Annotated in this window: 28 protein-coding genes and 1 tRNA gene; 15 read left to right on the forward strand and 14 right to left on the reverse strand. The window is 38.2% G+C overall.

The features are described from left to right. The 3 genes from HX062_RS14055 to HX062_RS14065 form a co-directional block, all read right to left on the reverse strand. On the reverse strand, positions 1 to 2300 hold a 2300-nt coding region (locus HX062_RS14055; RefSeq protein WP_502888512.1), incomplete at its 3' end, for a phage tail-like protein. Between the two features lie 36 nt (positions 2301 to 2336). Further along, on the reverse strand, positions 2337 to 6455 hold the full coding sequence (locus HX062_RS14060) for a CLIPPER-2 domain-containing protein (RefSeq protein WP_286467828.1): 4119 nt from the start codon (positions 6453 to 6455) through the stop codon (positions 2337 to 2339). A 782-nt stretch (positions 6456 to 7237) separates the two neighbouring features. Further along, positions 7238 to 8437 (reverse strand): pyridoxal phosphate-dependent aminotransferase, encoded by a 1200-nt coding sequence (locus HX062_RS14065; protein ID WP_182628506.1) that lies wholly within the window; start codon positions 8435 to 8437, stop codon positions 7238 to 7240. 208 nt (positions 8438 to 8645) lie between these two features. On the opposite strand from HX062_RS14065, the gene ccsA reads away from it, so the two are divergent. From ccsA to HX062_RS14085, 4 genes are all read left to right on the forward strand, one after another. Beyond that, a complete protein-coding gene (ccsA, locus tag HX062_RS14070) occupies positions 8646 to 11816 on the forward strand; it encodes a cytochrome c biogenesis protein CcsA (RefSeq protein ID WP_286467829.1) in 3171 nt (1056 codons plus the stop codon). Between the two features lie 549 nt (positions 11817 to 12365). Then, positions 12366 to 13655, forward strand: a complete 1290-nt coding sequence (locus tag HX062_RS14075) for a TolC family protein (protein ID WP_286467830.1) — start codon at positions 12366 to 12368, stop codon at positions 13653 to 13655. Between the two features lie 2 nt (positions 13656 to 13657). Continuing rightward, the gene (locus HX062_RS14080; protein WP_286467831.1) at positions 13658 to 14770 is read left to right on the forward strand and encodes an efflux RND transporter periplasmic adaptor subunit; all 1113 of its coding nucleotides are present in this window, start codon (positions 13658 to 13660) and stop codon (positions 14768 to 14770) included. Positions 14771 to 14789: 19 nt separating this feature from the next. Then, positions 14790 to 17885 carry an efflux RND transporter permease subunit gene (locus HX062_RS14085; RefSeq protein WP_286467832.1) on the forward strand — a complete coding sequence of 1032 codons (3096 nt, stop codon included), beginning with the start codon at positions 14790 to 14792 and terminating at the stop codon, positions 17883 to 17885. Between the two features lie 92 nt (positions 17886 to 17977). Here HX062_RS14085 and HX062_RS14090 read toward each other — a convergent pair whose 3' ends face one another. Together HX062_RS14090 and HX062_RS14095 are read right to left on the reverse strand one after the other, a co-directional pair. Then, positions 17978 to 20164: a glutamine synthetase III family protein gene (locus HX062_RS14090; RefSeq protein ID WP_182628511.1), complete on the reverse strand. Its 2187-nt coding sequence runs from the start codon at positions 20162 to 20164 to the stop codon at positions 17978 to 17980. Between the two features lie 279 nt (positions 20165 to 20443). Then, positions 20444 to 21052: a hypothetical protein gene (locus HX062_RS14095; RefSeq protein ID WP_182628512.1), complete on the reverse strand. Its 609-nt coding sequence runs from the start codon at positions 21050 to 21052 to the stop codon at positions 20444 to 20446. Positions 21053 to 21279: 227 nt separating this feature from the next. On the opposite strand from HX062_RS14095, the gene HX062_RS14100 reads away from it, so the two are divergent. The 7 genes from HX062_RS14100 (at position 21280) to HX062_RS14130 (ending at position 31957) form a co-directional block, all read left to right on the forward strand. Next, positions 21280 to 22374, forward strand: a complete 1095-nt coding sequence (locus HX062_RS14100; protein ID WP_182628513.1) for a lipase family protein — start codon at positions 21280 to 21282, stop codon at positions 22372 to 22374. Positions 22375 to 22814: 440 nt separating this feature from the next. Then, positions 22815 to 23669, forward strand: coding sequence for a hypothetical protein (locus HX062_RS14105; RefSeq protein ID WP_286467834.1), 855 nt, complete (start codon positions 22815 to 22817; stop codon positions 23667 to 23669). A gap of 93 nt (positions 23670 to 23762) precedes the next feature. Further along, complete coding sequence (locus tag HX062_RS14110) at positions 23763 to 24182, forward strand: hypothetical protein (RefSeq protein WP_286467835.1); 420 nt, start codon at positions 23763 to 23765, stop codon at positions 24180 to 24182. 266 nt (positions 24183 to 24448) lie between these two features. Next, the gene (locus tag HX062_RS14115) at positions 24449 to 28294 is read left to right on the forward strand and encodes an efflux RND transporter permease subunit (RefSeq protein ID WP_286467836.1); all 3846 of its coding nucleotides are present in this window, start codon (positions 24449 to 24451) and stop codon (positions 28292 to 28294) included. Beyond that, a complete protein-coding gene (locus HX062_RS14120; protein ID WP_286467837.1) occupies positions 28287 to 29744 on the forward strand; it encodes a TolC family protein in 1458 nt (485 codons plus the stop codon). Before HX062_RS14115 ends, HX062_RS14120 begins: the two co-directional genes overlap by 8 nt. A gap of 10 nt (positions 29745 to 29754) precedes the next feature. Then, positions 29755 to 31686 carry an efflux RND transporter periplasmic adaptor subunit gene (locus HX062_RS14125; RefSeq protein ID WP_286467838.1) on the forward strand — a complete coding sequence of 644 codons (1932 nt, stop codon included), beginning with the start codon at positions 29755 to 29757 and terminating at the stop codon, positions 31684 to 31686. A 197-nt stretch (positions 31687 to 31883) separates the two neighbouring features. Continuing rightward, positions 31884 to 31957 (forward strand) — tRNA-Arg (locus tag HX062_RS14130). 98 nt (positions 31958 to 32055) lie between these two features. On the opposite strand, the gene HX062_RS14135 is transcribed toward HX062_RS14130, so the two are convergent. Further along, positions 32056 to 32694 carry a hypothetical protein gene (locus HX062_RS14135; RefSeq protein WP_286467839.1) on the reverse strand — a complete coding sequence of 213 codons (639 nt, stop codon included), beginning with the start codon at positions 32692 to 32694 and terminating at the stop codon, positions 32056 to 32058. 224 nt (positions 32695 to 32918) lie between these two features. Here HX062_RS14135 and HX062_RS14140 point away from each other — a divergent pair, with 224 nt between their 5' ends. Both HX062_RS14140 and HX062_RS14145 read left to right on the forward strand, forming a co-directional pair. After that, positions 32919 to 33260, forward strand: a complete 342-nt coding sequence (locus HX062_RS14140; protein ID WP_182628520.1) for a hypothetical protein — start codon at positions 32919 to 32921, stop codon at positions 33258 to 33260. A 5-nt stretch (positions 33261 to 33265) separates the two neighbouring features. Beyond that, complete coding sequence (locus HX062_RS14145) at positions 33266 to 33913, forward strand: hypothetical protein (RefSeq protein WP_286467840.1); 648 nt, start codon at positions 33266 to 33268, stop codon at positions 33911 to 33913. A 315-nt stretch (positions 33914 to 34228) separates the two neighbouring features. Here the strand turns inward: HX062_RS14145 and HX062_RS14150 are convergent, their stop codons facing one another. The 3 genes from HX062_RS14150 to HX062_RS14160 all read right to left on the reverse strand — a co-directional run bounded on the left by HX062_RS14150 (position 34229) and on the right by HX062_RS14160 (position 36688). Next, entirely contained in the window at positions 34229 to 35413 is a 1185-nt protein-coding gene (locus tag HX062_RS14150) for a multidrug effflux MFS transporter (protein ID WP_182628545.1), read from the reverse strand. Positions 35414 to 35461: 48 nt separating this feature from the next. After that, entirely contained in the window at positions 35462 to 36325 is an 864-nt protein-coding gene (locus HX062_RS14155) for a helix-turn-helix domain-containing protein (protein WP_182628522.1), read from the reverse strand. A gap of 123 nt (positions 36326 to 36448) precedes the next feature. Further along, the gene (locus HX062_RS14160; RefSeq protein WP_286467841.1) at positions 36449 to 36688 is read right to left on the reverse strand and encodes a hypothetical protein; all 240 of its coding nucleotides are present in this window, start codon (positions 36686 to 36688) and stop codon (positions 36449 to 36451) included. A gap of 211 nt (positions 36689 to 36899) precedes the next feature. Here HX062_RS14160 and HX062_RS14165 point away from each other — a divergent pair, with 211 nt between their 5' ends. Continuing rightward, positions 36900 to 37277, forward strand: coding sequence for a VOC family protein (locus HX062_RS14165; RefSeq protein ID WP_286467842.1), 378 nt, complete (start codon positions 36900 to 36902; stop codon positions 37275 to 37277). A gap of 116 nt (positions 37278 to 37393) precedes the next feature. Here the strand turns inward: HX062_RS14165 and HX062_RS14170 are convergent, their stop codons facing one another. The 3 genes from HX062_RS14170 to HX062_RS14180 form a co-directional block, all read right to left on the reverse strand. Then, positions 37394 to 37972 (reverse strand): TlpA family protein disulfide reductase, encoded by a 579-nt coding sequence (locus HX062_RS14170; protein ID WP_182628525.1) that lies wholly within the window; start codon positions 37970 to 37972, stop codon positions 37394 to 37396. Between the two features lie 104 nt (positions 37973 to 38076). Continuing rightward, the gene (locus HX062_RS14175) at positions 38077 to 39393 is read right to left on the reverse strand and encodes a solute carrier family 23 protein (protein WP_286467843.1); all 1317 of its coding nucleotides are present in this window, start codon (positions 39391 to 39393) and stop codon (positions 38077 to 38079) included. A 74-nt stretch (positions 39394 to 39467) separates the two neighbouring features. After that, complete coding sequence (locus HX062_RS14180; RefSeq protein ID WP_286467844.1) at positions 39468 to 40688, reverse strand: MFS transporter; 1221 nt, start codon at positions 40686 to 40688, stop codon at positions 39468 to 39470. A gap of 94 nt (positions 40689 to 40782) precedes the next feature. Between HX062_RS14180 and HX062_RS14185 the strand changes: the two genes are divergently transcribed. Then, the gene (locus tag HX062_RS14185; RefSeq protein WP_182628528.1) at positions 40783 to 41676 is read left to right on the forward strand and encodes a LysR substrate-binding domain-containing protein; all 894 of its coding nucleotides are present in this window, start codon (positions 40783 to 40785) and stop codon (positions 41674 to 41676) included. 75 nt (positions 41677 to 41751) lie between these two features. Here HX062_RS14185 and HX062_RS14190 read toward each other — a convergent pair whose 3' ends face one another. Together HX062_RS14190 and HX062_RS14195 are read right to left on the reverse strand one after the other, a co-directional pair. Further along, entirely contained in the window at positions 41752 to 44013 is a 2262-nt protein-coding gene (locus tag HX062_RS14190) for an aconitate hydratase (RefSeq protein ID WP_286467845.1), read from the reverse strand. Positions 44014 to 44359: 346 nt separating this feature from the next. Continuing rightward, the gene (locus tag HX062_RS14195; protein ID WP_182628530.1) at positions 44360 to 44719 is read right to left on the reverse strand and encodes a four helix bundle protein; all 360 of its coding nucleotides are present in this window, start codon (positions 44717 to 44719) and stop codon (positions 44360 to 44362) included. Between the last annotated feature and the right edge of the window lie 228 nt (positions 44720 to 44947).

Below are 44947 nucleotides of genomic sequence, written 5' to 3' on the forward strand. Positions count from 1 at the left end.
AAAGCGATAGTTGTGATTGCGTTTCCTGCTGCATCTTTGAAGATGTATGAAGTATTTCCGTTTGCGTCAACTACTTTCTCTACGTTTACTGTGTTGATATCAAATTCAACTACATCTCCATCAACTGTAGTGTGTTGGAACTTACCGTTTCCTAAGTCTACTAAGCTGTCAGTTGAACCATCAAGCTGTGCTTTCAGTTCTTCTAATGCATTTTGAACATTTGTTGAAGTAAAACCATTCGTTGAATTATCAAAAGCGATAGAACCCGCATTTGCATCGATTTCTCCTACTTTAGCTCCAACTGAATTGGTAAATTCGTATTTATTTGTCGTTGTATTTAAGGATACGCTTACTTCTTTTGGATCAATGGTTACACCTGTTGCTCCTTGTTTAGGAGTTCCATCAGCATTGATTTCGTTTTCATTGTAGTACGTATACGAACCGTTAGCGTTTTTCACTAAAACAGTTACGGTTTCGTTTGCTTTCACTACGGTATCTTTAGACACCCAGCTTACATTTCCAGCAGCATCGGTTACTAAGATCGTTTCATTTGCTCCTTTTTGGATTTGGGTAATTTGCAGTGTTCCTCCAATTTGAGCTAAATCAAATTTATCTTGGTTGATCGTTAATTGAACATCTTTTAGAACAACACCTGCTCCTACAGACACAGCTAATAACTCATTGGCAGAAGAAAGTTCTTTTCCTTCTACATTCGCTGCAGCAATATTTTGGTATACTACAGTACCGTCAGCTTGAACTACAGGAACTTTTCCTTGATCAGCTGCCTCTGCTCCTAATTTTTCAGCTGTAACTGATCCATTTTGGAACATTTCCGTAGCTAATTTATCTACTAAACTTACAGTAGAAGAAACTCCATTAACAGTAGAAACTAAATCCGTTCCGTTCAATGCTAAAACATTGGTTGTTATAGCATCATTTGCAGACCATACTACGTTTCCATTTGTATCAACAATTAGTACATCACCTGCATTTCCTGCTTGAATCTGGCTTACATTTAATGCACCACCGATGTTTTGCAAGCTTAATTTAGACTCGTTGATATCTAAACTTGTTGTTTTTAAAACAGCACCTTTTCCATCTGTAACAACGATTTTCTCGTTTCCTGTTAAGTCTTTAGCGTTAACTGCTGTTTCAAGATTTACAGTTAAATTTCCGTCTGCATCAATGTCTAAACCACTTCCTGCTTTAACAACACCTGCTACGTCTCTTGTTGCCGTAGGAACATCTAACGTATAGGTAATGGTATTATTCGTTGTCGTTTTCGACACTTGAATATTCTTACCTGCTTGTAATTCAGTCACATATTGATTCTCTTTCACAAGAGCATCTACATCAACATTGTGAGCTGCATTGTTTTCATCTGTATAAACTAGCTGTCTATTTGTAGTATTGTACACTAATGAAGTTAACGATTGTTCAACTTTCACCAATTGTTTCAATACATTGTATAAATCAGTATCTGTTTGATTGTTGATTACTTCAATAATATCACCGATAACAGTGATGTCTACAGCAGTTCCAGCTTCATTCGTATACGTATACTTACCAGGTTGAACACGTACTAATGTAGTAACTGTTTCTTGTGCTGCCACTAAATCTTTTAATGCTAAAACTGTTGGATTACCAGCTTCATCCATAAAGGTGATTGTACCCGCTGTGTGGTCAATCGCGATAGAAGTAACTGTTTCAAACGTTTTTACTGCATTTTTGATATCAATAGTAACAGCATTCCCTGCTTCATTAGCATAAGTCATTACTCCTGTAGCTGGATCGTAACCTAAAATAGTTACGGTTTCGTTTTGTTTAACAATTTCTTCAAAGTTGATTTCAACTTTGTTCCCACTGTCATCGATATAATATAATTTATCCCCTTCATAAATTACATTACCTGCTGTAGTATTAATTATGTTTTTGATAAGGTTTTCAACCTTATCTCCTTCCATTTGTAATATATTTTCAAAGTTATTCACCACAATTGCAGGAATGTCACTTTCTGTTGTTAAACGTTGCCATTTATCAACAAACCAGTAGTAATACCCTGGAGTGATTGCAGTATTAGTAGTTGTATTGAATACTAATAAACTGTTTATATTTCCATTGGTGATTGTTTTAGTATCTTTTGTATCTTTTAAAGACACATTCGGAATTAACAATCCACGATTACTAGCTTCAACTGTTAACTCAGCTGATTTATTAGGAGTAGCCGTTCCAATTCCCACCTGTGCGTTTGCAGACATAGCCCCCATTAATAGAGCAACTGGTATTAGTCTTTTTTTCATAACTGAATATTTTGTGTCGTTTTAGTCTAAATTATATTATTGTACTTTGTGATAAATATGTGGATTAGTAATTAAAGGTCCACCGCCTTCTACTGGTGTAATCGTAGGATTACTATTGTTGATTTCCGTTCCAGAATTCGCTTCTACTGCTTTTTCTTTCGGAGACTTACCAACTACTTTCGCTTGATTCGTAACTTTTTCTGCATTGATATCTTCATCAGTTACATTATAGGTTGCTGTGATCGTCCAAGATTCTCCAATGGCTAGTGCTCCATTGGTGTCTGTATAGTTCACCTTGTAGTTAGCACCAAATAAAACATCGGTTAATTCAACTTCTTTCAGCGTTACGTTTCCAGTATTCTTCACTACGAAAGTGTAGTTAATTACACCATTGCCATGATCTCCATCTACTTCATCATTGAAGATTCCTGTTTTTACCAACACAATTTTTGGACTTTGAGGTAATATAGTCACTGTGCAAGTTGAACAATTTGTATGTTCAGGATCTGGTAGTGGATACTCAGGATCTGTAGGTGCAATTGGATTTGGATCTATAGAAACCGTATGAACAGGTACATTATTCGAATCCTTACCATCTGCATTTGCTAAATTGAATACCCCTCCTCTATCGATATCTTCTTGCGTTAGTACATATACTCCAGAAAATGCATCTGTACGTACTTCATTTTCTGCAAGAACAATTGGGTTTCCTACGATCGTAATTTTTGGATCTGTTACTTTAACATTAGTCAAGGAAATATTTCCTGTATTTTTTAATGAAAAAGTATAGTGTATCTCATCTCCAACATTAACAAGACCATTATTATCTTTATCAACATAAGTACCGACTTTTTCTAACGCTAAGCCTGGTTCAGGAATGATGACAATTTTACCACACATGTCAATAACATTCCCTGTTGTCTCACAATCGAAAGTATGAATCATATCTTCAGCTGCAATTCCATCCCCCATACTTCCGTAGACTTTATGTCCTACATAACAGTAGCGATCATCATCATTAACAATCATTCCTGTATGTCCTCCAACCTCAACATAAACAGCGCGGTTATTACCTAGTCCTTGTGGCTCAGTCGCCGCACGAACAAAACCTATTGCTTGAGGTTGACCTAGCATTTGATAGCCGTTCGATCCCCAAAAATAAACGCGTCCAAATTTATTAATTGCTGCAGCTGCTGCTTCGTAAGTTGAATTATCTTGTGCACTTATATATTTAATATCTAATAATTCCGCACCGTCTGTCCCTTTTACTGTTTGCCAGTTTACTTGCTCAGGTGTAGTATCACCTATACCTAATTGTCCACGACTGTTGTCTCCAATAGAATATACTTTTCCATCATTGGAAAGCGCGAAATAACTAACTTTATTATCTTCCCCAACTCCAGTGATACCAATCATTTTAGGTTCACCTGCAAAAGGTGCTTGTACTTCCACAGCCAAACTTTGTGTACTGTTTGTCACTGCAGCAGTTCCGTTGTATATTTTAGAACCCCATGCGTAGTATTTACCTGTTGACGTATAAGCAAAACCACCACTGTTGTGTAACTTCATCATTACAACATTAGATAAGGGTGTATTTTGTGCTGTACTTACTGTATGCCATTTCTTATCGGCATTCCAATAATTATCACCATACAAAGCTGACTTAGAACCCGTTACCATTATTTTTCCATTAGTAAGTAACAAGGCCAACCCTCCATAAGAAGCAGTCATATATTTAATATCCTCTGTTCTAACTCCTTCTGGTAATTCTAACTCTGTAAAAGCAGTATAATCCGTATCATTTTGTAAATCAGCATTTTTAAGCTTATAATCCGTGATTTTAGTACCCCATCCATATAGTCCGCCCGTAGTTAAAAGAAAGAACTGATTTTTAGCATAGTACTGAGAGCTCATCGTCGCCATTAAAGGACTTCCTTTATAGTGGAATCCATTAGCAAAGCTTATATCTGTAGGTACTAAGAAGTGTTCAAACGATTTTCCACTAGGCTTTGTTTGCTCTCCAAAAATTTGGAATCCAGTTGCCGTTTTAATAATAGTGGAGTGGTAACCAGAAATGAACTTATCACCATCATACTCACAAAAATCAGGACCTACAGGTTTAGTGAAGTCAATTAATCCTTCAGCTTGTTTACATTTTACTCCTGCCACTGCATCAGTTAATCCTGCTGGCCAAAAAGAACATGTACTTGCCTTAGCATTAGGTCCACAATAACTCGGTCCCATTTGTAAAGTAGTAACCGAATTCATCGCAATCACATTCACTTGATCCGAAGTTGTCAATTTACTACCTTGTCCGCCACTTGCTTGTGCTTTTACAATAAAATAAGACTTAGCTTCTCCTTTGCCTGCGTAGGTTACTACGGGGTAAGTTGTTGTATTCTGCTTGTACGTTTTACATACTTCTACAACAGAAGAATCGTACATTTCGATATTAACTTTTCCGTTTGTAGGCTCAAACTGCTCCAAAGACTCTGTAATAGTAAAATAACTATTCTCTTTCATAATAATCTTAACATCACCAGTTGCTCCTGCTCCTAACTTAGCAGATCCTGTCAATTCGATCCCTCCTCTCGGACAAATACTAACAACACCGCCACTTTGCGTGTAAGTACCGTTTATCTTTAATTTTGCGTTAGACTGAACGTACAAGGTTGCTCCTTGTTCTATTTTCAGGTCATTATTAATAGAAACTTCCCCTGTAACACAGTATACTTTACCTCTAGTTAATACTTGTGAAGTATTCGAATTTTCTAACTCAATCGCTCCTTCAGGACAACCACAAAAATTAGGATCAATAACTTGAGAAGATACAGTTGAAGTTAACTGATCATCAGATACAAGATCTTGTATTTTAGTAGGTAAGCTACTTTTTACAATCGTTGCAGTATTTTCTAATAAACCATTTTGTTGTGCTTTTTTCACTTTTCCTTTAATCGTAATGGTAGCTGTAGCTAAACGACTCAAGGTTACATCAACATTGTTCAATGTAGTACTGTTTCTAGGAATATTAATAGATGTTCCTGTATGACCATTGTTTGATGCTGTGATAGAAGTCACTTCAAAAAACTCGCTAATTGCAGCTAAGTCATCATTCAATTTGAATCGCAACGTTTCTACGTTTTGTCCTTTGATATCGATGGTATAAGTTAAATCCTCACCAACATTAGCCATGGTTTTATCTACAGTTTTCTGCACTACTACTCCACCTGGTGTAGTAGCAAATAAATTGCGGATCTCATGGTAGTTTGTATTTCCACCAGTTGAAGCACCAAAGCCCAGTTTAAATAATGCCGGTGGCACTTGATCGTAACTATAGGTAAATATATCTGTAAATTGTCCACCAACTGTAGTGGCCCAACGCACAGCAACATCATATTTCCCTGTCGTTGTATTTTTGTTCATTTCAATCTGCACTCGTCTATAGTACTGACTATCAGACGGACGTGTTCTCGTCGATGTTCCATAATCAATGCGTGTGCCTGATGAAACCGTTTTCAACATTTTATTTGTATTCGCACCAGATGTTGCGTTTTCTACAGTATGACCACGCAAGGTAAATTGATTCGGTGTGCGATTCTGATTTCCTTGTTTTCCTTCTGAAGTTGTAGCAAAGTTCCCATACTCATCAATACCTAATCCTAAGTACCCTCCTTTTAAACCTTTGATACCTCTATTATTTCCTAAATCACGAGGAGCATAACTTAAAGATCCACCATATCCTCCTACGCGAAAAGTAGTACGATCAATTGTTCCGTCAAAAAGAAATACACTAATACCATCTGCATTATTACCTCCCCATGTCTTGTATTCAAAATCAATGAACACCCCACGTCCAGAAGGAAAAGCTTCATCAATAAACGCATAACCGCTTCGGTCTCCTTCCGCTTCTGTTAAACGCAACCAGCCTTCATTATCGTTATCTATGAAATTGCCATTTTTCTTCGTAGCAGCAGTCAAATAGGCTTTATGATTATTATAACCTGTTCCTAAAACAATATTATTTCCAACCTCCTTGCTTCGGAAATTTTCACTCACCAAGAATTGCGCGTACGACTTACTCCCTATTCCTAAGAACAGTAAACCGATCATCAAAACTTGTAGTAGTACCTTTTTGTTCATGTTTCTTTTTTTCATAATTTTCTCGAACAAACAACTTTATTGTACACAAAATTGTTCTCCCTAATAGTTTTGCCAAAATTCAAGATTATATCCTCATTTTGTGTTTCAAATTATTAGTACGCACTACTTTCCAACAAATTGAATCCATACTAAATCACTCAATACCAACATTTTATAAAGAGGTAAAAAGAATCAATGTTTCAATTTCTATACGCACGAAAAAAACAATAAAAACCTGATAAAAATCATAGAAACAAAACTCCTCTGCTCCAATCAGCTGACAAAAAACTAATTTCACACCAACTTCATGGAGCAGAATCACAAAAAAATCAAAAAAAAACCACTTCTTTTGAGAATAATGCCAAGCTTCATCCTTGCCATTATTCTTCTATCTGATTTCCTGATTAAAAATTCAAAAAAAACGTTCTACCCAACTGGAAGCACCTACAGCCCAACGACAACTAAACAGAGAAAACGACCTTTATAAATTACCGCTAAGGCATTATTTTTCTTTTTTCGATACTATATACATTTCGCGTTAAAATAACGCAACAGAACGCTTGTATGGATGTTTGGGAAAATATTTTTGGCTTTTCGGACTTTTTTGTGATCCTTTTTATCATCCTAACTAGCCATAAAGACAACACAACAAGTGGAGTAGCGGAACAAAGCCAGTATACTTTTCTTTACCAAGAGAATAAAGCACAAACAAAAAGCAGCTACATTTTTACCAAATGCTAGAAATAAAAAAACCACGCCCGAGGGCGTGGTTCGTATTGTATGTTAGGTGTATTCGTTTACTTTGCAATCGTATGATACACGTTCAATGCTTCTTTTAAAATCGCTGCTGAGCGAATCAAATCTTCTTTTTTCAACACATAGGCCATACGTGCTTCATTTAATCCAACACCAGGCGTGGAATAGAATCCTGCTGCAGGAGCAATCATTACCGTAGCACCATCTAAGTTGTATTCTTCTAACAACCATTTAGCGAAGTGATCTGCATCTTCCACAGGAAATTTAGCGACACAATAAAAAGAACCATTTGGCACGGTTACTTCTACTCCGTCAATTTCTTGTAAAGCTTTAATAAATATATCACGACGCTCTTTGTATTCGGTGATTACTTCGTCAAAATACGATTGTGGCGTATCTAAAGCTGCCTCTGCTGCAATTTGCTCAAAAGTAGGCGGAGAAAGTCTCGCTTGTGCAAATTTCATAGCAGCATCCATTACTTCTTTGTTTTTTGACACAATACATCCAATACGCGCACCACACATGCTGTAACGCTTAGACACCGAGTCAATCATAATAGCGTGATTCGCCAATTCAGGAAAAGTCATCACAGAGATATGTTTAAATCCGTCATAGGCAAATTCGCGGTAAACCTCATCGGCAATTAAGAACAAATCGTGCTTGATCACCAAAGCAGCTAATTGCTCCATTTCTTCTTGAGAATATAAATAGCCTGTTGGGTTTCCTGGATTACAAATTAAGATGGCCTTTGTTTTAGGGGTAATTAACTTTTCAAACTCTGAAATAGCAGGTAAAGCAAATCCCGTGTCAATCGTTGACATGACTGGAACAATAGTTACACCATTTGAAGTGGAAAACCCATTGTAATTCGCATAGAACGGTTCTGGAATGATAATCTCATCACCTGGATCCATCGTACTGCCCAACGCAAACATCAACGCCTCTGATCCACCAGTTGTAATGATGATTTCTTGTGCGTTTACATCAATTTGATGGGCTTGGTAATACTTGGCTAATTTCACTCTATAGCTTTCAAAACCAGCAGAGTGGCTGTATTCTAAAACTTTAATATCTGCATCTTTTACCGCTTGCAAAGCGTCTACTGGAGTTTTAATGTCAGGTTGACCAATGTTTAAATGATAAACATGATGTCCTTTTTGTTTCGCTTTTTCAGCAAAAGGAACCAATTTTCTAATCGGAGACTCAGGCATTTGAATACCTTTTTGAGAGATTTTTGGCATGGTTAATTTTTTATTAATTCACTAAATAGCGACCAATCCTTGTTGATTTAATAATCATCGATCAAATGAGGTAAAGATCTTTGCAAATTTAGTTTTTTTTACGCATAAAAAAAGTAAATTTCATTCCTAAATAATAAGTTAAATATACGGGTTTACTGGGCATTTTGGTTATTTTTGTTCCATTATAAAAACAACGTATCAACAACTCATGGATAAAAAAATCATATCTTTTTTTTCCTCAACCCGACTAATGGCTGTTCTTTTCATTGTATTTGCAGTAGCCCTTGCCCTGGGAACTTTTATTGAGGATCGCTACAACACCACAACCGCTCGGATTCTTATTTATAATACCAAATGGTTTGAAGTTATCATGCTTATTTTCTTGATTAACTTTATCGGAAATATTAAACGTTACCGTTTACTAACCAAAGAAAAATGGTCCACCTTTATGTTGCACGCTGCCTTTATCTTAATTATGATTGGGGCTTTCATTACGCGATACATCAGTTTTGAAGGGATGATGCCTATTCGAGAAGGTGAAACAGCGGACAGTATTTTTTCAGACAAAACCTTCTTAACGGTAATGGCTGATGGGGAATACGAAGGAGAAACTAGAAGACGTACTTTCGAAATGGATCAGTACTTCTCTCAAGTGACCAACAACCATTTCAAAATGAAAAAAGACTTCAATGGCATTCCTTTTGAAGTGGAATACAAAGACTTTATCATGGCTGCTGAAGACGTAATTGAAGCAGACCCGAATGGAATAAACTACTTAAAATTAGTTGAATCTGGTGACGGTGAGCGTCATGAACACTACCTTGAAGAAGGAAAAGCGGCGAGTATTCACGGCATCCTATTCGGCTATAATGCACCTACAGAAGGGGCAATCAATATTACTTCAGAAAATGGAGAATTCTTTATCGACTCTCCCTTTGAAGGAAATTATATGGTCATGGCAGATCAGTCTACTGGACAAGTAACTGCCAATGAAAAAGCACCTTTAAACTTCCGCTCTCTTTATACCATGGCAGGTACGCAATTTGTACTACCTGAATTGCCAATGAAAGGAAAAACAACGGTGGTTTCCAACGGAGATTTCAAGGATCAAATGACTGCTGATGCATTAGTGGTAACTGTGCGCTCTCAAGGACTTGAAAAAGACGTAGTCTTAAAAGGGAAAGCAGGTAGAATGGGTGAACCTCAGGCTATTCAACTTGGCGATCTTGAATTTACGTTACTCTATGGTAGTAAGGTATATACGACGCCTTTCCAAGTGCGCCTAAACAAATTTATCGCTGATAAATACCCTGGAACGGAAAAAAGCTACTCTGCTTTTGAAAGCCAAGTAACAGTACTAGACGGAGATAACTCTTTTGACGCGCGTATTTATATGAACAATATTTTAGATTATCAAGGATACCGCTTCTTCCAAGCGCAATTTGACCCGGATGAAAAAGGAACCATCTTATCTGTTAATCACGATTTCTGGGGAACTTGGATTACTTATATCGGCTACTTCTTCCTTTACGTAGGTTTAATATGGATCTTATTTGACAAAAATTCGCGTTTTGCTGATTTAAAACGCAAATTGAACAAAGTAAGAGAGAAAAAAGCATCCATGCTAACACTGCTGTTGCTGTTGTTCTCAGTAGGAGCTTCTGCTCAACACATGCACGCACCTCAAAAACCAAGTGCTGCTGTAATTGACTCTATTATTCACGCCAATACCGTAAGCAAAGAACACGCTGCTAAATTCGGTTCTCTAGTTATTCAGGATTACGGTGGACGTATGAAACCGATTAATACGTTCTCTTCTGAATTATTGAGAAAAGTATACAAAAAAGAAAATTACCAAGGATTAACACCGGATCAAGTTTTCTTATCCATCACCCAATATACAATTGCACAACAAATGGAAGGTGCACCAAACTTCTGGTATTTTGCACCTATCATTGAGCTACAAAGAGGGAATGATAAAATTACCGAAGTTTTAGGTTTGCCAAAAGGAACTAGACATGCTTCTTTCGTTGACTTTTTTGATGAAAAAGGAAACTATAAATTAGTAAAATACGTAGACGAGGCAAACCACGCAAGTGTGAAGAATAAATTCCAAACAGATTTCTTGGATTTAGACGGTAAAGTAGCCTTGTTAAACGCTGCTTTTACTGGAAGAATGTTAGCAATCTTCCCTATTCCTAATCACGATAACAACAAGTGGATCTCTCCACTAGAGTTAAACGAATCAGGGATGACAGGAATGGATTCTACTTTTACTAAGAATATCTTATCTCGCATGTATGTGCCAGCTTTGTTTGACGCAAAACGCTCAAATGATTATACCAAAGCAGACGAATACCTAGAACACATCAATACGTTCCAGCATTCGTATGGTAAAAACATTATGCCTTCAGACAACAAGATTAAATTTGAAATTTTATACAACCAATACGATATTTTCAAAACGTTGTATAAATATTATATGGCGGTAGCTGTATTCTCGTTTATCTTTATTATTTGGGCGATCTTAAAACCAAATCGATTTGCAGCAAAAGCAATTAAAATAGGGGGTTGGTTAACACTTACCTTATTCATTATCCACACTTTAGGTTTAGCCGTACGTTGGTATGTATCTGGTCACGCACCTTGGAGTGATGCCTATGAATCAGTAATTTATGTAGCATGGGCTACTACCCTATTTGGTTTGTATTTCGGTAAAAAATCCGAATTGACTATTGCTTCTACCGCCTTCGTTACAGGAATGATCTTATGGGCTGCCCATCTAAACTACATGGACCCAGCTATTTCTAACTTACAACCTGTATTAGACTCGTATTGGTTAATTATCCACGTGGCTATTATTGTAGCTAGTTATGGTCCGTTTACATTGGGTATGATATTGGGAATTGTCGCATTAATCTTAATGATCTTAACTAATAGCAAGAACAAAAAGAAAATGGACCTCAATATCAAGGAATTAACCTATATCAATGAAATGGCACTTACCGTTGGTTTAGTACTATTGACTATTGGAAACTTCTTGGGAGGTCAATGGGCAAACGAAAGTTGGGGACGCTACTGGGGATGGGACCCTAAGGAAACTTGGGCACTAATCAGTATCATGGTATACGCTTTTGTTATCCATGCGCGCCTTGTTCCAGCCATGCGCGGTACTTGGTTATACAACTTGTTTAGCATCCTAGCCTTCTACTCTATCATGATGACCTATTTCGGTGTAAACTTCTATTTAAGCGGACTACACTCGTATGCATCAGGGGATAAAGTAATTACTCCTGCCATTATTTGGTGGTCTATCGGCTTCGTAACCCTACTGAGTATTCTATCGTTTATTCAGTACAGAAGACACTTAAAAAAATAAGTACAATTCATACTATGTAAAAAAAGCTACTCGACTTCGAGTAGCTTTTTTTTTGGCGTTTTCTTTATCCACTTTTGCCAATACTCCCTTAATAGTCTTCAGCCGATTAAAAAGTCTACCTCTACCTACCAAACACATCCTCTATCTTTCTGCCCTCAACTAAAAAACGTGCGTTACTATCTCCTTCATTCAACTCTTGGTGAAGGCGCATATTTTTGATTAATCAAAAAAAAAGAACAGTATTGTTATCTGCTTGCTTCTCCATATCGCTACAAATACATTAACAACAATACTTTATATTAAATAAACATAGTATTCAAATATTTATAGTTAATAAGATTAAATATTAAACATATATTTCAAAAATATACACTATTTTAATCTACTTAAAAAAAACAACCCAATTTTGGAATACAAAAATGCAAAACACTAGGAATCACAAGCCCTTAGATTGGTAATTCTAATCGAATTCTAATCTACTTTTAATTTCTTATTAATGCGACTCCAAAGCCCTTGTAATATGGGGGTAGTAATTTTGAACTATAAATTATGAGCAAAATGTTTAGACGTATACTAACCGCCTCAGTTTTTGTTTTTTCTACGTATATCGCCGTAGCTCAAAAGCAACAACAAGAGCAAAAATTGAGCAAACAAGAGATAGAGACCTTGTTTCTCGAACAAAATTTCGATTTACTAGCAAAGCGATTGGAAATATCCCAAGCAGAAGCCCAACTGATTCAAGCGCGATTGTGGCCAAATCCTACCTTTGAAATTTCAGAGGTAAACGCCTGGCGTACTACAGACATCGAAGAGCAACCAAACATAGTTGGAAACTGGGGATCTTCTCAACAAATCTCACTGCGTTTAGAACAAGAAATAGAAACTGCAGGAAAAAGACGCAAGCGCATTGACCTACAAAAACTAACCGTCGAAGAACGAAAAACAGATTTTGAAGTTATTTTACGCGAAACAAAACTCGCCTTGCGCCTAACGCTTACCAACATCCAAATGTTGCAACAACAACAATCGGTATATCAAAAACAAATCGACAATACTTCCTTGCTTATATCTGGTTATAAAAATCAGCTAACCCAAGGAAACATAAGTCACAGTGAATACATTCGATTAAAAGCCGCACAGCTGCAGTTTAAGAAAGAACTCGCCGATGCATCCAAAGACTTAGAAGAAGCGCGTAAAGATTTAAAGAACTTCATCAATATAGGCACTACATCCACAATCGTAATTACCGATGCACTTGATGTTCCAACAACAACGGTAAGTGAATTGCAAGTCGAAGATTGGATTCTCCATGCCCAAGAAAATCGTCCCGATGTTTTACTACAAGACAACTTAATTCTACAGGCAAAAAAACAGGTAGACATCGAAAAAGCGGAACGCATTCCCAACCTTACCTTAGGGGTAGATTACGATCGCGGTGGAAATATAATGCGTGATTTTGTCGGTTTTGGACTTGCTTTTGACCTTCCGATTTTTGATCGTAACAAAGGCGGTATAAAAGAAGCTAAAATAGGTGTTCAACTAGCGGAAATAGAAGCTAAAAGCAAGAAAAATGAAATTGCAAACGACATTATTGAAGCGCTGAGAAACTACGTGCAAGCCAAAGACTTATACGATCAAATCGACGTCGACTACGAAGAACAACTCGACAAGCTGCTCGATGCTTATGTAAAAAACTTCCAAAAGAAAAATGTTAGCCTGATCGAATACTTGGATTTTGTAGAAGCCTATCTCGACAATAAAAACATCTTATTGGAAACCAAAAAAGAATTACACGAACAACTAGAGAACTTACAATTTGCTGTTGGAAAAGATTTATAACCATGAAACGTATACAAATGACTTCAAAATATACTCTTAGCTGCGCTGTGTTAGCCTTAGTAACACTAGCCTCATGTAAACAACAAGAAAACGCGGCACAACAAACCGAAAACTACTGCATTCCTGAAGAAATTGGCAAAGGATTAAATTTTGCCAAAGTAACCCAACGTCCAATTCAACGCACCTTGAGTTTAAACGGTACCGTGGAATACAACCAAGATAAAACAATCCCCTTCTACAGTTTAGTTGAAGGAGTCGTATTAAATGCCAAATTCTCCTTAGGGGATTATGTCAAAAAAGGACAGCTGTTGGTCGAAATAAGAAGCACTGACATCAACGAATTTAAAACAGAACTACGCGCAACTGAAGCGGAATTAAAAGTAGCTAAACGAGAACTAGAGTCTGTTTCATCTATGTATCAAGACGGACTCTCTTCTCAGAAGGAGTTGATGGAGGCCGAAGAAGATGTTCAAGTACTCGAGAGTAAGCTGGGCAGTGCAAAGAGCAACCTAGCGCTATTTAACGGGCAAAACAAAGAAGGTATTTATCAAATTATCGCCCCACAGGATGGGTATATCGTAACAAAAAATGTGGTCACAGGTATGACGCTAACCGATACGGACGAACCGTTGTTTACCATCGCCAATCTAAATGACGTTTGGATTATGGCTAATGTATACGCTACTTCCATGCGCTATGTAAAACCACAGGCAGAAGTACAAGTGAGTACACTCGCCTATCCCGATGAAAAGTTTAAAGGACAAATTTCGACTATTTCACAAGTGTTTGACGCGGAAGAACGCGTGTTGAAAGCGCGTATTGTGATGAACAATCACGAAATGAAACTGCGTCCCGGCATGTCTGCTGAGATTCACTTACTCCTTGACGACAACCAAGGCGAAGCACTAGCCGTACCAAACAACGCCATTATTTTTGACAACAATCAAAACTATGTGGTAACCTATACCGATGCTTGTCATCAAGAAATTCGCCAAATTACACCTTTAACCAAAAACCAAGAATACACCTACATCAGTGCAGGCGTACAAGAAGGTGAAACTGTAATTACAACGAATGAGCTATTGATTTACAACCAGTTAAACAATCACCTTTAATCCATAAACAGCGTAAAAAATGCAAAAATTTGTCAAAAATATTGTAGCTTTTTCCCTAAAAAACACCTTCATCGTTCTTTTTGGCGTGTTGTTATTGGTATTTGGTGGAATCTACAGCTATATTCATACGCCTATTGAGGCTTTTCCCGATGTAACCAATACCCGTGCCCGCATCATTACGCAATGGCCAGGACGAAGTGCAGAGGAAATTGAAAAATTTATCACCCTCCCTATTTCAAAGGAGATGAATACGATTCCCAATAAAGCGGAAGTTCGCTCTATCTCCCTCTTTGGATTATCCGTTGTAACGGTAATCTTTAACGATGAGATTGACGATTTTTACGCCCAACAATACGCGTCAAACCGCATGGGAAACGTCAACCTACCCGATGGAGCTGATTTTGAAATTGAACCACCTTCTGGAGCAACAGGAGAGATTTTCCGCTATATCATTCAAAGTGATTTACCCATCAAGGAAGTTACATCAATCCAAGACTGGGTAATTGAAAGAGAATTATTAGCGGTACCTGGAGTAGCCGATGTGGTTAGTTTTGGTGGTGAAGAAAAAATATTTGAAATTCAAATTAACCCAACGGAGCTGGTGAACTACGGTTTATCGCCTTTGGATGTTTATGAAGCCGTAGAAAAGAGCAACATCAACGTAGGTGGTGACGTAATTCAACGTGGAGACCAAGCCTATGTTGTGCGCGGTGTAGGTCTATTAGACAATATCGAAGACATCGAGAATATCCTCATTGAGGTAAAAGGCAATACCCCTATTTTGGTGAAACACGTAGCCAAAGTAGAAGTAAATGCCAAACCGCGATTGGGCCAAGTGAGCTTTCAAGACGAGGACGATGTCGTACAAGGCATTGTCGTTATGCTGAGAGGAGAAAATCCAAGCGAGGTCATCAGCAAATTACGCACAAAAATAGACGACCTTAACGACCGTATTTTACCGAAAAATGTAAAAATAGTTCCGATTATTGATCGAACGGATTTAGTCAATACAACGGTACATACCGTAACTAAAAACCTTATTGAAGGGGTTTTACTTGTATCGGTAATCGTCTTTATTTTCTTGTATAACTGGCGTACTACCTTTATCGTAGCCACGGTAATCCCTCTTTCCTTCTTATTCGCAATCATTATGTTGAAGATACAGGGACTCCCTGCCAATCTGATCTCTATGGGAGCCTTAGATTTTGGGTTACTGCTCGAAGGTACCCTCGTTATTGTTGAACACGTCTTTGTGGGACTGGAGAAAAAAGCACAAATCGTCGGCATGAAGCGCTTTAATAAAATGTCCAAATTAGGAACCATTCGAAAAAGTGCTAGTGGAGTTGCTGGCTATATTTTCTTTGCCCTCCTCATTTTAATTGTTGCTCTAATGCCCATCTTCTCCTTTGAAAAAGTAGAAGGAAAAATGTTCTCCCCTCTAGCGTTTACTTTGGGTTATGCCTTGTTAGGTTCTCTAATCTTGAGTTTGACCTATGTACCAGCCATGTGTAAACTCTTGTTGACTAAAAACATTGAGGAAAGAGAAAACTTCATCTCGAGATTCTTTAAAACCTCGATTTACAAAATGTTCAATTGGAGCTTCTACCACAAAAAGCTTACATTCGCCTTATTTGGCTTAATCCTCGTTGTTTGTGGTGTGCGATTCCATTACTATGGATCCGAGTTTTTACCAAAGCTAAACGAAGGTGCCATCTATATTCGCGCCACCTTACCTAGCAGCATCAACCTAGATGAATCCGTGCGATTAGCTAAAGAAATGAAAGGGTTATTGCGTGATTTTGACGAGGTAGAATTCGTGTTAACTCAAACAGGACGACCAAATGATGGAACGGATCCCACGGGATTCTTCAACATTGAATTTCATACACAGCTCAAACCTGAAAACGACTGGAAACGCCATATTTCCAAGGATGAATTACTAGAGGAAATGCGCGTTTCCCTAGAAAAATACCCTGGAATCAATTTCGGGTTTAGCCAACCTATTCAAGACAACGTCGAAGAATACGTTGCAGGAGTTAAGAGTTCGTTGGTAATTAAAATCTTTGGAGACAATCTCTTCGACCTAGAAAAATACGCAACAGAAGTTGCTCAAAGCATCAAGGATGTCCCTGGAATTACAGACTTAAACATATTCAAAAATATCGGTCTACCCGAATTGCGCATTTCCTTGAGTGATTCGAAAATGGCCAAATACGCCGTTACCACAGCAGATGCACAAGCAGTAATTGCAATGACCATAGGCGGACAAGCAGCAACAACCTTTTACGAAAACGAGCGCATGTTTGACGTGGTGTTGCGTTTCGAAAAAGAGTACAGAGATTCGGCAGAAAAAATTGGCGATATTCTAATTCCGAGTTTAGACGGCAAGCAAGTGCCTTTAAAGGAGATTGCAACCATTGATTACCACACCGGGCCTGCATTCATCTATCGCGAGGGCAATAGCCGTTATATCGGCATTGGATTCAGTATTGAAGGACGCGATTTGGGCAGTACCATTGCAGAAGCTAGAGCAAAAGTAGAAAAAGAAGTACACCTACCTTCCATCAATAAAATGGAATGGGCAGGAGAATTTGAAAGCAAGGAAAGAGCCGCTAAACAGTTAATCCTAGTGGTTCCTGTATCCTTAGTCTTAATTCTAATTTTACTTTACTTCAACTTTGGCAATGTTAAAGATACCGCAATTGCTTCGTTGACCTTGCCCTTTGCCTTTATTGGTGGATTTATCTCCCTTTGGGTTACAGGTACAACATTCGGAATCTCTGCCGGAATTGGATTCATTATCTTATTTGGGGTATCCACCATAGACGGAATCGTCCTCATTGGTGTGATGAAAGAAAACCTCAAGAAGCGAATGTCATTAGAAGAAGCTATTCGAGATGGCGTAAAAAGTCGTATCAGACCCGTTATTATGATTGCCTTGATGGGGTCTATGGGCTTACTTCCAGCCGCCTTGTCGAACGGAATGGGCTCCGAAATACAGAAACCCTTAGCCATTATGATTGTAGGGGGACTCATCATCGGAATGATCTTAGCCTTTACAATTTTACCTCAGGTGTTTTACTGGGCGTATAAAAACAAAGAGGAAGGAAAATAATAAGAATTAGCACTATAAAAAAAAGCTTGAGTTTAAACTCAAGCTTTTTTTATTTATTTGATTGATGAACCACCATTTGGGGCTCCAATTTATTAATTTGTGAACAACAATTCGCGGTATTTCGTCAAAGTCCACAATTCGTTGTCGACCATCATTTCTAATTTATCACTGTGGTAACGGATAATATCGAAATAAGGTTTTACCACGTGACAGTACATTTTAGCCTGTTCTTCTACATCTTCAACGGCATTCGCCAATTTGCGTTGATCTACCATTTCCGCAACTTTTAAGTTTATTTGTGCGATGTGGTAGGATATTTTTTTCAAGATGTGCAATTGTTCAGCCGCGTATTCTTTGTATGCTTCGTCTCCAAAAATTTCTTTTAATCCTTTTACGTTCTCAATCACTGAATTTTGGTACTTAATTGCAGTAGGAATTACGTGATTCTTAGCGATATCTCCCAAAACGCGTCCTTCGATTTGAATGCGCTTTACGTATTCTTCTAGTTCAATTTCATAACGTGCTTCAACCTCAACTTTTGACATTACTTGCATTTCTTCAAACACAGCAATTGACGCTGGATATACTTTTGCTTTTAACGCTTCTGGCGTTGTTTTATGGTTACTCAAGCCGCGTTTTGCTGCTTCCTCTTCCCATTCTTTGCTATAGCCATCACCTTCAAATAAAATGCGTTCACTTTCTTTGATGTATTCGCGCAATACATTGAAAATAGCTTCGTCTTTTTTCAATCCCCCTTGCTCAACCAATCCATCCACTGCTATTTTAAACTCTTTGAGTTGTTTCGCTACAATTGTATTTAAAACAGTCATCGGACCCGCACAGTTTGCCGTTGATCCAACTGCTCTAAATTCCCATTTATTTCCTGTGAAAGCAAAAGGCGATGTACGGTTACGATCGGTATTATCCAACAATACGTCTGGAATTTTCCCTACAACATTCAACTTCAAGTCGGTCTTTTCTTCAGGGGATAATTTACCGTCCGTTACTTCTTTCAACTCCTCTAACACTTTGGTCAGTTGCTGTCCGATAAACACGGACATAATAGCTGGAGGCGCTTCGTTAGCTCCTAAACGGTGATCGTTACTCGCAGAGGCAATCGCAGAGCGCAAAAGCTCTTCGTTGTCGTTTACTGCTTTAATTGTATTGATAAAGAAGGTTAAAAACTGTAAATTGCTCTTTGGTGTTTTACTAGGGCTTAATAGGTTCACCCCGGTATCAGTAGCTAAAGACCAGTTGTTGTGTTTTCCTGATCCGTTCACTCCTTTAAATGGCTTTTCGTGAAACAACACTTTGAAATGGTGTTTTTCCGCTACTTTTTTCATTACATCCATCAATAAGGAGTTGTGATCTACAGCTAAATTGATTTCTTCGAAAATAGGCGCTAGTTCAAACTGGTTAGGCGCTACTTCGTTATGTCTTGTTTTTACAGGAATTCCCAATAAAATACAGTGATTTTCTAGATCGTGCATATAGTTCAATACGCGCGTAGGAATAGAGCCAAAATAGTGATCATCTAACTGTTGTCCTTTCGCAGCCGTATGCCCTAATAAAGTGCGCCCAGTAGTTAAGATATCAGGACGCGAAGCAGCTAAAGCCGCATCGACTAAGAAATATTCTTGCTCCCAACCCAATGTTGGGGTTACTTTTTTTACGTTTTTATCAAAATAACGCGCTACTTCTGTTGCAGCATCGTCAATAGCGTTGATCGCTTTTAAAAGCGGTGTTTTATTATCTAACGCTTCCCCTGTATAAGAAATAAATACCGTTGGGATACACAACGTAGAACCAAAGATGAACGCTGGAGATGTAGGATCCCAAGCCGTATAGCCTCTCGCTTCAAATGTATTTCGGATGCCTCCATTCGGAAAACTCGATGCATCCGGTTCTTGTTGTACCAATTGACCTCCATTAAATTGCTCTACTGGATCACCGTCAAATTGTGTCTCAAAAAACGCATCGTGTTTTTCTGCCGTTGTTCCCGTTAAAGGCTGAAACCAGTGTGTATAATGAGTTACTCCTTTTGAAAGCGCCCACTCTTTCATCCCCAATGCGATGTAATCAGCTAAGCGACGATCAATCTTAATGCCCAATTGCGCATTTTTAACCGCCTGATAAGCCTCAGGAGTCAAAAATTGGCGCATCGACTTGTCATTAAAGACATGATCTCCAAATATTAATGATTTTCTACCCAGTTCTTCTACCTTCACAGCGCTCCTTGAGGCTGCTTTTTCAATTGCTCGAAAACGAAATGTTGACATAATTACACTTTTTTAAGGGACACCCCCTGTTTTGACTATGCAAAAATAATAAAAAACACAAAAAACCAACACACACCCCCTAGTTTTTTGCTCATTTTTTTTTATTTCTACTTATTTTTTTTTACTACCCACCGTTTTTCCCACACCTAAGTCACCTAATTTAGATTTGTTTTGGTGTGTGATGTACTAATCCTTCGTTTCAGAATTCCATCTCCATTATATATCACCATAAAAAAAAGCGATAGTGAAATTCACTATCGCTTTATCTTTTATTTATTTTTAGTACATTTTCTTTACTGGAGACTTCGTTAAGTCATACTTTATAAGCACTTCTTCGTAGCTCATTGGTTTTTCTATTGGATTCGTATTTGCACCTTGTTTCACACTAGCGCTCTTTTGCACTGGATCTTTCCCGGCAATATACACGACTCTAAAAATCATATCCGTTACAAATCCTGGATCATCATCTTTCCCTGGAGTTCCATTAAACAAACCTAGAGGCGCAGTTGCACGAGCTTCGATAGTAAAGTCATCCAAGCCGTATCGGTAGATGTACTCTAACTCCTCATCTTTATTTGTTGCTGTATCCTCTACAAAATAGCGAATTGGCAAGGGTGACCATATAGGACTATTATTCTTCTTATCTATTCCTTCAAATACAAAAACCATAAGTGCGTCTCCAAAATAGACTTTGGTAGGATGTTTTACCGTTTGTCCTGCGATATTTGCATTTAGATTTTGATTGAAGCTCAAGTGATACTCAAATACGTTAGCTGGTTCATAGCCTCCATTTGGTCCTTGAGGCCCTTGTGGTCCACGTGGTCCTTCACAGCTTACTGTAAATAAACTCCCCAAAACCACAGCACATAATAACATCATTTTTTTCATAAAATTGCCTTTTTCCTTTTTTCAAATGTATCGTTTAATTTACAAGCAGAATCCTTTATTAAGACATTTTTAGCATTCCCCGTCTTTTTATGACGAAAAGATTCTCTTTCTATCATTAAAGCTAAGATTCTTTTATCAAATAAAAAAAACAAATCTACAAAAAACGTTTTTCTTCGCGTCAATCTCTTATTTTTATGGGATAATTATTTCAAATTCAGAATAAAGTTATGAAAAAATTCGCGTGTATTTGTCTGCTCTTTATAGGTTGTGTTTCCTTAGCACAGCATCTTCAACCAGTAGCGGATTTACGAGAAATCAAAAACAGCTTGTATTTAGCAGAAGACATTCACAAACCATATGCAAGTGATTCCCTCCACTTGCTGACGCAGTATAAGAATATTTATCGATCGCCAGAAATGGGCTTAACCAATAAATGGGGGCTTTATTACCAAGAAGAAACGAAAGTGGCAGAGGTAGTTATTCGCGGTTCGGTCAATAAAGGAATAAGTTGGCTCGCTAATTACTACGCTGCCATGCTGCCCGCTCAAGGAACAATTGCATTGACACCCGAACACTTGGTCAACTATCGCTTTTCGGAAGACGACAAAGCTAGTGTTCACGCAGGATGGACAATTGCTTCTCTTTACTTATTGCAAGACATAAAACCCAAAATAGACAGTTTATATCGCGCCAACACAAAGGAAATTATCATTTCAGGTCATAGTCAAGGGGGAGTAATAGCTTATTTAATAACGGCCCAACTCAAACAATGGCAAAAGGAAAACACCCTGCCACGAGACATCCAGTTCAAAACGTATACGCTTGCTGCGCCAAAGCCAGGGAATGCATATTTTGCCTATCAATATGAAAAAACCATGCATCAATGGAGCTATTCGCTTATCAACACCCAAGATTGGGTGCCCGAAGTTCCTCCAACAACCCAACGCCTGCAAGATTTTAACCCCATTAGCCCGTTTAGCAGAGAAAACATCGACAAAAGCATGAAAAAAATTAGCTGGCCCAAACGCTGGTTTGCCCGTGGTATATACAATCGCGTGAGTACACCGACCAAGAAAAGTGTAAGGCGCTATGCAAAACTACTAGGCCCATTTTTATTTAAGGAAATTCAAAAATCACTTCCTGAATTACAAGAGCCACAGTACCGACAGGAAAGCAACTACAGCAGATGTGGAACCCCTATTGTGCTCGATGGATTACAAGATCCAACCTATCAAAATCAATTCAATCAATCTGACAACATCATGTCCCATCATTTACCCAATGCCTATTTGTATTTAATAGCACAACAAATCGAAAAATAAGCCTTCGATTTGTTTGCTTTTGTACGAGTATTTTCTCTCTAGAAGGAGAAATAGCCCTATTAAACCAAGAAATAAAAGAGTTCAAATCGCATTGACTGAGCAAGTTCAAAAAAAATCACCTAACTTAATCTCTATTTTTGTTACCTATATTAAGCAAAAATTAAGTTTTTCACATTTTTACAAACAAATGCAAAAAAAAATTTAATTTAATAATTCTTTAAATTATAAAGTAATATCCAATTTTAAACGCTAAACAAAAACAACTTTTCTCTAATATAAAGATAAAACGCATAAGTAATACCATAATTTTAACACCTATAAACCAACATATTAACACTATTAGATTTGGATTCTTGCTAAATTCTAACTAAACTAGCATTGGAATTGCATTAATATTATTGATGTAATTCTCCAACAACTCAACAACACTAGCAAACCTTATGAAACTCGAATTATTTGAAGAAGTACAAAGTAAACTAACCCACTTTGTACGGCATTTTGTTAAGATTACTCCTTATGGCAACTTGAACTCCCTTGCTTTTCAACATTATCACTATAATAATTTTAAAGCAATGACATCGACTTTATTTGAAGCACTACTGCATATCAACTATGCACAACTTCAAAAAAGCGAAGATAAAATTACCTATAGCACTCCTTTTTCTCTTACCTTAAATGAAAGTCAAGAATTAATACGAGAAATTGATTTTTCGAAAATAAAATTGGACAAACAAAGGAAAATACGCTGCGCTGTTCAGCAAGAAATAAAGGAAAAATTCAGCAACCAACCCGCCAATAGCTACAGCAGTATTTCGTTCAATTGTTTAGACCGAAGCAAACAAATGTGTGCCTTAGTAGGAACCATACACATTTCGGAAAACAGAGAGTATACAGTGAATCTCTTTTATCTAAAAATAGACACTCAACTCGAAGATCTTCTGCTCGATTTTAATTATTACCTCAAAGATAAAAACAAACACCTTTGCATTTATAACACGCTACTAGAATCTGAAACAGCCCATGATATAAAACTACTTTCTCTTTTACAACAACAACAGTTATCTCCTGAAGATTTTGAAGAAAATTTCATTTACTTTTTTGGCGATACCTTACTGGATTACCAAAAGAAAGAGCGCTTCTTAAAATCATTGGAATTGCTCCTTTTCTCTCCAAACTCAATGGAAGAAATTGCGAAAACTTGTGAAAAAAAGCGCACACCTTATACCTTATCTCAGTTTTTTAATAGTGCGAGATCCTCTAGAAATAACGCCGTGATCCGATATAACGTTGGTTAAATGATTAAACGGTTAACTACAAACGGTTGACCGTTAATTTTTTTTTATATCTTTGTCTCTCAGGTGCAAAACTGTTACCTACAATAATAGATCATGAAAAAATATTTATCCATACTTGTACTGTCGTTATCCGTACTTGTTACAGCTAATCCAATCATCAGTTGGAACTGTAACGAGATGGTTATGTCGAGTTGTATGGAGATGGAGGAAGACACTCTACCGTGTTGTGCCACTGATGCCGAAAGTAGTCATCAGAGTATGGCTGACATGTTGTGCTGTTCTCCAATGGCCCGTATCAATACGGTTCACATAGATCTACAAGTAGAGCAAACAGAAGCAGCCCCTGAAGCTAAAGGAAAAAAAGCGGCTATACAGGCAAAGTGGTTTAATTCCAACTACCTGACCGATTTAAAATCAGTATCATTTACCGCCTACCCTACCCCTATTGCCGTTGATGGTTTCAAATTCGATGCCATAGACCGGCTTTCCTACATTTGTATTTATCGCATATGATCGCGTTTGCCTTGTAAGTCTTTTCCTCTTGTGTCTTTCTTATGACCTTTCGAGACTTACTTCGCCCATTACCCTTTATTTAGAAACACAGCCGGCTATCCTTAAAAGGAATAAAGCCATACAACTGTATTGAAATCAATCCGTTGTATTTATTTTTTCCTTACCTTTAATAGGATAGACGGTAGTGATCGCCTCCTTTATTGGGACTATATGCGACGCCGTCGGTGTTTCTTATCGCGTATCATTAACACTTTAAAAACATCCATATGCTTAATAAAATCATTAAGTATTTTCTACATAATCGATTAATTACGATCATGATCCTAATTATCGTTATTGTATGGGGACTAATTACAGCCCCATTTACTTGGCATCAAAATCTTTTGCCAAGCGATCCAGTTCCCGTAGATGCCATTCCTGACATTGGTGAGAATCAGCAGATTGTTGCCACAGAATGGATGGGACGATCCCCTAAAGACATTCAAGAACAAGTTACCTACCCTTTAACCACTTCGTTATTAGGCGTTCCAGGAGTAAAAACGATCCGCAGTAGTTCGATGTTTGGAATGTCGTTTATCTATGTCATCTTTGAAGAAGACGTCGAATTTTATTGGAGTAGATCTCGCATCTTAGAAAAATTAAATTCATTACCTGCGGGGACTTTACCCGAAGGAGTGATCCCAACATTAGGTCCTGATGCTACGGCTTTAGGGCAGGTTTATTGGTATACCTTAGAAGGGAGAAACCCTCAAACGGGCGAACCTACAGGGGGGTGGGATCCTGATGAATTGCGTACGATTCAAGATTTCTATGCCAAATACAGCTTAGCTTCTGCCGAAGGTGTCTCTGAAGTAGCTTCTATTGGAGGTTATGTCAAAGAATATCAGGTAGAAGTAAAACCCGACGCTATGCGTGCCTATAATGTTTCCATTATGGATATTATGGGGGCGATTCAGAAGAGCAACCTCGATATCGGGGCTGAAACCATAGAGATTAACCAAGCAGAATACCTTGTTCGCGGATTGGGATATATCAAGAGCATTCAAGATTTAGAAGATGCTGTCGTTACAGTGCGCAATAATACGCCTGTAAAAATAAAAGATGTCGCTTTCGTCAATTTAGGTCCTGCTACGCGCAGGGGTGGTTTAGACAAAGAGGGCATTGAAGCTGTTGGAGGAGTTGTTGTGGCCCGTTATGGCGCTAATCCTATGCAAGTTATTGACAATGTAAAAGATAAAATTGCCGCCATGGAAGCTGGTCTTCCACAAAAAACACTAGCAGATGGAACGATTTCCAAAGTAACAGTTGTTCCTTTTTACGATCGTTCGGGTTTAATTAAAGAAACCATTGGCACCCTAGAGACAGCCTTGGCACACGAAATACTCATTTGTATTATCGTTGTGATTGTATTGGTGATCAATTTACGTGCTTCCATTATTATTTCCAGTATTTTGCCTATTGGTGTACTGGCCACTTTTATCATCATGCGTTACATGGGGATTGAGGCCAATATTGTAGCCTTATCAGGTATTGCTATCGCCATTGGTGTTATGGTCGATGTGGGGGTCGTCTTTGTTGAAAGCATCATTCGCTACATGGAAGAGGAACGGGCCCGGGGGGTAGAAAGTAAAGGAAAAGCCTTTGCCAACCTGATCGTTAAGGCCGTTTCTGAGGTGTCTGGTGCCCTATCTACGGCAATGTTAACCACAATTATCAGTTTCTTGCCTGTGTTCGCCATGGAAGCTCAAGAAGGAAAATTGTTTAAGCCCTTAGCCTATACCAAAACATTTGCTTTGGTATCTGCTTTTCTACTAGGACTTATCATCTTGCCCACACTGGCCTACTATATTTACTCTATCAAAATAAATAAAGCAAAAGTGCGCAAAATTGCCAATTACATCCTGTGTGTATTGGGAATTGCCTTGTGGATCTATACAGGTATTTTTACCGCCATTGCTTTAACCTTTGTGGGAATCAACAACCTCTACACCCCTAAATGGAGAAATGAAAAAACAGCGAACTACATCAATGTGGGCATCACCTTGTTTGTAGCTGTTTACTACTTAGCCATCGAATGGCTTCCATTGGGTACACAAGCCCATACAGGTTTAAACTTTGTTTTTGTTATTCTCGCCATAGGCAGTATTCTAGCCATTTTGTGGACCCTCGTTATTTACTATGAACAGATCTTGCGCTGGGCATTAGCCAATCGTTGGAAGTTCATGTCCATCCCTATTCTCACTGTTATTTTAGGTCTGGTGGCTTGGCTGGGATTCAACACATCGTTTGGATTTGTTGCTAAAGGCTTCGAAAGCGTTGGTTGGAAATCATTTAGAGAAACGGCGTTTTGGGAAAAATCTTCCCAAACCTTTCCTGGTATAGGGGAAGAATTTATGCCGAGCTTAAACGAGGGTTCGTTTTTACTCATGCCTACGAGTATGCCTCACACGGGAATTGAGCAAAACTTAAACTTTATCCGAACATTAGACAAACGCATTCAACATATTCCGGAAGTAGAACTGACCATTGGTAAATGGGGACGTGTGAACTCTGCCCTTGACCCTGCTCCTACTCAAATGTTTGAAAACACCATCAACTATAAACCCGAATATTTCTTAAATGAAGAGGGACATCGCGAGCGATTTAAAGTTGCGAAAAACGGCGATTTTGAGTTGATCGACGGCTCTACCTATCACGTATCCAACGGCTATCGTCAGATTTCGAGAGACAGCTTGATTCCAGATAAGAATGGAAAGTTCTTCAGACAATGGCGTCCAGAAATTAAGAGTCCGGAGGATATATGGCAACAAATCGTCAACGTTTCCCATATTCCTGGCCTAACTTCAGCACCAAAATTACAACCTATTGAAGCGCGTTTGGTTATGCTGTCAACGGGTATGCGTGCGCCTATGGGATTAAAAGTTTCAGGTCCTGATCTAGAATCGATTGAAGAAGGAGGTAAAGCATTGGAAACGGCGCTCAAAGACATTCCTTCTATTATGCCGTCGACTGTTTTCTACGATAGAGCTGTAGGTGCTCCTTATGTAGAAATACACCTAAACAGAACCAATATGGCGCGTTATGGCATTACCGTTGCTGATCTACAAGAAGTCTTAGGCGCAGCAGTTGGTGGTATGCAATTAACAACTACGGTTGAAGGGCGTGAACGCTTCCCTGTTCGCTTGCGCTATCCACGTGAATTGAGAGACAATCCCGAAGCATTGGCCAAGCTTTTAATCCCAACAGGAACTGGTATTCAAATCCCACTTAGTGATGTTGCCGATATTGCCTATGCCAAAGGATCTCAGATGATTCAAAGTGAAAATACCTTCTTGTTAGGCTATGTAATTTTTGATAAAATTAGTGGAAAAGCTGAAGTTGACGTAGTACGCGAAGCAGATAAAATACTAAAATCGAAAATAGAATCGGGTGAATTGACCTTGCCAAAAGGAGTGACATATACTTTTGCGGGAAATTACCAACAACAAGAACGCGCGGCTCAACGCTTACTATACGTTGTTCCGATGAGTTTATTGGCAATTCTCTTGATTTTGTACTTCCAGTTCAAAACCATCACGGCCTCTTTGATTCATTTCTCAGGGGTATTTGTAGCCTTTGCAGGTGGTTTCATCTTGTTGTGGCTGTATGGACAACCTTGGTTTATGAACTTCTCAATTGGTGATATGAATATGCGGGATTTATTCCAAATGCACAGCATTAACCTCAGTATTGCCGTTTGGGTGGGATTCATTGCCCTCTTTGGTTTAGCAACCAATGACGGGGTACTGATGGGAACCTATATTCACGATACGTTTGAAGCTAGAGATCCCAAGACCAAAGACGAGATTCGCGAGGCTGTAGTTTACGCTGGACTAAAGAGAGTTCGACCAGCAGCAATGACTACGGCAACGGCTTTAATTGCCTTGCTACCCGTTATGACCTCCACCGGAAAAGGGGCTGAAATTATGATTCCGATGGCGATTCCAACCTTTGGTGGGATGCTCATCCAATCCATGACGATGTTTGTCGTTCCGGTATTCCAATGTTGGTGGCGTGAATGGGCCATCAAAAAAGAACAGAAGTCTAATAAAAAAATTGCTACAAATGAATAAGTTATATACAGTGCTCTTTGTTTTACTAGGGGTTTCCACCTCTATTTCACCGCTTTGGGCACAAGAAACGCCTGTGGATTCTCTGGGCTATTACACCCAGATAGCCCTTGAACGCAATCCAGGCGTGCAGGCCCAGCGTTTGGCATACGAAGCATTCCTAGAAAAAATTCCACAAGCAGGAGCCTTTGAAGACCCTGAATTGTCGATGGGATTTTATACCAAACCTATGGATATCGTAGGGGGAAGACAAATTGGCGATCTTACCTTAATGCAGATGTTGCCTTGGTTTGGAACAAAAAAATCAGCCAAAAAAGAAGCCAATCACATGGCTAGTATGCAAATGCAACAATACAGAGAGGTAAAAGAGTCCGTAATTTTACAAGTACACACCCAGTGGTACGTCTTACAAAAATTACAACAACAAGTCCACAATGCCCAACAAAATAAAAAACTGTTAGAGCAATTGGAACAATTGGCTATACAGAAATTTTCCTCTCCTTCTGGAGCAACTGCTTCTAACAGCATGGCTAGTACAGTATCCCCAACGAGTAGTACCGCTACTTCCACAGGATCGAGTATGGGGGGAATGGCGATGGGCGGTTCTTCTGCAGTGGCTACTACCCCTACCCCAGCAAACGCGAGCAGCAGTGCGATGTCCAATATGGGAGGCAGTAGTGGCGGATCCGGCATGTCTGATGTTTTGCGCATTCGCCTAGAAACCATCGAAGTTGAGAATACAATCGAGAGCTTACAGGCGCAAATCAAAGCGGAAAAAATCAAGTTCAATGCCTTACTTGACCAGGAAGCACAAGCTGTTGTTACGGTTCCTAAACAAATTGAAAAAGTGCCTTTTTTCATGACAGATGAAGAGGTTCAAACCGCAATAGAAACCAATAACCCGATGTTGGCTATGCTGACCGAAGAAGGATTGGCCTACCAAGCCAAAGCGGAAATGGATCGCAAAATGAGTTATCCAATGCTGGGACTCGGTGTGCAGTATATGATTATTGGAAAAACCAATGATCCCATGCTGGCAATGGGCAATATGAATGGAAAAGATATGATTATGCCCATGGTCACACTTTCACTCCCCGTATTTAGAAAAAAATACAAAGCCCAGCAAGAAGAAGGTAAAAAGTGGTGGCAATCGAGTGAAGCCAAGTACAAGGATACCTATAATACCCTACTCGCTTCGTACTACAGCTTTAAAAATCAGGTGGAAGACACAGAGCGTACGATCACCTTATTGGAAAAACAAACGACTTTGGCAGAAACGACATTCAACCTAATTGTCAAAGAATTTGTAACGGGAAAAAGCGATTTGACCAATGTGATTCAAGTACAACGTCAATTGCTCGACTACCAGCTGAAAAAAGCAGAAGCTATTGCGAACTACAATACACTTGTAGCCTCCATTGAGAATATCACTGCGACTACTAACGATTTATAAAACACAGACAATGAGTACATTTAAAGATATAATTAAAAATAACACAGTAAAATACGGAGCTATTTTATTGGTTGGACTTCTTTTAGGGTGGTTGGTTTTTGGTGGATCTGCCACACATGAGCACAATGGAGAAGCCGCGCCTACCGAAGAAGCTGCAGTTGTATGGACGTGTTCCATGCATCCACAAATTAAAATGGACAAACCAGGCAAATGTCCCTTATGTGCCATGGATTTAATTCCGCTAAAATCCTCAGGTGGTGGAGATGAGGCGATTGATGATGACGCTATTCAAATGTCTAAAGAGGCCATTGCTTTAGCCAATATACAAACTACTGTCGTGGGTCGACAGGAGGCCATAAAGGACATCCAATTATACGGAACCATTCAAGTAGATGAACGTTTACAACAATCCCAAACCTCACACGTCAATGGGCGTATTGAGAAGTTGTACATTAATTTTACAGGAGAATCCGTCAAACAAGGGCAATTAATTGCAACGATATATTCCCCTGATTTACTCAACGCTCAACAAGAGCTTTTAGAGGCGCAAAAACTCACCGACTTCCAACCGATGTTGTTGGATGCGGCAAAAGAGAAGTTGCGCTTATGGAAAATGTCGGAGGGGCAGATCAACAAAGTCCTTTCAACGGGAAAAGTATCGCCTTATGTGAGTATTACAGCTAATACAAGTGGAATCGTAACGGCTAAAAACGTCAATCAAGGAGATTATATCAACCAAGGATCTGTTTTATACAGCATTTCAAACATGACCAAGCTGTGGGCTATTTTTGAGGCTTATGAAGGCGATTTACCATTTTTAAAAGAAGGAGACCTATTAGAGTACACTTTGCAAAGTATTCCTGGAAAAGTGTATCAAGGAAAAATATCTTTTATTAATCCCATTATTGATGCGACCTCGCGCACGGCTAAAATACGCGTAGAAACGGACAACAAAGATCAGGCATTAAAGCCTGAGATGTATGCTACAGCAAGTATTAAATCGCCCATTCGCGCCAAGGAAAACCAACAGCTGACAATACCTAAATCAGCCGTTTTATGGACGGGGAAACGCTCCGTAATATACGTCAAACAACCCCATACAACTACGCCAGCTTTTAAGATGAGAGAAATTGTATTGGGACCTTCTTTAGGCGATCACTATATTGTTGCCTCAGGATTAGAAGATGGAGAAGAGATTGTAACAAGAGGGGTGTTTACCGTAGATTCTAGTGCTCAACTTGAGGGTAAACCCAGCATGATGAATAACGATACGCCAACCATAGCAAAAGCTGAACACGAGGCACATGCCATGTTTGTCGTTCACGGTAATTGTGATATGTGTAAAGCCCGTATAGAAAAAGCGGCCAAAGCCGTTCCTGGAGTAGTTGGTGCTACCTGGAATTCCAAAGATCAACTGTTGCATCTAAACTTCGATTCATCGAAAACAGATCAAAACAAAATCAGCAAAGCCGTTGCTCAAGCTGGACATGATACGGCATTAGATCAAGCACCAGATCAAGTGTATAAGGATTTACCTCCTTGTTGTTTATACGATCGTGCTCCAATGAAACCCAACACAACAGACCACACAAAACACGGAGATCATCAAGCAGCTGCAACAACTAAGGGTAAAGCAACACAGCAAGAACATCACAAGCAAGGCCACAAACAGGAGCAGCAAGGACATGCCATGTTAACGGTTAAAGGAAATTGCGCAATGTGTAAGGAACGCATTGAAACCGCTGCCAAAGCGGTAGCGGGGGTTTCAACAGCCACATGGGATGTCCATGGAAAAGTACTTCACCTCAACTTTGACCCTGCAAAAACCGATCAAAAGAAAGTCAGTAAAGCGATTGCTGCTGCAGGACATGACACTGCGTTAGACAAAGCCCAAGACAAAACCTACAACAGTTTACACAGTTGTTGTCAATATGACCGCTAAATAAAGCTGGAACCCAGAAAATAGCTACAAACTGAGCATAGACAAATTTCTAATTTTCAATTAGTTATTCTATTATTTTCATTTTTATGCGATTATCCTTGGTGTTTCTGTAAAAAATAGAATATATTTGCACCATCAAAATGAGAAAGTATCACTACTATTTCTTTTGATGGTGTTTAAATCATCCATGATTTAATGGTCCAATAGCTCAGCTGGATAGAGCAACTGCCTTCTAAGCAGTAGGTCTCAGGTTCGAATCCTGATTGGATCACAAAAAGCCTTCGAAAAATCGAAGGCTTTTTTTATCAAAATCAATACAAACTATTATTTCACACTAAAATTAGACTCAAAAAACTCTCTATAGTCATACTATTTCCCATTCTGGTCTTGGTATTTTCTTTCCTTTTTAAGTCGATAAGTAGCAGAAAAACAACAAAAAGCAAGAAGGACGAATAGTCCTCCAATTACATAGGTATAGTTTCCCATCCGATCGAGTACAATCGCAACTTTATCTACTTCCTTTTCCACTTCTATTTCGCCATTTTCTAATGCTACTTGTAAAAACATTTCCTTCGTCTTCTCTTTTTGCAATTGAAGATCAAGCAAGTTTTTATCATTTGAAAACTTAATGCTATCCGAATACACAAATACATTTCTCTTGTAAGGATCAACAAGATTTAAAACTTTTATATAGGTTCCGTATGGAACAGTTCCGAAAGTAAATACGAGTCCATTTTTTTTATCGTCTCGAGAAATAATCTCTTCTATTTTGCGCTTTGCTTCGAGTAAAAGTATTTGATCTAGTTTAGGATCTCCTGTAAACTCAACCGACTCAAATACAACACCTTCAAATGGACCTCCACCAAAACAATCGTAAAAACCCGCATCTTCCAAAAAAACATCCACTCCCCTATAGTCACGAGTCGCTATCGTTTGTTGGATGTAGAAATACCCCAATAAAGGCAAAAACAGCGGCGTAATCATACCTGGTACGTAGTACTTTCTCATTCGAAGTGCATTGAATAGTTTGGAATGAAAATACGCAATTATTTTGAATTAATTTACGGCTTACGATCATCTTAGCTATCATAAGAAAAACTATGCTCTCAAACCTTAAAAAAACAAGCACACAATACATATGTCATATATTAACAAATAATACATTAAAACTGTAAGTTTAATCAAAAAAAATATATTAAATTTAGGTTAAATCAATTTAAAATTCATGTATTATGAAAAAAATCTTATTCCCAGCGATAGGTTGTATGTTTTTTGCTATTAGCTGCAGTAACGATGCTGAAAACAAAGAGACCGTAAAAGATGATCTCTTAAAAACTGAACTGGATTATACCAGTATTAAACAAAGTGCTGAATATTTAGCATTCGAAAACAGGTATATGCAATATGTCAAACTAGAAATTAGTCAAAATGATTTTTTATCTACTCAAACAAGTTTAGACCTTGCTAAAGCATTTTTAATTAGAATAGGAGAACCTAACTACGGTGGATATTCTTCTATGGAAGACATTATATCGTATGCCTTAGCTAAATATTTAGAAATCCATAATTCTTAATAGCCATGAGAAAATTTTTAGTTTTATTGTTTATTTGTGTTTTTTCACAAACCAGTTTTGCTACTAGGATACTAGAAATTCGAAACAATTCAGATTGTCCTAAAACTTTTTACGCCATACAGTTAATGCATTATTCCCCTATCCCTGAAGATACAATAGTTTATCGTTTTTCATTAGATCCTATTACCTTAGAGCCCCATCAATTTGTAAGGTTTTCCCAATATACAATGGGAGACAATATTACCTTCCCTTACTGTATTGAATCTCAAACCCCTCATAACAAGTATGTGATTCACAATTATTGCGATTATTTAGAAGAATTATATTATAAAGAATTCAGATGGTGGCATGGAGATTCTTCACCTTTTACTCACTATTATCCTCAATTTTGTAATGAGGTACCTCCCTACGTATTTTTTAATGATATTAAATTTCAAGGATTTAAACTATGTCAATATAACCCATTAAAAAAGAATGGGACCAACTGTGATATAATTCCAGTAACTATAAATTCAACTATAGAATCTTTAGCGTTGTATGATAGAGATAATAGAAATCAACCTGGATATCTTAACCAAATTCAATATCAAGTTATTAGAAACAACGCCATTTATCATGAATTAGTTACTTTAAATAATCCTTGCCCATACTAGTATTAACAAATAAGTTTAATAATAAAAACACCTCAGTAATTCAATGATTGAGGTGTTTTTATTATTGCAATTTAAGCATTCTAGTCTAGGTAAAGCATTTCTCTTTAACTTCTGATAAATAGTAGAAAAACAACTGCATACAAGGACTACAAACAACACCCCAATCACATAGGTATAGTTTCCGAGACCGCATTATCCTTAATTTATCTACCTCTAGTTCCTCTTTTTCTCCTACATTGAGAATAATCAATAGAAGCCTCTTTCATCAATATTATTGCTCTACCTATGTACAATAGCTCTTTTGTGTTTATCCTATTATCCATTCGTCTTTTCCTCCTTAATTATATAACAAGCCAGGTACAACACATGGCAAACAAATAGCGCCAATCCTGTTAGAAGTAATAAATCTACGGGAATCAAATTTGTTACTGCAGAGAGGACAAAAGTCAACAATAACTGTAAAGAACCCAACAAAGCGGAAGCCGAACCGCTCGTTTCCACAAAGGGTTCTAGGGCTAATTTAGTTGTTGCGGGGAATAAAACTCCCAAGGTTAATACCATAAAAAATAGCGGAATCAACAGCCATTCAATGGGTTGTTGTAGGATACAAAACACTAAGAAAACGAGGCTTACTCCTAGTCCAAAGATCGTCGTATACAAGATAATCTGACGAATTGACCACCAACGAGTAAAAGCACTTGACACCCAAGCGCCAAGCATTAATCCCACAGCATTAAAGGCGAAGATATAGCTAAAAGTGGCGGAAGACAATTGGCCGTACTCCATAATCAAATAGGGCGCATTGGCCAAGTAAATCATTAAAATACTATACGTTACACTGCCGATCAGTGTGTATTTTAAAAAGGTTTTGACCTGCAATATCTCCTTAAAATCTTGTATAAGATTGCGTTTTTGAACCACAGTCGTTTTCTTTTTGGTTTCAGGTAAAAACAAGACGACGAGGAGTAGAGAAATAACACCTAAGACAAAGAGGGTGACAAAGGTGGATTGCCAGTTGAAATGAGAAACTAAGAAATTTCCAGCTACAGGTCCGATAATGGGAGCCACTCCAGCAATAATCGCTAAAAGGGAGAATATACGCATCGTATCATCCTGTTCAAAGTATTCATTGACAATAGCTCTTGCAATAACAACACCTGCACATCCCGCAAAGGCTTGAAAGAAGCGTGCCACCCAAAATTGCTCAATTGTTTGGGCATAAATACAGGCGACTGTCGCCGCTATAAATAACAACAAAGAGAGTATTGTCGGCCATTTACGACCATACTTATCGGAAATAATTCCCCAAAACAATTGACCTATAGCGAAGCCCGCTAAAAAGGTGGAAATGGAAAACTGAATGGATTTCAAATCGGTTTGATAGTATTGGGCCATTTTTAAAAATCCTGGCAAATACAAATCAATACTAAAAGGCTCTAACGCAGACAAAAGGGCTAATATTAGCACTACGATAAACTGCTGTTTCTTTAACTTACTCATCATTTTTTCTTAAAGAGGCAAAAATACGCTGCCTTCAAAAAGCAAACCTTATCTAAAAGAGACTTTATCTTGGACTTTTTGCACCTGTTCTCGAAAATCTTTGGGCGTTTGATGGGTGTGTTTTTTAAAAAAGCGGTTAAAATAGGTGACATCAGAGAAGTGCAACGCATGGGCGATACGCTGGATGGTATCTTCACTATACCCCACTAATCGCTTGGCTTCTAATAAAAGTCTCTCCTGTAATTGTTGTTTTAATGTCTTGCCTATCGCTCGAAAAAGAATCTCATTCATGCGCTTGACCGAAAGAAATACTTGCTCGGCGTAAAACTCATTTTTTTGCTGGGTGCTATAGTGTTCTTCGATGAGTTGCAAAATTTTATAGACGCGATCATCCATGGTCATATGGGGTTGTGAAAGCAAAGGAAGATCTTGTAAATGTATAAAATACAGCTGCAGATATTGCTCTAAAACGGTAGGTCGTTTAAAGGAATTAAATTCTATCTCCATCAATACATGCAAATACTCTAACCGTTGTCCATCGTGAAAGGGAACAGCAAACTTCAGTTGGCCATGCCCTATAAAGGATCGCAGTTTTGCCTCTTTAAACAACACGCTGTGAAAGTAGTTCTTGTCGATAGCAAGGCAATACCCCCTACTATAACGCGGATCGAAATGATGTACTTGACCGGGATAAATAATCCAAATTTCACCCGCTATTACAGGATAGCTAACAAAGTCTATTTCCTGCTTATGCGGAATCAAAACTTCAGTAAACCAATAGATTTGATAAAAATCATATTGATAGTGTCCTTCGTACTCAAAAAGATCTACACTCTTTTCAATGCGATATAATTCGATGGGGATATCTTTATCGAGTTGTTGAACGCGAACTACCTTTTTCTTTGTCTTCATCTGTACATTAAATTAGTCCCGGATCAGAAGTGGCTTTTTGGGCTAAATCATAAGTTGTTAACTATCTCGACAAAGGTAAAGTATAAAAAACAAAAAAGATCCGCTAACGGATCTTCTTTCACTTTATAATTGAGTCATTGTGACTAAATTCGCACAGGGAATTTTAACGTGCTCTACGCCGTTGCTAAAAATGTAATGGTTCACTTGCTGTTTTTCCGAGTAGTCTAGCGCAATAAGTTTTTTATCGAGGCTCACGGCTTCTACTTTTCCATTGCGTTCTTCTTTGTAAGAAACCATAAACCTTTTCCCTACTAATTCGCAAAGACTAGTATGATCTAGCTCAAAAATCTCAGTTGAAGTCATATTTTAAAATTTAAATTACAAAACAGACAAGATACGAAAAATAAAATCTAAAACCTATTTAATATAAAATAAATACCTAAAAACAAAGTAGTTACAAAAATAGCAGCAGTAATAGGCTGTTGTTTCCCTACAAAAAAAATTGGTTGATTCTTTTTTTTCTATCGTTTTTCCAAAATAAACTACCTTTATCTACCCATTTATTATTGCAGTTATGACTACATCCGCTCTAAATTTAACAACGTTTGAAGTCAAGAATTTTATTCCTTGTAAGGACTTTAAAATTTCAGTTGATTTTTATACGCAATTAGGGTTTGACATCCTTTGGCAAGACGGCCAATTGTGTTTATTGGCACTTGGGCAAACCAAGATTTTCTTGCAGAATTTCTATGAAAAAGACCTAGCCGATAATTATATGCTACATTTACACGTAGCCAATGCTGACGATTGGTATCAGCACCTCAACCAATTGGATTTACAAAGCCAATTTGACATAACCCTAACTAGCCCTGAGGATTGCCAATGGAATATGCGCGAATTTGTGCTGATTGATCCGTCTGGTGTGCTTTGGCGAATTGGCCATAGCCTTTAAGCATCTACCTACTGCTTCACTTGGTTGTTAGACGATGGTAAAACTCGGAGTCAAGGCAAGTGGTATTCGCCTAGTACTTACAAAAAAAGTCTTTGGAAAACCAAAGACTCATTATATTATTTTGCTTGAATCAATTCATCTAAAGACACTCTAAACTTGGAGCTATTCCAATCTGCCGCTCTAAATTTCTTTACGACAATATTTCCTTTTTTGTCGATGACATAAGAAGCAGGCAAGGAGGTTGAATACAGTGCTGCTGGTGGGCCGTCTTGTTGAAAATAGGACGGCAGGTTATAGCCGTGTTTTTCTTTGAACGCTTTTACTTTATTGGGATCATCCGATGTGACAAATAAAAAGACAACACTGTCTTTATAATCATTATATAACGCTTGAAAACTAGGTTTTTCGGCTATACACGGCGGGCACCAGGTCGCCCAAAAGTTGAGAATAACCACTTTTCCCTTTGTACTAGCAATATCAAATACCCGTCCTTCTTCGTCTAATAAAGTCCATCCCTCTAAACTTACTTGCTCAACATCTTCTTGTTTCTCCAAACTAGGACTCATCGCCAATAGTTGGTTTATCCATACCTTAAACGTAGTACCCAAGGGAGTAAATAGCACCACAAAAAGAATTAGGAGGAAAACTGCGTTTCCAATCCAACCTTTCTTCTTTTTTTCTCCTTTATTAAACATACCTAATTTTATTTAGCATAAATATATACCCATATTGCCAAATAAAACTAATTAAATTTAATTTTAATACACTTTAACTTTTTTTATCCAATATATTCACAAAATTATTCCTTAAACATATCATCAAAGGTAATTTCCTTTCTTCCTGGCAATACTATATTTAAAATAATACCAATAATAGAAGCCAAAGCCATCCCCTCAATCGACATTAAATCACCAATATGGATCGCTGCTCCACCAATTCCGATAATTAAAATTACAGAAGAGATAATTAGATTGCGTTTTACTTTAAAATCGACTTTATTTTCCACTAACATACGCAATCCACTAGAAGCAATAATCCCAAATAATAAAATGGAGACACCGCCCATAACAGGAGCAGGAATGGTTGAGAGTAAAGCAGTAATTTTTCCGCAGAATCCAAACAGAATAGCGAAACAAGCAGCACCGATAAAAACATAAATACTAAAGGCTCGGGTAATCGCTAAAACACCAATATTTTCTCCATAGGTTGTATTGGGTGGTCCACCGATTAGAGCGGCAAGCATAGTTGCTACACCATCACCTAACATGGAGCGATCCAAACCGGGTTCCTTGATTAAATCTTTGTTGATTACTTTGCTCAACACCAATTGATGTCCAATGTGTTCTGCAATAGGTACAATGGCAACAGGTAACATGACAAAGACTACATATAGGGTAACAGAAGGGGTATAATCGACAAATGGAATTGTAAAATTAGGTAGTTGAAACCAAGCGGCTTCCATCACAGGTGAGAAGTTAACAACGCCCATCGAAGCTGAAAATAAATATCCTCCTATGATGCCAACCAAAATGGGGATAACGCTTAAAAATCCTTTGGTAAAAATAGCGGCGATAATCGTAATGGTCAAGGTTACCAATCCAATTATCACATAGGTAATGTCATATTCACCTGTGGGATTATTTGTCACCATTCCAACTGCTGTACTAGCTAATCCCAATCCGATCACCATAATCACAGGACCTACAACAATAGGTGGCAACAATTTCATCAGCCAATTGGTTCCCGCTTTAGCAATCAGGAGCGCTACTAAAGAATACACTACCCCAACCAAAAAGCTACCCACTAAAAAACTACCTACAGGTACGTCGTTTGTCGTAACTTGTTCCATGGCTTTGATAGCGATAATCGGGTTGATAAACGCAAAAGAGGATCCCAAATAGGAAGGAACTTTACCTTTGGTAATTGCCAAAAAAACAAGCGTTCCTATTCCACTCGATATCAAAGCAATAGCAGGATCCATCCCCGTTAGGGTAGGAACTAAAACCGTTGCGCCAAACATGGCAAATAGGTGTTGTATACTCAGTAAAAACCACTGCCCTGCTTTGGGCTTTTCATCAATGGCTAAAACAACTTTTTGATCCTGACTATCCTTCATGGTGTTATCTATTTAATACAAATGCGAAAATAGGTCATTTTGGAGCAAAAATAAAATAACAGTAGAGATGAGTATTATTTTGTAGTTTTATTTTTTGTCGCGACATAGGTCGCAAGCAAGGCTATTCCCCCCAATAGCATCAAGGTAGTAAAGAAGCCTCCCCAATTGTCATTGTTGATAAAAAAACCAGTGGAACTACCAATTAAGGTCGATCCCATATAGTAGAAAAACCAATACAAAGCTGTAGCTGAACTTTTAGCTTTGCCTCCCAATTGGGTAACAACGCGACTGGCGATGGTATGTCCGCTAAAAAAGGCGATGGTAAACAGCGTTAACCCCACTAAAATCACGAGCAAATGATCAACATACATCAAGGCAAGTCCTACTAAAAGTAACCCTAAAGCGACCAATAATAACTTTTTAGCAGCATAGCGATCGGACAAACGACCCGCTGCTAAATTGCCTACAATCCCAAAGGCATACATGAGAAATATCAATGCAATCAAATAATGAGGTAAGTGATAAGGAGGCGCTTCTAGTTTGAATCCTAAATAGTTGTAGATACTGACAAAGGTTCCCATCAAACAAATTGCAACGACGTACATCGCCAAGATTTTCTTATTGCGAAAAATGCGTTGCATTTGACGGACTTTCTTATCGAATTTTACTTTTTCAGGTTCAAAGAAGTGTGATTCAGGGAACAAGAAATAGAAGAAAACGGCAATTCCCAAAGCCAACAAACCAATAGTCAGCACGGCTATTTGCCAATTGTACCATCCACTGACCAAGGCGGCAATTATACGTCCAAACATGCCGCCAAACGTATTTCCTGCTAGGTAAAAACTAATGGCAGTACCAATGGATTTACTATCAATCTCCTCTGCTAAATAAGCCAAGGTCACTGCAGAAACCCCTGAAATACAAATCCCCTTAACGAGATTAATATTAATCAAAAGTGAGAAATCATAAACAAATACGGAAGTCAAAGTTAGTACGGTAGAAGAGACCAACGAAAAAAGCATGACCTCTTTTCGAGGGTAACGGTCGGCAATAAAGGCAAACAACAACAAACCTATAGCCATTCCCAAGGTCGAAGCCGACACCAAATAGCTACTCTCAGCAGGCGTAACCCTGAAGTAATGCGTGATTTCTGACAACAGAGGTTGATAATTGTAGAGCTGTGCAAAAACAGAAACACCAATTAAAAAAATCCCCCATTTAATTCGCTTGTAACGCACGCTACCTTTCACAGCTTTCTCAGAAGCTCTCAGCTCAATATAGGTCGTTGTTGCCATTTTTATCTAAAATTTTACAGTAAAGGTAAACTTATGTTCTAAATTTGTAAAATGGTATTTTTCTATAACATCAATCGATAAAACCGATTATAAAATGGAACTCAGACAGCTCAAATATTTTTTAAAAGCAAAAGAATTGCTCAATTTTACGGAAGCAGCAAAGGAACTTTATATCACACAAAGCACTTTATCTCAACAAATTAAGCAACTCGAAGATGAATTAGGGATTCCCCTCTTTGATCGCATTGGCAAACGCGTGTCTATAACCGAAGCAGGTGAACTTTTTGCCACATATGCAGCAAAGAGTATTCAAGCTTCTAACGATGGTAAATTAATGTTAGAAGATTTAAAGCAAATTAATACAGGAACGTTGAGTATTGGTTTAACTTGGGGGTTGAAGTCGATCGTTATTACTGCTTTTAAAAACTTCATTGAGCAATTTCCCATGATAAAGTTACAGGTTACTTTTGGCACGACAACGGAGCTCATTGATGCTTTACTGAAGCAAGAGATTGACTTTGCCTTGACCTTTTACGAGGATAAACACAGCGATGAACTCCTACATGAACCCATTATGAGTTCAGATATGGCTGTCATTGTATCTGCTCATAGTCCTTTAGCTACAAAAAAGAGTATGAACTTCAACGAGGTAGAAAAACTAACCTTAGCCCTTCCTGTCAAAGGTTTTAACACGCGCGACTTCTTAGATCGTCAATTTGAGAAACACAAGGTAAAACCCAATATTGCGGTAGAAGTGAACTATACAGCTACCATTGTCGATTTAGTTCGCACGGGTGCTTTTCAAACCATCTTGACTTTGGCTACAGTACATGGCGAAAAAGATTTATGTGCTATTCCCATCCGAGGTACAAATATGAAAAGAGAAGCGGTTACTTTGCGTTTAAAGGATAGCTACCAAAAGAAAGCTGCAGCGTATTTTATTGATTTATTAAAAGCAGAAGACAAAGAGGAGTATAATCAGTTGTGAATAATAGATACAAATAAGGGTTGAATTGTTTTACAATTCAACCCTTATTTGTATATCTAAACTGTCAACCGTAACCTATTTTCCTGCTGCGATTAAATTCAAAGCTGATCCTGCTTTAAACCAATTCACTTGACTAGCGTTATAGGTATGATTTGCAGCAATTACATCTTTAGATCCATCCGCGTGAACGAATTCTAAGTGTAGTTGTTTACCTGGTGCAAATTCAGTTAAATCTAAGAAATTGATGGTATCATCTTCTTGTACTTTATCGTAATCCGCTTCGTTGGCGAAGGTAAGCGCAAGCATTCCTTGTTTTTTCAAGTTTGTTTCGTGAATACGTGCAAATGATTTAACCAATACGGCTACTACGCCTAAATGACGCGGTTCCATAGCTGCGTGCTCACGAGAAGAACCTTCACCATAGTTATGGTCTCCCACTACGATAGAAGGAATCCCTGCTGCTTTATACGCTCGTTGTACGGCAGGTACAGCATCATACGCACCTGTTAGCTGATTTTTCACTTTGTTTGTTAAGTGGTTGAACGCATTTTCAGCACCAATCAGCATATTATCGGAGATATTGTCTAAGTGTCCGCGGAAACGCAACCAAGGTCCAGCCATGGAGATATGGTCTGTCGTACATTTTCCAAAAGCTTTAATCAGCAATTTAGCTCCTGTAATATTTTGTCCATTCCAAGGCGAAAAAGGTTCTAACAGCTGAAGGCGATTAGAGGTTGGTGAAACGATTACTTCCACATTGGAACCGTCAGCAGCTGGGGCTTGATAGCCAGGATCTTCCACGTCAAATCCTTTTTTAGGCAACTCATCTCCTGTTGGAGGTAATAATTTCACTTCTTGCCCTTCGTCATTGATTAGGGTATCCGTTATTGGGTTGAACCCTAAATCACCAGCAATCGCTAAAGCGGCTACCATTTCTGGAGAGGTAACAAAAGCATGGGTATTGGGATTTCCATCGGCGCGTTTAGAGAAGTTTCGGTTAAACGAGTGAACAATAGTGTTCTTTTCTCCTTTGTCTGCACCTTCGCGATCCCATTGTCCAATACAAGGTCCACAAGCATTGGTAAATACTTTAGTTCCCATTTTTTCAAAAGTCTCGATGATTCCATCTCTTTCGATGGTATAACGGATTTGTTCTGATCCTGGATTGATTCCAAACTCAGCTTTTGGTGTAATTCCGTTTTTAACTGCTTGCTCAACGATAGAAGCAGCTCTTGACATATCCTCATAAGATGAGTTTGTACACGAACCGATTAACCCCCACTCTACTTTCAACGGCCAGCCATTTTTTTCTGCATCGGCTCTCATTTTAGAAACAGGTGTTCCCCTGTCTGGTGTAAAAGGTCCATTGATATGGGGTTCTAATTCTGACAAATTAATTTCGATTACTTGATCGAAGTATTGTGCTGGATTTGCATACACATCTGGATCAGCTGTTAAGTGTTCTGCTACTTGATCTGCCGCATCAACAACGTCTTGACGTCCTGTTGCTGCTAAATATCGACGCATAGAATCATCATAACCAAAGGTAGACGTTGTCGCTCCAATTTCAGCACCCATATTACAAATAGTTCCTTTTCCAGTACAAGACATAGATAGGGCCCCTTCTCCGAAGTACTCCACAATAGCACCAGTTCCCCCTTTTACGGTAAGAATATCTGCTACTTTTAAAATCACATCTTTTGGCGCCGTCCAACCGTTTAATTTACCTGTTAGCTTCACACCGATTAACTTTGGAAATTTAAGTTCCCAAGCCATTCCAGACATTACATCTACGGCATCAGCACCACCTACTCCAATGGCTAACATTCCCAATCCTCCAGCATTTACGGTATGGGAGTCTGTTCCAATCATCAATCCTCCTGGAAAGGCATAGTTTTCCAACACAATTTGGTGGATAATTCCTGCTCCTGGCTTCCAGAATCCGATTCCATATTTATTTGATACGGATGATAAAAAATTAAATACTTCTGACGATTGTGTTTCTGCCACTTTTAAATCAGTAGCGGCGCCAACTTTTGCTTGAATCAAGTGGTCACAGTGCACCGTTGTCGGTACAGCTACCTTCTCTTTTCCCGCATGCATAAACTGCAACAACGCCATCTGTGCCGTAGCATCTTGACAAGCTACGCGATCTGGAGCAAAATCAACATAATCTTTTCCGCGTTCAAAGGTTTGAGCTGGCATACCTTCCCATAAGTGCGTGTATAAAATTTTCTCTGTAAGTGTTAAAGGACGTCCTACTAATTCACGTGCTTTCGCTACGCGATCAGGCATCTTTTCATACACTTTTTTAATCATTTCGATATCAAAAGCCATAATAACAGTTCTTTTTTAAATGTTTGATTTATAACACAATTTACCGCTTTTACTACAGATAAAAATGATGAAAATGTTAAAGAAAGATATTTAAAATGATTCTATTTTGTTCTTTGCTCTTTGCGCGGTTTGTTCTTTGTATGGTTTGTTCTTTGTATGGTTTGTTCTTTGTATGGTTTGTTCTTTGTATGGTTTGTTCTTTGTGTGGTTTGTTCTTTGTGTGGTTTGTTCTTTGCGCGGTTTGTTCTTTGTGTGGTTTGTTCTTTGTGTGGTTTGTTCTTTGTGTGGTTTGTTCTTTGCTCGGTTTGTTCTTTGCTCGGTTTGTCTTACATGCTTGAGTTAATAGTTATTCTTTCAATTTTTTACGTAAACTTACTAGTTGATTTGTAATATGTTCTAATTTTTCTCGAAGATTAGAATATTCTTCAGCAGATATTAACTCTAAGTCTAAACTTAAAACAAGAAAATTAATGACTTCAATAGCAGAAGAGTATGAAATATTTATCATATGCGCTTTGTCTTTATTTGTCGTTCTGGCCATTCCTTCTGCTATATTAGCCATTACACTGGACATCGCTCGTCTTAGTTGAGAGACCAAACCATACTTTTCTTGGACAGGAAATTTATTAGTGAGTAAGTAAATATCTTTGGTTGTATTTCTGGCATTCTGCCATACGGTAAGCTTTTCAAAAAAATAATAGTGCATAATGTGGAAAATTTTAGCGTTATAAATTTATAATGCATTCAAAATTTATTCCGTATTTCATAATGGGTCATAATATTTTTTGTACTAATTAAAATCACACCCTGTTCACAAAAAAACAAAGAGCAAACAGCGCAAAAAAAGAACAAAGAGCAAAGAACAAAGAGCAAAGAACAAAGAGCAAAGAACAAAGAGCAAAGAACAAAGAGCAAAGAACAAAGAGCAAAGAAC

Source organism: Myroides sp. DF42-4-2 (assembly GCF_030326445.1).
Lineage (GTDB): Bacteria > Bacteroidota > Bacteroidia > Flavobacteriales > Flavobacteriaceae > Flavobacterium.

Coding starts and splice junctions, on each gene's coding strand:
- HX062_RS14155 (WP_182628522.1), bottom strand. CDS start 36,325: ATGAAGACAAAGAAAAAGGTAGTTCGCGTTCAACAACTCGATAAAGAT.
- HX062_RS14195 (WP_182628530.1), bottom strand. CDS start 44,719: ATGCACTATTATTTTTTTGAAAAGCTTACCGTATGGCAGAATGCCAGA.
- HX062_RS14110 (WP_286467835.1), top strand. CDS start 23,763: ATGAAAAAATATTTATCCATACTTGTACTGTCGTTATCCGTACTTGTT.
- HX062_RS14125 (WP_286467838.1), top strand. CDS start 29,755: ATGAGTACATTTAAAGATATAATTAAAAATAACACAGTAAAATACGGA.
- HX062_RS14085 (WP_286467832.1), top strand. CDS start 14,790: ATGCAAAAATTTGTCAAAAATATTGTAGCTTTTTCCCTAAAAAACACC.
- HX062_RS14150 (WP_182628545.1), bottom strand. CDS start 35,413: ATGAGTAAGTTAAAGAAACAGCAGTTTATCGTAGTGCTAATATTAGCC.
- HX062_RS14115 (WP_286467836.1), top strand. CDS start 24,449: ATGCTTAATAAAATCATTAAGTATTTTCTACATAATCGATTAATTACG.
- HX062_RS14165 (WP_286467842.1), top strand. CDS start 36,900: ATGACTACATCCGCTCTAAATTTAACAACGTTTGAAGTCAAGAATTTT.
- HX062_RS14095 (WP_182628512.1), bottom strand. CDS start 21,052: ATGAAAAAAATGATGTTATTATGTGCTGTGGTTTTGGGGAGTTTATTT.
- HX062_RS14175 (WP_286467843.1), bottom strand. CDS start 39,393: ATGAAGGATAGTCAGGATCAAAAAGTTGTTTTAGCCATTGATGAAAAG.
- HX062_RS14185 (WP_182628528.1), top strand. CDS start 40,783: ATGGAACTCAGACAGCTCAAATATTTTTTAAAAGCAAAAGAATTGCTC.
- HX062_RS14170 (WP_182628525.1), bottom strand. CDS start 37,972: ATGTTTAATAAAGGAGAAAAAAAGAAGAAAGGTTGGATTGGAAACGCA.
- HX062_RS14180 (WP_286467844.1), bottom strand. CDS start 40,688: ATGGCAACAACGACCTATATTGAGCTGAGAGCTTCTGAGAAAGCTGTG.
- HX062_RS14065 (WP_182628506.1), bottom strand. CDS start 8,437: ATGCCAAAAATCTCTCAAAAAGGTATTCAAATGCCTGAGTCTCCGATT.
- HX062_RS14090 (WP_182628511.1), bottom strand. CDS start 20,164: ATGTCAACATTTCGTTTTCGAGCAATTGAAAAAGCAGCCTCAAGGAGC.
- HX062_RS14120 (WP_286467837.1), top strand. CDS start 28,287: ATGAATAAGTTATATACAGTGCTCTTTGTTTTACTAGGGGTTTCCACC.
- HX062_RS14080 (WP_286467831.1), top strand. CDS start 13,658: ATGAAACGTATACAAATGACTTCAAAATATACTCTTAGCTGCGCTGTG.
- HX062_RS14060 (WP_286467828.1), bottom strand. CDS start 6,455: ATGAAAAAAAGAAACATGAACAAAAAGGTACTACTACAAGTTTTGATG.
- HX062_RS14100 (WP_182628513.1), top strand. CDS start 21,280: ATGAAAAAATTCGCGTGTATTTGTCTGCTCTTTATAGGTTGTGTTTCC.
- HX062_RS14190 (WP_286467845.1), bottom strand. CDS start 44,013: ATGGCTTTTGATATCGAAATGATTAAAAAAGTGTATGAAAAGATGCCT.
- HX062_RS14145 (WP_286467840.1), top strand. CDS start 33,266: ATGAGAAAATTTTTAGTTTTATTGTTTATTTGTGTTTTTTCACAAACC.
- HX062_RS14135 (WP_286467839.1), bottom strand. CDS start 32,694: ATGAGAAAGTACTACGTACCAGGTATGATTACGCCGCTGTTTTTGCCT.
- ccsA (WP_286467829.1), top strand. CDS start 8,646: ATGGATAAAAAAATCATATCTTTTTTTTCCTCAACCCGACTAATGGCT.
- HX062_RS14075 (WP_286467830.1), top strand. CDS start 12,366: ATGAGCAAAATGTTTAGACGTATACTAACCGCCTCAGTTTTTGTTTTT.
- HX062_RS14140 (WP_182628520.1), top strand. CDS start 32,919: ATGAAAAAAATCTTATTCCCAGCGATAGGTTGTATGTTTTTTGCTATT.
- HX062_RS14160 (WP_286467841.1), bottom strand. CDS start 36,688: ATGACTTCAACTGAGATTTTTGAGCTAGATCATACTAGTCTTTGCGAA.
- HX062_RS14105 (WP_286467834.1), top strand. CDS start 22,815: ATGAAACTCGAATTATTTGAAGAAGTACAAAGTAAACTAACCCACTTT.